The following is a 57,507-nucleotide window of genomic DNA, read 5'->3' as shown; positions in this document are numbered from 1 at the left end:
TTGGAGAAGGCGAAGGGGTTAACGAAAGAAGTTATTAAGAATTGAGTTGGGAAGTACGCCAGTCTAGTAAAGTCTGGCGTACTTTATTTTTTACTAGCATTTAAGTTACAATGTAGTAAAAAATAACAATTTAGGGGAAGTCTATGAAAAAAATAGTGTTGATCATTGTACTGTTAATTAGCTTAATTGCAAATGCTAAAGTGTTTCTTTTGGACAAATATATGTATGTTGGTGAAAAAGAAAAGCGAGAAGAAGCGGTTATCGCAACGATGTGGCATTTACAAGATAAAGGATATAAAGAAAGTGATATTTTATATATAAAACCGTCCTTTTATAGCAAAATGGATTCTTATGGTATGAATGTACAGTTTAAAGATGAACCAAATGAATCATATACATATAGAGTTTTAAAAGATGCGAAAACAAATAAACTAACTGTACACCAAGATAGCAATGAGTCTGGTGGTATGGGCGGGAAACATCAAGAGCTTAAATAAAGAAAGAAAACGACTGATGGCATTCGCCTGCAGTCGTTTTCTTTTAATCATACTTATGTCGATCTTCCGTAATTCGAATATACTCAATATCCATCAAATCACGAAGTAATGCACCATTACTTAGTTCAACGCCGTGCTTCTCTTTAAAATGAGTGCGAATCGTATCTAGCATTTCAATTTCTTTGCCGTTCACATCTAAAATAATGCGTTCAGAATCATCCATATAGCATCCTCCTTTTTTACACATATATATTTTGTCCGTCTATTTCTAAAAAATGTATGTTAACGTAATGTTAGGAAATAAGAAAGGGATGGAAAATGAGACGTATTTATTTTATAGGGCTAATTTTGTACACATTCATTGTATTACATGTTGCATTCCCAAATATCTTTTCATTTGAGGATTTAGAAACAGTACACGTTGCAATATTTATTTTTGCTCTATTTGTAGTAGATTGCTTTATTTCTATATGGCTTTCGAAAAGAAAAGATATACAAGGCAAAAAAGAAATGGAACGGAAAAAGAGAAAACGTTCCTTTTGGATGATGACATACTGTTTGTCTTTAGTGCTTACTGCTGCTTTTTTTAGTGAACATATTCCATTAGAAAGAGTAAATATTGGATTTGGAGCATTCGTATTCGCATACTATTTTTTTATGCACTTTCTTCCTTATATGAAAGAAAAGCGAGGAGAAGAGGAAAATCCGCTTGTAGAAGAAGAGAAAGAACAAGAGCATAAGAGAATAGAAGGGGATATAAAGAAACTTGGAGAACAAAAGTGGTATTTAAAATCAAAAATCATATACGTTCTTTGCTTTATTACGCCGCCAATTGGTTATTTGTATGTTTTCTTATTTCGTAAAAAAATGACAGAAGGTGCAAGGCGAACGTACTTAACGGTTGCGACGATTATGATGGCATTATGGTCTTTGAAGTTTCTTCCGCCTTATGTGTTGGCAATTACCGTTGTTGTCGTAGCATGTCTTTTGTTTATAGTGAAGTTTATAAAATGAAAAACACCAAGCCTATGTGGACTTGGTGTTTTATCTATAAATTAAAGCTCACCTTGCTCTTCATCACCACGAACAACAAGGACATCGCATTTCGCATAGCGAATAATATGTTCAGAGACGCTACCAATTAGGAAACGCTCAACAGCATTTAAACCAGTCGCACCACACATAATTAAATCTACTTTATGGTTTGGAGCGATTTCTTTTGAAATTTTTGATTTAGGATTACCGAATTCTAATACAGTTTCAATTTTTTCAAGACCAGCTTCAAGCGCAGTTTTTTTGTAGTCTTCTAATAGGTCTTCTGCAAATAGATTTGCACGTTCCGCAATTGCACGGCTATAAGCTTCTACTGCTGAGTATGCTTTTACATCAACGATATGAGCAATTGTTAATGTTGCATTGTTGCGCTTTGCGACTTGAATTGCTTTTTTAAAGGCTTTTTCTGCTTCTTTAGAACCATCCACTGCGATTAAAATATTTGTATATGTATTATTCATAGTAAATTCCTCCCAATCTGTTTTATAACTGTTTACAACTTAATTATAAAACAAATTTTGGTAACGTGCTTGCCAGAAACGTTACAGAATTTTGAAAACTCTGTTTCAATTCATTTTAGTTGTAATTGGAGCGAGAACTTGTTACATATGAAGTATAGCAATTTAAAAGGGGGCAGTTTTGTGAGACATGCGCTCATTACAGCCGGTACGAAAGGTTTAGGAAAGCAAGTAACAGAAAAGTTATTGGCTAAAGGCTATTCAGTAACAGTAACGTACCATAGCGATATCACGGCTATGGAAACGATGAAAGAAACATATAAAGATGTGGAAGAGCGTCTACAATTCGTGCAAGCGGATGTCACGAAAAAGGAAGATTTACATAAAATAGTAGAAGAAGCGATGAGCCGTTTTGGCAAAATTGACTTTTTAATTAATAATGCTGGTCCATATGTATTTGAACGAAAAAAGTTAGTTGATTATGAAGAAGATGAATGGAATGAAATGATTCAGGGAAATTTAACAGCGGTATTTCATTTATTAAAACTTGTCGTTCCGGTCATGAGAAAACAGAACTTTGGCCGTATTATTAATTACGGATTTCAAGGGGCGGATAGTGCACCGGGATGGATTTATCGTTCAGCTTTTGCCGCAGCGAAAGTAGGACTTGTTTCATTAACGAAAACAGTTGCTTATGAAGAAGCGGAGTATGGTATCACTGCGAACATGGTATGTCCTGGTGATATTATTGGCGATATGAAAGAGGCAACTATTCAAGAAGCACGTCAGCTGAAAGAGCATAACACACCGATTGGTAGATCTGGAACAGGTGAAGATATTGCAAGAACCATTTCGTTTTTATGTGAGGACGATTCCGATATGATTACCGGTACAATTATTGAAGTGACTGGTGCAGTGGATGTTATTCATAGACATCGATAGAATAAAATAAGATGAAGTTTCGAATAATTGGACAGTTTATCCATTGTGCTGAGAGGTGCGGATAATACTGTCCTTTAATATAAAATTAAATCTATCGGAAAACTCGTGTTATTTTTTTGTCAAATATTGAGATATTATGTTAAAATATAAGAGCGTAGAAAGCGCTTTAAAAAATGATTCAGGGGTCATTTCATAACTCAAGGGGGAACTAATCATGCGTATCGGTATTCCAACAGAAATTAAAAACAATGAAAACCGTGTGGCAATGACGCCAGCGGGAGCAGTACATTTAGTACAAAATGGTCACGAAGTTTTTGTTCAAAAAGGAGCAGGTTTAGGATCTGGCTTTACAGATGAAGAATACGTACAAGCTGGTGCGAAACTTGTAGAAACTGCTGAAGAAGCATGGAATCAAGATATGGTTATGAAGGTAAAAGAGCCAGTAGCAAGTGAATACGGCTATTTCCGTGAAGGCTTAATCTTATTCACATACTTACACTTAGCTCCAGAACCAGAATTAACGAAAGCATTAATCGATAACAAAGTTGCATCAATCGCATACGAAACAGTACAATTAGACAATCGTTCTTTACCATTACTTGCACCTATGAGTGAAGTGGCTGGTCGTATGTCTGCACAAATCGGTGCACAATTCCTTGAGAAAAACAAAGGCGGTAAAGGTATTTTACTTGCAGGCGTTCCAGGGGTAAAACGCGGCAAAGTAACAATCATCGGCGGTGGTCAAGCTGGTACAAACGCAGCTAAGATTGCAGTAGGTTTAGGTGCAGATGTAACAATCATTGACTTAAGTGCAGAACGTCTTCGTCAATTAGATGATATTTTCGGTAACCAAGTAAAAACATTAATGTCTAATCCATACAACATTGCAGAAGCTGTTAAAGAATCTGACCTTGTTATTGGAGCAGTATTAATTCCAGGTGCAAAAGCGCCAAAACTTGTAACTGAAGAAATGATTCAATCAATGGAACCAGGTTCTGTCGTTGTAGATATCGCGATTGACCAAGGTGGTATTTTCGAAACAACTGATCGTATTACAACTCATGACAACCCAACTTACGAAAAACATGGCGTTGTTCATTATGCAGTTGCTAATATGCCAGGTGCAGTTCCACGTACGTCAACTCTTGCATTAACAAACGTAACAGTACCATATGCAGTACAAATTGCTAACAAGGGCTACAAAGAAGCTTGCTTAGGCAACACTGCATTATTAAAAGGTATTAACACATTAGATGGTTATGTAACATTCGAAGCAGTTGCGGAAGCTCACGGCTTACAATACGCTGATGCAAAAGAGCTTCTTGAAAAAGCTCCTGCTTTATCATAATAGAAATACATTTGAGACCTTCCTTTTCGTGAGGAGGGTCTTTTTTATATGGAGAAATAACATGTGAATAATTGTTATTTATTGGTGTAAATCGATTTTTATTATGATAATTTAGAATTATATAATAAAAAGAGGGGATTCGATGGGGAGCAAAAAGAGGAAGAAAAAACAGGCAAAGAGACAAAGGTATATAAAGAACAAAAAGGAACAGAACATACCTTTTTCACAAAAAGTAGTCATTACGATAGAGAAAATATTTCGGTATATTTGTATGGCTCTGTATGTAATTTTGTGTATGTATTCATTTGGAGTGTTTTACAGTTTTGAGATAACTCCTAATATTATTGAGAGTATTTTAGAATTTCTCCTTGTTGCAATAGAATTAGTCTTATTCTTTATATTATTTGATACAGTATGGCCTAGTCATGAAAGTAAAAAAGATAGAAAAAGAAGCAAAAAATCTTCATACGCTTCAAGCTCATCAAGTGGATTCGGTGACTACAGTAGCAATGACTGTAGTAGCTCAAGTGATGGTGGAGGAGATTGCGGAGGTGGTGGAGATTAAGTTAGTTTTTTAGAAGAACGACTAATGAAAGGATGGGACGAAAGATGGAGACTGTGAACTTAATAGAATTAACAAAGGATATTAAAGATCAACATAAAAACTTCGTCGTTTCAAATATAAACAGTCATTGCTTACGAATCGCTGTATTTACTGGTGAATATGATTGGCACTATCATTCTAATTCGGATGAATTATTTATTGTGTTAGAGGGAGAATTACTTATTGATTTTGAAGATGGAGAAACAGCGGTTTTAAAGCCAAATGATTCAATCTTAATTCCAGCATGTAAGATTCATAGAACGAGAGCATTAAAGAGAACTGTAAATCTTTGTTTTGAACATATAGAGGCGGATACGATTAAAGTGGAGCAATTATGAAAAAATTATCCGTAGCCGAGTATAGAAAAATCCTTCCGATTTTAGAAAGTCATACAAAAACGACGACGTTTGCTTATGCGGTATGTGATCAAGTGATAGATGGTGAGGTTTTTGCAAACGAGAAATTAACAGCAGGACTAATTCGTACAGCTAACGGTATTTATTATTTATTTGGTGATACTGATGATCAAAATTATAACGAAGATTTATTTTCTTTTATAAAAAAGGCTATTGAAAAAACAGAGAAGAGATTTACATTGTTCTCTTCGAGTAACGAGTGGGAAATGATGATAGAAGAACGTTTTAGTCATGTACTTCGAAACATTCCGCGAATGAAATTTCAAAGCGTAACCTTTGAAGAGAGAAAACGAGATTGTAACAAAAATACATATGAAGTGAAGCGTATTGATAGAAGAGATATAGAACGAAGCAGTGAATTTACAGAGGAGTACTACAAAGAATATTGGGGATCAAAAGAAACGTTTTTAAACGGTGGTTTTGGATTTTGTATAGAACTAGAAGGAATGATTGTAGCGGAATGTGTTTCAATATTTAGTGGGAACGGATTTGCTGAAATTGATATTGTGACGCATAAAGCATATCAAGGGAAAGGATTAGCCCAAGCTGTTGCAGCAAGGTTTATTGAACATTGCATACAAAATGATATTATACCGTGCTGGGATTGTTATGTAGACAATATTCCTTCGCAAAAATTAGCTAGTAAATTAAGTTTTTATCATCCAATAGAATATAGATTGTTTGTACGTAAGAAAACGGGGGAATAAAAATGAATGTGGAGTTAACGAGATTTAAAGTGAAACAAGATAAAAGTCATCGTGTAGATGAATGGATGCAGCTTCTGAATGACAATATGAAAGAAGTACTTTTGACATTAAACGACGAAAAGATGTACGTTGAGACAATTTTCCGGGAAATAAGAGATGGAGAAGAGTACTTATATTGGTATTCTGTGCAAGGAGAAGGTGGGGCTCTTGTCGAAAATTCTCATTATGAAATTGATAAAAAGCACTTGGAATTTTGGTATGAGTGTATTGATGAAGAAGCACCTTCTGTTGATATGAAAACAGAAGTCGTTATGATTCAAGATGTTGTGAAGGACGCGATGAAATAATAGATTGGTATTTTATAACCGTAAAAGGGTCATCTTTTTGGTCGGAATATATATTATTGGAGATGCTGTAGGATGAGAATTAGTAATAAATATATCACTCTCGATGAAATAGAAGTAATAAGAGAACCTTTAAATAAATTGTATGAATATCATAATAATACATCAAGGCATTTTTCTGGTGACTATCCAAGAATGACATTTGAGGAACGTATTGAAATTTATAAACAAAATTCAAAGTATGGAGAGTATAGAATTGAATTATTAGTTGAGGCGGAAACAGATAATATATTAGGATGTTGTATAGCGTATAGCAAAAGTGTAAACGGAAAGATTGAAGTTTTATTCGTTGATGAAAGATACCGAAGAAACGGATTTGGTTTGAAATTAATGAATAGTGCAGTGGAATGGTTTAAAGCGAAGAAGATAGATGAAATTGAATTAACAGTAGTGTAGGGAAATGAAGCTGTATCGTTTTATGAAAAGCTGGGGGTTTATCCTCGTTCAATTATTATGGAAACTAAGTCATAACGATAGTATGGAGAGAGATGAGTGAGAGTTTTTGTTTCAAAAAAGTGATTTATATGTTAATAAAATATATGTGAAGGGCGCATCAAAATAGATGTGCTTTTTATTATGATAAAAATGTAGAACAGCTGTATTTGGATATCTTTAAGTGAAAATAAAAGGGATATTAAGAATCTTTTAGGACAAACTATAAAGAAATAAAAAACACCAAACCCAAAGACCTACCAATATACGGTGTAGTCGTAACAGGCAAAACAGAGGATTTACAAAGTTTACAAGGAGCACCATATATTAAGGCTGCTGTAAGAGGTGTAACAGTTGAGAAATATTGATTACAAGCGATTAATGTGAATAATCAGAAAATTTATGTTATAATATGGGAAAAGGAGGTTTATATGAGGCAAATACATGGAGCAATTTATATTTACATAACAATGTTTTTCGTGGCGGTATCCTATGGATTGGGGCACGTGTATTCGCATCCTATACTAACTTTTTTAAGCGGAGCATGTATGGCGTTTGCGCTTCTTGTCCACCTTTTCTCAGTTTGGATCGTGAAATTTCAATTAAATATTAGTGAAATAGAAGAAGGCACTTTTTGAGTGGCCTTCTTTTTTTAATAATATTTTGGAAGTTCTTGTAGCAATTTTTCAATTTCGCATTCTGTTTCTTCACATATAGAAAGCTTGCGCAGTCTGAAAAATAAGCTGCGTAAGAAAGATTTTATATTTCCGTATAGAAACTCGTATGATTCAATATGTAATGTTTGTTTTTGAACGGGTAATTGAGCTACTAAATCACGAAGGGCTAATATGAGTGCTTCTTCCTTTAAGCCATTTTGTAGCATTGCGACAATCGGATAAACGATACGTTCATCTTCTTCATATTTGTAATAGATGGAATGAACACAAACTTTGTTTAATAAAGTTTGTAATATTTCTTCGTAATATAAAGTTTCCAGTTTAGGACTATTCACAAGCGCCTCAAATGTATCAGAAGCATGAGCGATACTATGTGCCCAGCCGTGTTTTTGCACATATCCCCGGAAATCATGTTCGTTGTTCATATATAGAATTAGTTGATCTTTTACATTTGAAATATCAGTCTGTGATAAGAAATTATGATTTGTATCAGCATCAATAATGAGGGCAATTAATAATGTTGTAAATGCTCGGGTAAATACCGCATCTTCATCATCTGAATGAATCTTATACAATAAATATTTTTCACCGATGCTTTCTAATAATAGTTTCTGTAATTGTGTGTGTGAAAGATATTCCTTCTTGATGAGATGAAAAAAAGTAGAGTAGATGAGTTTGTCCCTTAAATAGCTATCAGTATCGCCAATTTGCTCAAGCATATTGGAACTTAAAGAATCAATGTTAAGTGTGTTATCCAGTATGTAATTATTATTACGAATTTCTTCTAACTGTTGTTGTAACATATAAACCCTCTATTTTAGAAAATTCTGTATTTTAATAGTATAATAGAAGGAAGAAATAGACAATAAATAAGTGCATTTGAATGGAGGGGCATGATGAAGAGAGCGTTATTCTTTTTCATTTGTATTTTCTTTTTAGGAAGCTGCTCGATTTGGTATTTTACTTTTTCTAGCGAGAGCAAAAGTTGGACTGGACAATATAAAGGGCATATTAAGGATGACAGTGAAGATGGAATGTTTACGTTTCAATATAAGGGCGGGGATGGAAAGACAGAATTTAAAAACTTAGAGATTGCTATTAATGGAGCCTTTAGTACAATGACACAAACGTCAGAAGTTCATAGAGGAGCAAAGGTTGAAATGAAGTCTTCTTGTGTAAGTTGCGCGCCTATCTCTAAAGATGAACCTATAGAAGTTGTGATTAAATGGGATGATAAGTATGAGGAGAAGATGGTGTTAAATTTGAAATAGCCTAGAGTAAGGAGTTAAAAATGAATAGGCATATGAAAATTGTTATGTTTTTAAGTGTATTTCTAGTCGTATTATCAGCGTGTGATACAAAACAAGTAGAGCAAGTAACGGTAAAAGAAGTACCTAAAGAAGGGTATATCATATTAAGAAATGACACGATGTTTTTTGCCGATGATAAAACGGTTGAAACAAAAGTAGAGTTGCAACATTATATAGAACAACAAATGAATAAAGAGCATCCAGCACATATAGTCTTGAGCTTTAAGGACAAAGACGCATATAAACAGTTAAAAACAGGGGATAAAATAAAAGTATGGTTTTCTCAAATACTTGAAAGTTATCCAGTAAAAATGATTGTAGAGAAATTTGAAATAGTAGGGAAATAGAAAAAGGCAGCACTCCCGCTGCCTTTTTCTATTATTTTAAAAATTGTAACTCTTTCGGGAATTTCGTTAAAATTTCTGATCCGTCTTTTGTGATGTAAATATCATCTTCAATACGAACGCCACCTACGTTTGGTACGTAAATACCAGGTTCGATTGTGAAGACCATACCTTCTTTTAATGGAGACTCGTTACCAGCTTTTACATCTGGATATTCGTGTACGCTAATTCCAAGTCCGTGACCAAGTCGGTGTGGGAAGAAGTCTCCGTAACCTGCATCTGCGATAACAGAACGAGCAGCGTTGTCGATTGCGCCAAGTGTAACACCTGGTTTACATGCTTCAACTGCTTGTAGTTGTCCAGCAAGTACAGTGTTGTAAATACGAGTTTGTTCTTCAGAAATCTCGCCGAATGCCACTGTACGTGTAATATCAGAGCAATAACCGTCAATGATTACGCCTAAATCAAATAGTACGAAATCACCGCGTTTCATTTTGTTTGCGCCAGGAATACCGTGTGGAAGAGCTGAGTTCGCACCTGCTAATACCATCGTATCAAATGACATTTTATGTATGCCTTTTGTTTTTAATTCGTGTTCAATAATTGCTAATACTTCTAGTTCACTACGATCTTCTTTAATTGCATTTACACCAACTTCAACAGCATAGTCCGCCATTTTAGCTGCTTCGCGTAAAATAGAAAGTTCTTTTTCATCTTTAATTAAACGAAGTTCGCGAACTTTCTCCTCAGCTGATTTGAAAGCTGCATTTGGGAATAATTTCGTTAATTCTTCGTAGCGCTCTACGTTTAAATGTTCTTTTTCAATTGCAACTGCATTTGCATTGATGCCGCGGTCTTTAATTGCTTTTGCAATCATATCCCATGGTCTGTCAGTATCAGTAAATCCGATAATTTCATGTGCCCAGCCAGCGTTACGTGCTTGACCTTCTTCCATTTTAGGGCAAATTAAAATAGGTTCTTTTTCTTGGAATACAAACATACCAAGTAATCTTTCGTGTGGTTCACAGTGGAAGTTTGTCATGTAGAAGACGTTTGGTGTAGAAGTTAAGAACGCAGCTTCTACGTTTTTTTCTTTTAGCCATTGCATTAAATTTTCTAATCTAGCATTCATCGATTGGCACCCCCGAGATATTTAATTACAAATATAACTTTAACTCGGAAGAAAGCGTTATGACAAGTAAATAGATGTTAGAAAAGACAGGGAATTGAAAAATCATGTAGAATACAAAGTGAGAATGTGAACAGGGGAGGAATGTAATAATGAAAGTATCTTATCATGGACATTCAGTTGTGAAAATTGAGGCGAATGGAAAAGTTATTTTAATTGACCCGTTTTTAACAGGTAATCCGAAAACAGATTTAAAAACTGAAGATGTAAAAGTGGATGCAATTCTTTTATCGCATGGACACGGTGATCATGTTGGAGATACAGTAGAACTTGCGAAGAAAAATAATGCAGTTGTTGTAGCGCCATTTGAACTAGCAACATTTTTAAGTTGGCAAGGTGTAAATACACACCCGATGCATATTGGTGGTTCACATGAATTTGACTTCGGAAAAGTGAAGTTTACACAAGCATTCCACGGCTCTAGTTATATTGATGAAGAAAATAAGACGATTACATATACAGGTATGCCAGCAGGTATTTTATTTACAGCAGAAGAGAAAACTGTATACCACGCAGGAGATACTGCACTATTCTCTGATATGAAGTTAATTGGGGAATTAAATAAAGTTGATCTAGCATTTTTACCAATTGGTGATAATTTCACAATGGGACCAGAAGATGCTGTACTAGCGGCAAAATGGATTAATGCGAAAACTGTTGTACCGATGCATTACAATACGTTCCCAGTTATTGAACAAGATCCATATCAATTTGTAGAAAAGCTACAAAATTGTACAGGGAAAGTATTAGAAGCTGGAGAAAGTATTACACTATAGAAAAGAAACCCTTCATTTGAAAAGAAAAGTGAAGGGTTTTTTACGTGTGTAGGCCAGCTTTTAATGCTTGTATTTGTTTTGGTGATTCTTTTCTTTTGGTACGTGGTTGTTCAGGTGTTTCATTCAATTCCATTGCAACTTTTTTCCCATCTACGAAAGCTAAAAATACAGCACCTACAACCTTTAAAAGTTTTTTCATCATGTGTTCGCTCCTCTGTTTTATTTCTTGTCTTAATTGTATAGGCAATTAAGTAGGCGAACTATCGAATGAGATGACAATAGCATTACATTGTTGTAATAGAATGACTGGTGGAATGTAAGCGTCATTTTGTTATAAAAAAAATAGTACAGGTATGCAAAGAGAGAGTGTAACAGTTTTGAAAATATAGTATACTAAAAGTACAACACATGAAGAATTTAGGGAAAAGAAAGTATGGTGAAACCATTTGGCTACCAAGCATAACCAAATTTTAGAACATATTAATAGCCTGCCAGTAGGCCATAAAATTTCTGTAAGACAAATTGCGAAAGATTTGAGTGTAAGTGAAGGGACCGCTTACCGTGCAATTAAAGATGCAGAAAATAAAGGATATGTTAGTACAATTGAACGTGTCGGAACAATTCGAATTGAACAAAAGAAGAAAGAGAATATCGAAAAACTGACATATGCAGAAGTCGTTAACATTGTCGACGGTCAAGTACTTGGAGGCAGAGAAGGACTACATAAAACATTAAATAAATTCGTAATCGGAGCTATGAAATTAGAAGCGATGATGCGCTATACAGAAGCTGGGAATTTACTCATTATTGGTAACCGTACCAATGCACATGAATTAGCGCTAGAAACTGGAGCCGCTGTATTAATTACGGGCGGATTTGATACGGAAGATCATGTGAAGAAATTAGCAGACGAATTAAAGCTGCCGATCATTTCAAGTAGCTACGATACATTTACGGTCGCAACGTTAATTAATCGTGCAATTTATGACCAACTTATTAAGAAAGAAATTGTACTCGTTGAAGATATTTTAACGCCAATTGAAGAAACGTTATATTTAAAGCCGAGTGATACAGTACAGCAATGGCATGCATATAACGAAGAGACAATGCACGGAAGATATCCAATTGTCGATGAAAGTAACAAAGTACTAGGAATCGTAACTTCAAAAGATATGATCGGAGTAGCGAAAGAAACACCAATTGATAAAGTAATGACAAAACACCCAATTACAGTGAACGGTAAAATGTCTGTCGCAGCTGCGGCACGTATGATGGTGTGGGAAGGAATTGAATTACTTCCTGTCGTTGAGGAAGGAAACAAACTGCAAGGTATTATTAGCCGTCAAGATGTACTTCAGGCACTGCAAATGATTCAACGTCAGCCACAAGTTGGAGAAACCATTGATGATATTGTAACGAATCAATTTATGACACCAAAAGAAGCGAAGAATGAGCATCTATATCAATTTTCGGTGACGCCGCAAATGACGAACTCAATCGGGACGTTATCGTACGGTGTATTTGCAACAATTGTGACAGAAGCGACAAATCGCGTCATTCGTGCGCAAAAGAAAAGTGATTTAATTGTTGAAAACTTAACGATTTATTTCGTAAAGCCGGTTCAAATTGATAATGTTGTATCTGTTCATCCGAAAGTATTAGAAATTGGACGTAAATTTGGTAAGGTCGATGTAGAGGTGCATCATGAAGGTAATGTTGTTGGAAAAGCATTACTTATGGTTCAGTTAATCGATAAATAAAAAGATGGAACAAATCGTTTTGATTTGTTCCATCTTTTTTTGTTGTTTTAAATTTGAAAGGTATGATTTTAGATGGGAGTTTTGGTGAAATATGTATGGGATGGAGTGGAAAAGTAATGTGAGAAAAGACGGAATAATAATTCAATTCAGTTGTATATTGTGTTATGATTATATTGTAAGAAAATGGAATTGTGAGAGGTGGTATACATTATGTCGTCAGCCGTACTCTTTTTTGGTAGTATCTCACTATTTTACTTTCTTGTAATGATACCGATTCAATATTTATATTTACAAGGTTTACATGAAAAAAAGGAAAAGACAGGATTATCTCAGCGAGAGCTATATGAAAAAATGTCTTTTGGAGAAGAACAATTACATTTTCACGTACAAGGGAACCCATTTAATATACCATCTGCGTTTGTTGCGTATATGATTTTGAAAGTTAAGGGACGTAAAAAAGCATCACAATATTGATGCTTTTTTACGTTGCTTCATAGACTTCAGCTTCTTTAACTGCTAATGGCAAGAAATGTTTGTATTGGCGAAACCCGTTAAATACACTTGCACTACCAAATAGAACGAATAAAACACCAACGATAATACGAGCGGTTGAAAGTTCTAAAAAGAATTGGTTTATCCCGAAAAATAAAACGAATGAACCGAGTGCCATTGCGGATTTTCCTGAGAGCCAACCTTTCTCCATTGGGCGGTTTGTACGAAAGTATTTTGTTTTGTAAAAGAGGTACAACATAAATGAGACGATAATACAGAAGACTAATACTGGCATAATGAACACTCCCATCGCTTTGTGAAAAATAATAGAAAAGAAAAAGAAATATCTAAACTTTCTAACTTTTATTATAAAGCAATTGTTCGCATGTATGAAATACTTTCCGTTATAATGGAGGATAAAGTGAAGAAGTTGATTAAAAAGGAGATTATACATATGCATGAGCAAATTTTAGGAGCAATTAAAGAGTTTGATACAATTATTATTCATCGCCACGTGCGTCCGGATCCAGATGCGTTAGGTTCACAGGGTGGTCTTGGTACAATTCTACAAGAATCGTTTCCAGAGAAAAATATTTATACGGTTGGGTACAATGAGCCGTCACTAGCATACTTACGAGTAATGGATGATATTGAAGATAGTGTATACGAAAATGCGCTTGTTATTGTTTGTGATACTGCGAATCAAGAACGTGTTGACGATCAACGCTATACAAAAGGGAAGATGTTAATTAAAATTGATCATCATCCAAATGAAGATCCATATGGAGATATTACGTGGGTAGATACGACAGCGAGTTCTACAAGTGAAATGATTTATGAGTTTTATAACTATGGAAAAGATAAAGGATTAAAAATAACAAAAGAAGCAGCCCGCCTTATTTTAGCAGGAATTGTTGGAGATACAGGTCGTTTCTTATTCCCGAATACGACAGCAAAAACACTTCGTTACGTAAGTGAGCTTGTTGACATGGGTGTGAAATTCACAGATTTATACAATGAGATGTATAAGACAAAAGAAAAAATTGCTCGTTTAAACGGTTATATTTTACAAAACTTTACGATGGTAGAAGAAGGAGTAGCTTACATTAAATTAACGAAAGAAGTATTAGAAGAGTTTGATGTACTTCCTTCTGAAGCATCTGGTGTTGTTGGAGCGCTTGGCAATATTGATGGATTAAAGGCGTGGGTTCTATTTTTAGAGGAAGACGACGTAATTCGTGTTCGTCTTCGTTCAAAAGGACCAGTTATAAACAAATTAGCAATGCAATATAACGGCGGGGGGCATCCGATGGCTTCTGGTGCGAAGGCATCTTCTTGGGAAGAAGCGGATCGTCTTTTTGCTGATTTACGTGAGATTTGTAAATAAGAGACTATATGTTAGAACGAAAAGAAGGAGCGGCGCTAAAGCCCTCCTTCTTTATTTTTCTTTCTCTATAGTAATGCTAATTTCAAGCACTGTATCAAAAGATATTGTATCGACTTTAAAACGGTATAGCCGATCGTAATGTTTGTACGTTTTATTTTCGATTACCTTTTTAAGTAGGTCTTTATTTTTTGCGATACTTTGAATGTTTTTGGTTAAAAGATGTTGGAGGTCATTATGGATAGATGTAGTCATATTTTCGAGTGTGAGATTGTCTAAATCGTATTTTTCTCGATTGATAAGTTTTATTTTAATCTCTTGAATGGTTAAGAGCCGTTTATTTTCAGTGTTCAATTTTTCTTGATCTTCGAGAAGGACGTGGAGCTTTGCTTCTTGTTTTTCTATAATTTCTCTTTGTTCTGCTATTTTACTAGCTTGTTCTTCTTGAAAAACACCGTATATGTACAAAAAAATAAACCAGCTCAACACGCCTCCAACAGCAGCCCCAGCTAATACTAAGTACCATCTTTTTGCTGTATTGGCACTTGGTACTCTCATACATGTTCCTGCGTTAGCCATTTAATAATAATGAGACCTGTTTGCATACCACCAGTTGCGAAAAAAATAAGGAGAATTTGCTTTACGATATCTTTCATATCTCCGCCAAAGAAACTTCTTTCAAAGCTATAAAAGGTATCGAATGTTCCGCCGATTGCTGCAACGAGTGCCCAAATTCTTAAATTTTGGGCGAATTGATTAATGTAAGTTAGAGCTGGTTTTCCGATAAGAAACGCACCAAATCCACCAATTAATGAACCGCCAAGTATAACCCCAAAGGCAATAAAATAACTAATAATAAGCAGAGAGAAAAAAGTATGTTCTCTTACATCCATCGTCATTCCCCTTTCTTCTTCATATATATGGACAAAGTATAAGAAGTATGTTTTGATTTCCGCTTTCCTCATCACCTATAATAAAAGTAGTCAAATAGGTAAAGAGAGGGTACAACAGTGAAGTTTGTGCATTTACAATGTCAAACCGTTTTTAGTTTATTAAAAAGTGCTTGTAAAATTGATGAGCTTGTAGTCAGGGCGAAAGAACTCGGTTTTTCATCGCTGGCTATTACGGATGAAAATGTTATGTATGGCGTTATTCCGTTTTATAAAGCATGTAAGAAACATGGTATACAGCCCGTTATTGGATTAACCGCTTCTATTTTTAGTGAAGAAGAAGAAAGGTCTTATCCGCTTGTATTACTTGCTGAGAATGAAATAGGCTACCAAAATTTATTAAAGATTTCTAGCAGTATTATGACAAAGTCCAAAGAAGGTATTCCTAAGAAGTGGCTTGCGCATTATGCGAAAGGATTAATTGCAATTTCACCAGGTAAAGATGGCGAAATTGAGCAATTATTACTAGAAGACAATGAGAGTCAGGCTGAAGAAGTAGCTCGCACGTATCAAAATATGTTTGGCCATTTTTATATGAGTTTGCAGCATCATGCGATTCAAGATGAGTTGCTTTTACAAGAGAAACTACCTGAATTTATTAGTAGGGTTAATATTCCAGTCGTTGCAACAAACGATGTGCGCTATATCAATCAAAGTGACGCGCTTGTTCACGAATGTTTACTATCTGTTGAAAGTGGAACGAAAATGACTGATCCAGATAGGCCGAGGCTGAAAACAGATCAGTATTATTTAAAGTCATCGGATGAAATGGAAGCACTATTTTCCCATGCGCCGGAAGCAATCCAAAATACAATAAAAATTGCAGAGCGTTGCCAAGTAGAAATACCGTTCCATGTAAATCAACTTCCGAAGTTTCCTGTTCCGTCTAATGAAACGAGTGATATATACTTGCGTCGTGTTTGTGAAGAAGGTTTGCGGAAACGATATGGTGAACCGAAAGAAGTGCATATAAAGCGTTTGGATCATGAATTAAATGTTATTTCTCGTATGGGATTTAGTGATTATTTCCTCATCGTATGGGATTTTATGAAGTATGCACATGAAAATCATATTCTAACAGGACCAGGTCGTGGATCGGCAGCTGGTTCACTCGTTTCATACGTATTAGAAATTACAGATATTGATCCAATTGAATACGATCTATTATTTGAAAGGTTTTTAAATCCTGAACGTGTGACGCTTCCCGATATTGATATTGATTTTCCAGACGTAAGACGTGATGAGATGATTCGCTATGTGAAAGATAAATACGGTCAGCTCCGTGTTGCGCAAATTGTAACGTTTGGTACGCTTGCAGCAAAAGCGGCAATTAGAGACATTGCCCGCGTAATGGGGCTTCCGCCGCGAGATATTGATATATTTTCAAAACTTATTCCATCAAAGCTTGGTATAACGTTAAAAGATGCATATGAAGAATCACAATCACTTCGTGAGTTTATACAAGGGAATCTTCTGCATGAGCGTGTATTTGAAATCGCAAAACGTGTAGAAGGTTTACCACGTCATACGTCTATTCATGCGGCTGGTGTTATTATGAGTCAAGAACCGCTAACAGGAAGTGTAGCAATTCAAGAAGGACATAACGATGTTTATGTTACGCAATATCCAGCCGATGCGCTAGAAGAACTTGGTTTGCTTAAGATGGACTTTTTAGGATTACGTAATTTAACGTTACTTGAAAATATTATAAAATTTATCGCGAACAAAACAGGGAAAGAAATCGATATAAGAAACTTACCTCTTCAAGATGAAAAGACGTTCCAATTATTAGGGAGAGGGGATACAACAGGTGTATTCCAGCTTGAGTCGGGTGGTATGCGAAATGTACTTCGCGGGTTAAAACCGAATGAGTTTGAAGATATCGTAGCTGTTAACTCGTTATACAGACCAGGACCGATGGAACAGATACCGACTTTTATTGAATCGAAACATGGAAAAAGAAAAATTGAATATTTACATCCGGATTTAAAGCCAATTTTAGAAAGAACATACGGCGTCATTGTATACCAAGAACAAATTATGCAAATTGCATCGAAGTTAGCTGGTTTTTCGCTCGGAGAAGCAGATTTACTGCGCCGTGCGGTGAGTAAAAAAAATCGTGATATTTTAGATCAGGAACGTAAGCATTTCGTCCAAGGATGTTTGCGAAATGGTTATGATGAGACATCTGCAGAGAAAATTTATGATTTAATTGTAAGATTTGCGAATTACGGTTTTAACCGAAGTCACGCTGTAGCTTACAGTATGATCGGATATCAGCTTGCCTATTTGAAAGCGAATTATACGCTGGAATTTATGACGGCATTATTATCAAGCGCAATTGGAAATGAAGATAAGATTGTACAGTATATACGAGAAACGAAGCGGAAAGGTTTTCACGTTTTGCCACCGTCTCTTCAGAGGAGTGGCTACAACTTCCAAATAGAAGGGAATGCGATACGTTACAGTTTACTTTCGATCCGAAATATTGGAATGGCTACAGTGACGGCATTATTAGAAGAACGAGAGAAAAAAATGTTCGAAGATTTATTTGAATTTTGTCTTCGTATGCCGTCAAAGTTCGTAACGGAGCGTAATTTAGAAGCTTTCGTCTGGTCGGGATGTTTTGACGATTTTGGTGTTTCGAGAACGAATTTATGGAAAAGTATTAAAGGGGCGTTAGAGTACGCGAATCTCGCACGTGATTTAGGAGATGCTGTTCCAAAATCAAAATATGTACAAGGAGAAGAGTTATCTTTTATTGAACAACTAAATAAAGAGAAGGAAGCGCTTGGCTTTTATTTATCAAGTTATCCGACAGCGCAATATGTGAAGTTAGCAAAAGAATTAGAAATTCCATCTCTCGCTCAGGCGATGCGACACAAGAAAAAAGTACAAAGAGCTATTGTGTATATAACAAGTGTGAGAGTGATTCGTACGAAAAAGTTTCAAAAGATGGCATTTATTACATTCTGTGATCAAAATGATGAAATGGAAGCGGTCCTCTTCCCGGAAACGTATATACATTTCTCGGATAAGTTGCAAGAAGGAGCAATTGTTTTAGTTGACGGTACGATTGAGCTAAGAAATCATAAGCTGCAATGGATTGTAAATGGACTATATCCGCTAGAGGAAATGGATGTTTATGAAGAAAAGAAAGACGCATCTGTTTACGTGAAATTGCCGTCTCAGTATGAGAAAAAGCTTTTAAATCAGGTTACGAAAATATTGTTCGACTATTCAGGTTTTGCGAAAGTACTAATTTATTATGAAAAGGAACATAAAATGGTACAATTATCTCGGAGTTTATCGATTCATCCAAGTGAAGAATGTTTAGGAGCACTTCGTGAAATTGTCGGGGAAGAAAATGTAGTTGTGAAAATATAATGGACAATTTCCCTACACTTCGATTATTATAGTAGTAGTGTTCGTGGTCAGACCACTTGGAGAAATTGATATCAGCAAGAATAATTTGAGGAGAGTGGATAGTTTGTCAACACTTCGTGAAGAAGCACTTCACATGCATAAAGTGCATCAAGGAAAATTAGAAACTGTATCAAAAGTAAAAGTAGAAAATGCAAAAGATTTAAGTCTTGCATATTCTCCAGGGGTTGCAGAACCTTGTAAAGAAATTTATGACGATAAAAGTAAGGTATATGAATATACGATGAAGGGAAATATGGTAGCAGTTGTGACAGATGGAACAGCTGTACTTGGTCTTGGTAACATTGGACCTGAAGCATCTCTTCCAGTAATGGAAGGTAAAGCTGTATTATTCAAGAGCTTTGCTGGTGTAGATGCATTCCCAATTGCCTTAAATACAAACGATGTAGATAAAATTGTTGAAACTGTAAAATTAATGGAGCCAACTTTTGGCGGCGTTAACTTAGAAGATATCGCAGCACCAAACTGCTTCATTATTGAAGAGCGTTTGAAAAAAGAAACAAATATTCCTATCTTCCATGATGATCAACACGGAACAGCTATTGTAACAGTAGCAGGTCTTGTAAATGCACTGAAATTAGTTGGAAAGAAAATGTCTGACATTAAAGTTGTCGCAAATGGCGCAGGTGCAGCAGGTATTGCAATTATTAAACTTTTATATCGCTATGGTGTACGCGACATTATTATGTGTGACCGTAAAGGCGCAATCTATGATGGTCGTCCTACAGGTATGAATCCGGTGAAGGATGAAGTTGCAAAATATACAAATAAGAATCGTATAGAAGGTTCTTTAGCTGATGTTGTACAAGGTGCGGACGTATTCATTGGTGTATCTGCAGAAGGTGCATTAACAGAAGAGATGGTTCGTACAATGAATGACGATGCGATTATTTTTGCAATGGCGAATCCAGTTCCAGAAATTATGCCAGAATTGGCAAAAGCAGCGGGCGCAGCTGTTGTTGGAACAGGTCGTTCTGACTTCCCGAACCAAGTAAATAATGTACTGGCGTTCCCTGGTATTTTCCGCGGTGCACTTGACGTACATGCGACACAAATTAACGAAGAAATGAAGATGGCAGCTGTACAGGCTATTGCTGAGCTTGTAGCAGAAGATGAGTTAAATGCAGACTATATCATTCCGGCACCATTTGACGCGCGTGTAGCGCCTCAAGTAGCGGCTTACGTTGCAAAAGCAGCAATGGAGACAGGAGTAGCTCGCCGTCAAGTAGATCCAAATGAGATCGCTGAAAAAACAAAACAATTAGCGCTGATTGGTAAAGAATAAGCGAGGAATTTCCATTGACATCATCAAATACAAAAGTATATCTCGAAATTGTAAAAAAAATCCGTTCCATTATGGAAGAGGATGGTTTGGTGGCGGGGGATCGTTTGCCGTCTGAGCGTGAGTTAAGTTCACGCTTAAACGTAGGACGTTCCTCTGTAAGAGAAGCATTGCGTGCTTTAGAACTGGTAGGATTGATTGAAACGAGACGTGGTGAAGGGACGTTTATTCGAAACTTTTATGATAACGGTCTTGTACAATTAATTGCTCCGTTCTTATTGCAAGATGAGAAAACAATTCGTGATTTATTACAAACGAAACGATTACTTGAGAAAGATATGATTCGAATTGTATGTAATTTACCGAAAGAAACGTTTTCTAAAGTACTAAGTAGATTACACCAAGTACTTGAAGGAAATGAAAGCTCAGTCCCAACGCTTCATCAAACGTTCTTTAAAACACTTATTGAACAAGTCGATAATTATTTACTATATCGCATTTGGATGATCGTAAATGATTACGTAGCAACTCTTTCTTGTAAAGTTTCAAGAGATTCTATCGATATGTATAGAAAGCTTTATGCTACTTTGGAAGAAAAACAAGAAAATGATGCACTAAAAATTTACGATGAATTAGTAGAGAATATACAGTTTCACTCGTAATGTATAAAATTTGTCGAAATGACCATGACACGTTATGACAAACATTCTACCGCTTAGCGGTTAAAGTTAAACGTAAAGAGTGAGGTTATTAGACAGATTGAGAAGATAAGGCTAACATCAAACTTTGGTGTTAGCCCCATTTTCTTCTTACGCTAACCTTAGCTCTCAACGAAGGGGGTCAAATTGTGCTAAGAGATTTATTCGTGAAAAAGAAAAAGTACGCTGCAATACCTTCAGAACAAGTACGAAAAGATGTACCAGATGGCGTTATGACAAAATGTCCGGAATGTAAAAAAATCATGTATACGAAAGAACTTCTAAAAAATTTAAAAGTATGTGTGAATTGTGGATATCATCATCCTATGAATGCATGGGAACGTCTTGATAGTATATTGGACGAAGGGTCATTCCGTGAGTATGACAAAGAAATGGTTTCATTAAATCCACTCGAGTTTCCAGGTTATGAAGAGAAACTAGAGAGCGATCGTAAGAAGACTGAATTGAACGAAGCGGTTGTAACTGGTGAAGGAACAATTGATGACATGCTTGTTGTTGTTGCAGTAATGGATTCTCGTTTTCGAATGGGGAGCATGGGCTCTGTAGTAGGAGAAAAAATCGCCCGTGCGGTTGAAAAGGCGTACGACTTACAAGTTCCATTTATTATCTTTACTGCTTCGGGTGGTGCCCGTATGCAAGAAGGTATATTAAGTTTAATGCAAATGGCAAAAACAAGCGTAGCTTTGAAAAAGCATAGTAATGCAGGAGGATTATTTATTTCTGTTATGACTCACCCAACGACGGGCGGGGTTTCAGCGAGTTTCGCTTCACTTGGTGATTATAATCTTGCAGAACCAGGTGCACTTATCGGATTTGCTGGTAGACGTGTAATTGAACAAACGGTGCGTGAGAAACTACCAGAAGATTTCCAAACGGCAGAATTCTTACTAGATCATGGTCAATTAGATGCGGTGGTGCATCGTGATGATATGAGAGAATCACTTCGCAAGATTTTAGAAGTTCATCAAGGAGGGGAAATGGCTGTATGGCAGAGCTAGAATTTGAAAAACCAGTTGTTGAGCTAAGAAATAAGATTCGTGAACTGAAAGACTATACGAAAAACAGCCAGATGGACTTCAGTGAGGAGATTCGTATTTTGGAAGAAAAGCTAGAAAATTTAGAGGAAGATATATACGGCAATCTGAAAGTATGGGACCGTGTTCAAATTGCTCGTCATGCAGAACGACCGACAACGCTCGATTATATTGAGCACTTATTTACTGATTTTTTCGAATGTCATGGAGATCGTCTATTTGGCGATGATGCAGCGATTGTCGGCGGCATTGCGAAATATAAAGGGATGCCTGTAACTGTAATTGGGCATCAGCGCGGAAAAGATACGAAAGAAAATATTCGCCGTAACTTTGGAATGCCTCATCCAGAAGGATATCGAAAAGCATTACGTTTAATGAAGCAGGCGGAAAAGTTCAATCGTCCTATTATTTGTTTTATTGATACGAAAGGAGCTTATCCTGGTAAAGCTGCTGAAGAACGTGGTCAAAGTGAAGCTATCGCCCGCAATTTATTTGAAATGGCAGGTTTAACGGTACCTGTTATTTGTATCGTTATCGGCGAAGGTGGTAGTGGTGGTGCGCTAGGCCTTGGAGTTGGAGATTACATTCATATGCTAGAAAATTCCACTTATTCTGTTATTACACCAGAGGGTGCAGCGGCAATTCTTTGGAAAGATGCAGGAAAAGCAAAGGAAGCTGCAGAGGCAATGAAAATTACAGCAGCAGATTTGAAAGAATTAGGTGTGATTGACGAAATTATTCCAGAAGCAAGAGGCGGAGCTCACCGTAATATTTTGAAACAGTCAGAAAATATAGACTTAATGATTCGAAAAACTTTTGAACAATTAAACGGAATTTCGAAAGATGAATTAATCGAAAAACGTTATGAAAAATATATGAAAATTGGGCAAGTTTCGTTTTCAAACGCTTCCATTTGGATAAAATAAGAAAAGCGTGCGTTCCACTTCGCGAATGCACGTTTTTATTATGAAAAGACACATCTTCTCCATTGTATTTTTATATTTTTTCGTGTTATTTTATTATAAGGCAAATAATCTTTATGAGGTGAGTACAAATGAAACGTATTGGTGTATTAACAAGTGGTGGAGATTCACCTGGTATGAATGCTGCCATTCGTGCAGTTGTTCGTAAAGCGATTTTCCATGATATTGAAGTATATGGTATTTACCATGGATACGCTGGATTAATTTCTGGTCACATTGAAAAATTAGAACTTGGTTCTGTTGGCGATATTATCCACCGCGGTGGTACAAAATTATATACAGCAAGATGTCCTGAGTTTAAAGATCCAGAAGTACGACTAAAAGGTATCGAGCAATTAAAGAAACACGGTATCGAAGGACTTGTTGTTATTGGTGGAGATGGTTCTTACCAAGGCGCTAAAAAATTAACTGAACAAGGATTCCCATGTGTTGGTGTACCAGGTACAATCGACAATGATATCCCTGGAACAGACTTCACAATTGGTTTCGATACAGCTTTAAACACTGTTATTGATGCAATTGATAAAATTCGTGACACAGCTACATCTCATGAACGTACATATGTTATCGAAGTAATGGGACGTCACGCTGGTGATATCGCATTATGGGCTGGTTTAGCTGATGGTGCGGAAACGATCTTAATCCCAGAAGAAGAGTATGACATGGATGATGTTATCGCTCGTCTGAAGCGTGGTAGTGAACGTGGTAAAAAACACAGTATTATCGTTGTAGCTGAAGGTGTTGGAAGTGCAATTGACATCGGTAAGCACATTGAAGAAGCAACAAACTTTGATACTCGTGTAACTGTATTAGGTCACGTACAACGTGGTGGATCACCAAGTGCACAAGACCGTGTATTAGCAAGTCGTCTTGGCGCAAGAGCAGTTGAATTATTAATTGCTGGTAAAGGCGGACGTTGTGTAGGTATTCAAGATAACAAACTTGTTGATCATGACATTATCGAAGCGTTAGCTCAAAAGCATACAATCGATAAAGACATGTATCAATTATCTAAAGAATTATCCATCTAATCGGCGTAATGTCAGATATTTGGGAACGGTTTCATAATTTTCGGAGGTGCAATATGCGTAAAACTAAAATTGTATGTACTATAGGTCCTGCTAGTGAAAGTATTGAAAAATTAGAGCAATTAATCGAAGCAGGTATGAACGTTGCTCGTTTAAACTTCTCTCATGGTAGCCATGAAGAGCACGGAGCTCGTATTAAAAACATTCGTGAAGCTTCAAAGAAAACTGGTAAAACAGTTGGTATCTTACTTGATACAAAAGGTCCAGAAATCCGTACTCACGACTTCGTAGACGGACAAGCTGAGCTTGTAACAGGTGCAGAAGTAGTTCTTTCTACTGAGCAAGTATTAGGTACTGCAGAGAAGTTCTCTGTATCTTATGCTGGTCTTTATGACGATGTAGACCCAGGTTCTCGTATTCTAATCGATGACGGTCTTATCGAACTAGAAGTAATCGAAAAAGCTGATGGAAACATCCGTACAAAAGTTCTTAACAGCGGAACTGTAAAAAATAAAAAAGGTGTTAACGTACCAAACGTAAGCATTAAGCTTCCTGGTATCACTGAAAAAGACGTAAAAGATATCATCTTCGGTATCGAGCAAAAAGTTGATTTCATTGCAGCTTCATTCGTACGTAAAGCGTCTGACGTATTAGAAATCCGTGAATTATTAGAAGAGCATAACGCTCAATACATCCAAATCGTACCGAAAATCGAAAACCAAGAAGGTATCGACAACATCGATTCAATCTTAGAAGTTTCTGACGGTTTAATGGTAGCTCGTGGTGACATGGGTGTAGAAATTCCACCAGAAGAAGTACCGTTAGTACAAAAACGTCTAATTAAAAAATGTAACGTGTTAGGTAAACCAGTTATTACTGCAACACAAATGTTAGATTCTATGCAACGTAACCCACGTCCAACTCGTGCGGAAGCAAGTGACGTAGCTAACGCAATCTTCGATGGTACAGATGCAATCATGCTTTCAGGTGAAACAGCTGCTGGACAATACCCAGTAGAAGCAGTAACAATGATGGCTAACATTGCGGTACGTGTTGAAAAATCATTACAATATGAAGATATGTTCAAAAAACGTATTAAAGAGTTCACTCCAACAATTACAGATGCAATTAGCCAATCTGTTGCACATACAGCACTTGCTCTTGATGTAGCTGCAATCGTAGCTCCAACAGAAAGTGGATATACTGCGAAAATGATCTCTAAATACCGTCCAAAATCTCCAATCGTAGCTGTAACATCTGACGAGCAAGTAGGACGTCGTCTTGCGCTTGTTTGGGGTGTACAAGCATTTATGGCTGAGAAGCGCGCAGCTTCAACTGACGAAATGTTAGATACAGCAATTCAAACAGGTATGGATGCAGGCCTAATCGGACTTGGAGATACTGTAGTGATTACTGCTGGTGTTCCAGTTGCTGAAACTGGTACAACAAACTTAATGAAAATCCACGTTGTTGGTGAAGAAATTGCTAAAGGACAAGGAATCGGTCGTAAAGCTGCAAAAGGTAAAGTAGTTGTAGCAAAAACAGCTGCTGAAGCTGTAGCGAACGTAAACGAAGGTGATATCCTTGTTACAACAAGCACTGATAAAGATATGATTCCTGCAATCGAAAAAGCTGCAGCTTTAGTTGTAGAAGAAGGTGGCTTAACAAGCCATGCAGCTGTTGTAGGTGTATCAATCGGTATTCCTGTTATCGTTGGTGTAAACGGCGTAACAGCAACTTTAAAAAATGGCCAAGAAGTAACAGTTGATGCAGCACGCGGAATTGTTTATAATGGACATGCGGAAGTGCTATAAGTAATACGGAGAGAAGGATCGGAGTCCTTCTCTTTTTTTTTTTTTTTTACACAAAAACGAGATAAAATTAGCTTAAAGCGCCTAGAATTGCTTTTAAAAGCTGTTTGTTATGGGTTTTAATATGAAAGGGTATCTATATATCATATGATGTATATAGGCATTGTGAGGGCGTTAAAAGTGAGATGTGAGAGAGGTGTAGAACTATGAAGTGGTTACTATTCTTGTTTATTTTAATACCGGCGATTGAGATTACGGTCTTAATTGGATCAAGTCATGTAATAGGTTTATGGTCTACGTTCGCTATGATTGTATTTACAGGTGTTGTAGGTGTGTATTTGGCGAAAAGACAAGGGTTTAAAGTGCTTGGAGAGATTCAATCTAAGTTGAATAGAGGGGAAATGCCAGGTGAGGCGGTACTAGATGGTATTTTTGTATTTGTAGGAGGTATTCTCTTAGTGCTTCCTGGGTATGTGACAGATATGCTAGGGTTTATCTGCGTGATCCCTATTACGAGAGCTTTATTGAAGCCGCTTGTTATGAAGTGGATGGAATGGAAATTTAGAAAGAATTCTACTATTATTATTCAGAAATAGCACTTAGATTGTAGAAATCTAAGTGCTATTTTTTGTCTTGTAAAAGGAGAGGAACTTGCTGATTGAAGCTTTGTTTTACCGCGCTATTTGTGGGGTGGAATTTCTATCTCAAAGCTGGGCTGCTCGTAAGTGTCTGATGTGGGGCGAATGATGAGTGGGGATGAACAAAACGTTCGCTTATTATATTTGCTATATAATTTTCGTTTGAACTCTTGTGTGTACTTCGATTAAACTTGTGATTTTTTAGTGCTATTAATTTAGATGAATAAGATGGAGGGAAACACTGCTAAATTAAAGTTTTGCTTTCTTATATAGAGGAACGATTGGTGTAAAAAATTCATATAAAAAGGCGGAGATTGTTAGTTGAAGTCTTATTTTATGCTATTTTGTATATTTATTCATTTACATAAAAAGTAATAAATGTAAATGATAATTATAAAATAAATAGAATAAATATGTAAAAACACCACGGAATATGCGTTTTTCATGCAAAAAAACAAGAGAATTATCTTTTTTGAGTGCAATTCTCTTGTTTTATGTAATAAGTATGAAAAATAAGTACAAGGAATAATCAGTGGGAATTTCCCACTGATTACATGTAAGTTTTTTGTTGTGTATGAATTAGAAACTATTATTTTGAAGGTGAACCTTTAATATATTTCCACAAGTCATGGAAGACATTAGCTTTGTGTAATGTATTAAGTAGTACTAAGGTGACTGGGCCGATGATTAATCCTAAAAAGCCAAAAAGTTTAAAGCCGACAAATAGAGCGACGAGTGTTGCTAATGGATCGAGACCGATGTTAGATGAAAGTACTTTCGGCTCCATAATTTGTCTTTGGACAATCACGACGATGTATAAAATGAGAAGACCAATGGCGAATGCGGTATCGCCAGTGAAAAATACGTATATAACCCATGGAACAAAGACTGCGCCTGTTCCTAAATATGGTAGTAAATCTACAACCCCTGTAATAATCGCGATAGTAATGGCGTATGGTACGCGTAATATTAAAAGCCCGATTAGTACAATGACAGTTGTCATAGATACGAGTGTAAGTTGTGCTTTCACAAAACCAAACAAAGCTTTTCTTAAGTCGACAAAAATAGTTTTTCCATAGCCATGTACACGATTCGGTAGCAATTTTCTTGCTTTCTGAGCAAGACGGTGCCAATCGTAACTAATGAAGAAAGTGGCTAATAAAATGAATACAAGGACAGTTAAAGTTGTTGGCAGTGCACTAATGAAATTCGTTAACCCGCTTATAATGGCGGTTAAAAGTTCTTTCATTTGTGTTGTCGCTTCTGTTCCTAAGTTTTGAATGTTTTGTGTAATTGTATAGCGCTGTGGTTCTCCAAGATGATTAAATTTAGAGATTAAATCATCGTAGAGAGGCATAATATGATTAAGTGCAAATTGCTGAGCGAATGTAACGATATCTGGAAACTTTACTGTAACAAGTTGTAGTAAGTATGTTGTGGCAGATATTGCTTCAGTCACAAGATATGTAACAAGTCCAACGATAGCTCCAAATACGAGAATTAAGCTAACGAGTACTGCTAGTGCGCGAGGAAATTGTAGTTTTTGATTAAGGAAATTGACGACAGGATTAATCAAATAAGCAAATGCAAAAGCGATAATAAAAGGATAGATAAGCCCTGACATGTATAGTAATACATAGAACCCAGCTACCGTTGCTACAATGACAAATATGAGTCGCAATATCATATATAGTAAGTTTCGGTTCAAAGATGTATACCTCCCATTCCAATTTGGATTATCCTAATTCGTTCAACTTATAACGAGTGTGCCCCACTGATTAAAGTTTCACTTTATGTTATAGTGGAATGATGGATTTTTCCTGCTTTTTCAGTATGTGAGTGACTGTGAAAGCTTGGTGTTGATGCTTCTACTATATGGTAAAAACTTCATTTTCTCTTCTTTTTATTTTACCTGTTTCTAATTAGAAAAGAAAGAAGAGACGTCTGTTTTTTAAAATGTATACACGCTTAAATTTTTATGGTGAAAGTCTCAATTTATCATTTTAAAATACATAAAAAATGAAGTGATTCATGTTGAATAGGCATCGATATATCATGTATAACGATAGGTTTAAAGGTATTTTTGTTTGGAAATGAGTTCATTATTTTCAGAAAGGAAGTGCAAACATGATTAGTCAGTCAACGTTATTTTTATTCATACTACTTATTATAGGACTTATTGCGAAAAACCAATCGCTTACTGTGGCTATTGGTGTGTTATTTTTATTGAAGTTTACGTTTTTAGGAGATAAGGTCTTTCCTTATTTACAAACGAAAGGAATTAACCTAGGTGTAACGGTCATTACAATAGCGGTGCTCGTACCGATTGCGACGGGGGAAATAGGTTTTAAACAACTTGGAGAAGCGGCAAAATCTTATTATGCGTGGATTGCTTTAGCTTCAGGTGTAGCGGTCGCTTTGTTAGCGAAAGGCGGCGTACAATTGTTGACAACGGATCCCCACATTACAACTGCGCTTGTTTTTGGGACAATTATAGCGGTTGCGCTATTTAATGGGGTTGCTGTTGGTCCGTTAATTGGGGCTGGAATTGCCTATGCGGTTATGAGTATTATACAAATGTTTAAATAAGGAATTTTATAGTAATATAAAATTTTTGAATTCTTTCTGTTCACAAAAGTCAGATAATTGTTTATAATAGGATTAGAAACTTTGAAAAGTTACATAACAGCAGAGACTTTACACCAGATAAAATAAAAACAACATAAAACAATTTTATAATGATATTGTTTTATGTTGTTTTTATCATAAAACTCTTCGGAATGTATTTTCCTCACTAACTTGTTGTTTTGAGCGTGAGGATTCGGGGAGACATTCACGCTCATGCTTTCCATGTAAACAATGGACAATAAGAGGGGAACATCGCAACAAATTTGCATGATCGTGCATTTTGCTTGCCTAAAGAGTGAACGGGCGTTCATAATTCATAAGGGGAGCAAATAGATATAAGGAGCAAGGTTGGGAGAATTTTCAGGAAAAGGAGAGAATGTCATGACTGTTATTCGAGGTTTAGAAGGGGTAGTAGCAACAACATCATCTGTGAGCTCTATTATTGATGATACATTAACTTATGTTGGGTATAATATTGATGATTTAGCTGAGAATGCTACGTTTGAAGAAGTAGTGTACTTATTATGGCACCGCAAGCTTCCTAATGAAAAAGAACTAGCAGAATTTAATGAAATTGTATCAGAATACTATAAAGTTCCAGGTGAGATTTTAACATATTTGAAACAAGTAGATTTAAAAATTGCACATCCGATGTCTGTTTTACGAACTGCAATTTCCATGCTATCATTATACGATGAGAGCGCTGAAATTATGGACGAAAAGTCCAATTATTTGAAAGCGGTTAAATTACAGGCGCAAGTAGGAACTTTAGTTGCTGCTTACGCGAGAATCCGTAAAGGTTTAGATATTGTTGAGCCAAGAAAGGATTTATCATTAGCTGCAAACTTCTTGTACATGTTAAATGATCGCGAGCCAAATGAAGTTGAAATTGAAGCTTTTGATAAGGCGCTTGTACTTCATGCAGATCATGAGTTAAACGCTTCTACATTTACTGCACGTGTTTGCGTAGCTACACTTTCAGATGTATATTCTGGTATTACAGCAGCAATCGGTGCATTAAAAGGTCCTCTTCACGGTGGGGCAAATGAAAATGTAATGAAGATGTTAACTGAGATTGGTGAAGAAGAAAATGTAGAGTCATATATTCATAATGCTCTTCAAAATAAAGTGAAAATCATGGGCTTTGGCCACCGTGTGTATGAGCAGGGTGATCCACGTGCAAAACACTTACGTGAAATGTCTAAGAGATTATGCGTGCTTTTAGGAGAAGAGAAATGGTATAATATGTCTATCAAAATTGAAGACATTGTAACAAAAGAAAAAGGTCTTCCACCAAATGTTGATTTCTATTCAGCTTCTGTATACCATTGTTTAGGAATTGACCATGACTTATTTACACCTATTTTTGCAATTAGCCGTATGTCAGGCTGGTTAGCTCATATTCTAGAACAATATGAAAACAACCGTTTAATTCGTCCGCGTGCTGATTATAATGGACCAACGCATCAAGTGTATGTTCCAATTGCACAACGATAAGCGAATAACACTATTTTGATAGTGAAAATACGCTTTCAAAAGTCTGATTTTTTCGGAAAGATGTAATGATTAGAATATTTTAATTTGACTAACGGTTTGAACTGAGGGGTTATTCCCTCAGTTTCATACATATGAAATTTCAAACATGGGGGTTATCACATTGACGACAGGTGAAAAAATTACTGTAACTAATGGTGTTATGAATGTACCAAACAATCCGATTATTCCATTTATCGAGGGAGATGGAATTGGTCCTGATATTTGGGCAGCTGCATCTCGCGTACTAGAAGCAGCAGTTGAAAAAGCTTATGATGGTGAGAAGAAAATCGTTTGGAAAGAAGTGCTTGCAGGGGAAAAAGCATTCAACCAAACAGGCGAGTGGTTACCAGAAGAAACTTTAAACTTAATTCGTGAATATTTAATCGCGATTAAAGGTCCACTTACAACTCCAGTTGGCGGTGGTATTCGTTCTCTAAACGTAGCACTTCGTCAAGAATTAGATTTATATGTATGTCTACGTCCAGTTCGTTATTTTGAAGGTGTTCCTTCACCTGTAAAACGTCCGGAAGATACTGATATGGTTATTTTCCGTGAAAATACAGAAGACATTTATGCTGGAATTGAATATGCGCAAGGATCTCCAGAAGCAGAAAAAGTTCTTGCTTTCTTAAAAGAAGCAATGGGTGTTAATAAAATCCGCTTCCCAGAAACATCTGGTATTGGTATTAAGCCAATTTCAGAAGAAGGGACAAAGCGTCTTGTTCGTGCTGCAATTCAATATGCAATTAACGAAAAACGCTCTTCTGTTACATTAGTTCATAAAGGAAACATTATGAAATTTACAGAAGGTGCTTTCAAAAACTGGGGTTACGAAGTAGCGGAACAAGAATTCGGCGACAAAGTATTTACTTGGGCTGAATACGATCGTATCGTTGAAAAAGATGGTAAAGATGCAGCGAATAAAGCGATGGCAGACGCTGAAGTGGCTGGAAAAATCATCGTAAAAGATTCTATTGCAGACATCTTCTTACAACAAATTTTAACTCGTCCACGTGAGTTCGATGTTGTTGCAACAATGAACTTAAATGGTGACTATATCTCTGATGCACTTGCTGCACAAGTAGGTGGAATTGGTATTGCACCTGGTGCAAACATTAACTATGTAACTGGACATGCTATCTTTGAAGCTACGCACGGTACAGCTCCAAAATATGCAGGTTTAGATAAAGTAAACCCATCTTCAGTTCTTCTTTCTGGTGTATTATTATTAGAGCACTTAGGATGGAACGAAGCTGCGAAATTAGTAACTGCTTCAGTTGAGAAAACAATTGCTTCAAAAGTAGTAACTTATGATTTCGCACGCTTAATGGAAGGTGCAACAGAAGTGAAATGTTCTGAGTTCGCTAATGAACTTATTAAAAACATGGATGTAGCGATAATCAAAAACGCATAATTAAAGCGGGGGGTAAATTATGACAATCAAACGCAAAAAAGTTTCAGTCATCGGTGCAGGATTTACAGGAGCAACAACAGCATTCTTATTAGCACAAAAAGAACTTGCAGATGTTGTATTAGTGGACATCCCACAACTGGAAAATCCAACAAAAGGGAAAGCGTTAGATATGTTAGAAGCGAGCCCAGTACAAGGTTTTGATGCTAACATTATTGGAACATCTGATTACGCAGATACTGCTGATTCTGACGTTGTTGTAATTACAGCAGGTATTGCGCGTAAGCCTGGTATGAGCCGTGATGACTTAGTAGCAACAAACTCTAAAATTATGAAAAGTATTACGCGCGACATTGCAAAACATTCACCAAATGCGATTATTGTTGTATTAACAAATCCAGTTGATGCAATGACATATTCTGTATTTAAAGAAGCAGGATTCCCGAAAGAGCGTGTTATCGGTCAATCGGGCGTATTAGATACAGCTCGTTTCCGTACATTCATCGCACAAGAATTAAATCTTTCTGTGAAAGACATTACAGGATTTGTTCTTGGTGGACACGGTGATGATATGGTACCTCTTGTACGTTATTCTTATGCAGGTGGCATTCCGTTAGAAACGTTAATTCCGAAAGAGCGTTTAGAAGCAATCGTAGAACGTACACGTAAAGGTGGCGGTGAGATTGTAGGCTTATTAGGAAACGGTAGTGCATATTACGCACCAGCTGCTTCTTTAGTTGAAATGACAGAAGCAATCTTAAAAGATCAACGCCGTGTATTACCGGCTATTGCGTACCTTGAAGGTGAATATGGTTATAGTGACCTTTACTTAGGGGTACCAGTAATTCTAGGTGGTAACGGAATTGAAAAAATTATTGAATTAGAACTTCTTGCAGATGAAAAAGAAGCGTTAGATCGCTCTGTAGAATCTGTACGCAATGTTATGAAGGTTCTTGTTTAATAATGAAATAGAAGTAGAAAAAGATTCGGGGCCCCGAATCTTTTTCTACTATTTATACAAATGTTTTTTTGAAATAATATGAAAACGCTGTCATTTGGTGTATCCTATAACGAAACTGTAGATTTATACTATACATTGCCCTCATCATAGTAAAATTCGGATCAGGTATCGCTTTTAGTAGGATAATAAGGTGAAAAAATCGGAGGGGGTTGTAACATGTTAAAGAAAAAAGTTCAAATTGGTCGTAAAATGGATGAAATTACAGTAGGAGAGAAATTATCTATCACTGAAAAAATTGAGGATAAAGATTTGTTATTGTACTTAGGGTTAACGAATGATGCCAATCCATTATATATTCAGCATGATTACGCATCCCAAACTCCGTATGAAAAGCCGATTGTACCAAGCATTATGCTAACTGGAATGATTACAACGGCAGTTACGAAATATTTACCAGGTCCAGGTAGTCATATTACGAGAAAGGACCTTACGTTCGTGAAGCATGTTCACCATTATGAAACGTTACAAATCCACTTTGAAGTTGTGGCTGTTTCTGAGGAGGAACATACAATTGATATGCTTGTATCTGCTCATGATGAAAAAGGAGAAACTGTTGTGAAAGGTTCATTAACAGTAACGCCACCTTTTAAATCAGTCTCTATTATGGAAAAAGCATTAGATAATTTTTAAAAAGATGAAAATATGAATAGCGCTAGCATACCTTTAATAAGGATGCTAGCGCTATTTTTAGTTGAAGAATCCTTCTTTGAACCCTTCAGCAAATTCTGAGCACCCCGTTTTAATCGTATCCCAGCTCGGAGCGTTAAAAGCAAGGATACATGTGACTGCTAAAGATAGAATGGATAGTATTAGTCGCATAATAGACCTCCTTATATTATTAATTTATATATTAAGATTAATAATATAATTATCGGTAATTGAAGTCAATTAAAGGAGTGGTTTTTTAGGTGAGGTGGAAAAGAGAAGACGTGATCTTTGAAACAGTAAGAGAAGCTGAAGTGTGGGCAGACGGGGTTGCGAATGAAATGTACGGGAGAGTATTTGATGGATATGAAACACCAGATTATAAAATAGCGTATGCTCTTTCGTTTTTCCTAGCACAAAATCAAGATTTTATAGTTCATACGGAAGTGAGCTTTAAAGAAGAGAGAGCAATCTATAAAGTTTGGCAAAATCCTGTGTAGTTGCAGGTGAATCGTAATTACTTCTATTTTCTCAATTCTACACAAACGATCTCCATGAATAGACAATTATATTGAGAGGGACCTTGTTTTCTAGTATGATGAGAATAACGGGGAAAATACTAGGATGAAGAAGGTTTCAAGTCTATAACTTGGAGGAAAAGAATGAACAATCGTATTTTAGTAGTTGATGATGAGGAATTTATCTTAACTTTAATCGAATTTAATTTACAACAAGCTGGGTTTGAAGTTATAACAGCGATGGATGGAGAAATGGCGCTTCAAAAAGCGACAACAGAACGCCCAGATTTAATTATATTAGATTTAATGCTTCCGAAAATGGATGGTATGGAAGTGTGTAAAGAATTACGATTGCAGCGCGTTATGACGCCGATTTTAATGTTAACGGCAAAAGATGATGAGTTTGATAAGGTGCTAGGCCTTGAACTTGGGGCGGATGATTATATGACAAAGCCATTTAGTCCAAGAGAAGTTGTTGCTCGTGTGAAGGCGATTTTGCGTCGTACGAAATTACAACAAGAAGAACAAGTTGCAGAAGCGCCAGATGAAGATAGCATCACAATTGCAGAACTTAAAATTTTACCGGAATTTTATGAGGCTTATTTCCAAGGAAGAAAGCTTGAATTAACACCAAAAGAATTTGAACTACTTGTGTATCTTGCGAAAAATAAAAGTCGCGTGTTGACACGTGATCAATTACTAAGTGCTGTATGGAATTACGATTTTGCTGGTGATACACGAATTGTTGATGTTCATATTAGCCATTTGCGCGATAAAATTGAACAAAATACGAAAAAACCGACGTACATTAAAACGATACGTGGTTTAGGATATAAATTAGAGGAGCCAAAAGGGAATGAATAAATTTCGTTCCAGGCTTCTTTTTACATTTGTTTCTCTTATTGTATTTATTTTAGTTGGACTAGGTTTATTACTAGAAACTGTGTTTGAAAACTACTATATAGATCATGCTAAAGAGAGAATGGTAAAAGAGACAGAGTATGTTGCGACGTTAGCAGAAGAGCAAGGTTTTGATAATGTCTTAAAAAACCCATACATATTTGAAAAGTTAGAAGAAAAAATACCAGCTTCTATCGTATTTTTGGATGAAAAAAAGAAAGTTCAATATAGAAAAGGACAAGAATTGGCATTTAGTCCAGAGACGATTAAAGAACTTTCTTCGGAAGTGGCAAAACAACGAAGTAAAGTGATTACGAAAGAAACGGATCGAAAGAATGAATTTTATCATGCGGTGTTCGTTCAAGATGTAGAAGGAAAACAAGGATACATTTTGGTGAAAAGTATAATTGATCCTTTAAGAGACGTACATCAAAAAACGTGGGGATTATTAATTATCGGATTTGTCATTGCTTGTCTCGTAGTTGTATTTTTAGGTATGAAAATTACAGGGCAATATATTAGGCCAATTGAATCGGTTACGAAAGTTGCAATTGAATTGGCAAAGGGCAATTATAAAGCACGTGCATACGAAAGTCATTCGGATGAAACTGGAATGCTGAGTAAAGCGATTAATATTTTAGCTCGAAATTTACAAGAGATGACACTTGAACAAGAAATGCAGCAAGATCGTCTGCATACGTTAATTGAAAATATGGGAAGCGGAATGATTTTAATTGATAGCCGAGGATATATAAACCTTGTAAACCGCTCTTATAAGGAAACTTTCCACGTAACAGATGAAGAATATTTAGATCGCTTATATTATGAATCGTTTCATCATACAGAAATTATTGAGCTTGTAGAAGAAATCTTTATGACAGAAGTGAAAGTGCGTAAACAAATGTTATTGCCACTTGGAATTGAACGGAAGCATTTCGAAGTATATGGAGCGCCGATTATCGGGACAAACCATGAATGGAAAGGGATTGTTCTCGTATTCCATGACATAACAGAGTTAAAGAAATTAGAACAAATGAGAAAAGACTTTTTAGCGAATGTTTCTCATGAATTAAAGACACCGATTACTTCTATTAAAGGTTTTTCAGAAACACTCTTAGACGGAGCGATGGATAATAAAAAATTCTGCGAACATTTCTTGCACATTATTTTAAAAGAAAGTGAGCGCATGCAAGGATTAATTGAAGATTTATTAGATTTGTCGAAGATCGAACAACAAGGATTTAAATTAAATATGGGAACCGTTGATATGAAGGGGCTGCTTGAAGATATTCATATGGTACTTGATAATAAAGCAGGAGAAAAAGAAATCTCTTTACAAGTTAATGTATTAAAACGTGCCTCTGTTATTGGAGATCCAAGTCGTTTGAAACAAATCTTTATTAATTTAATTAATAACGCAATCGTATATACACCGGCTGGAGGCGTTGTTTCAGTAGAGTTAGCGGAAGATAAATATAATGCTTATATAAAAGTATCGGATACTGGAATTGGTATTAGTAAAGAGGAAATTCCGCGTATTTTTGAACGTTTCTACCGGGTGGATAAAGCAAGAAGTAGAAATACTGGTGGTACCGGCCTTGGATTGTCGATCGTAAAGCATTTAGTTGAGGCGCATCAAGGTACGATTACAGTAGATAGTGAAGTTGGAGAAGGGACAACGTTTACAGTTGTTTTACCGAAATCAGCAACTGAAAAATAGGATGAAGGATGTTTACAATATATTAACAATGGCTTAATTAAATATTAATAAAGCTCTGTTAATATAATACATGAAAACCCCTTCATCCAAGGAGTAATTTTGGACGAGAATAGTTAAGCTGTTCTCGTCACTTCCCTTTATGCCAATATAAGTCTGTTTTATATATGAAAGAAAATAGCCGTTATTTTTCTTCTCTCTATTAGTCATGTTAATATAGAGAGAGGAAAGGAACGGTTTTTTTCTGTGAAAAAAATCATTTCAAATTTGTATGGGGAGGTTTCAATTTTGGAAAAAAAGGTCGTATTAGTAGATGGTAATAATATCGCGTATCGTGCTTTCTTTGCACTACCGCTTTTAAATAACGACAAAGGTATACATACGAACGCAATTTACGGTTTTACAATGATGTTAATGAGAATATTAGAGGAAGAAAAGCCAACTCATATGTTAGTGGCGTTTGATGCAGGCAAAACAACGTTCCGTCATAAAACGTATAGTGAGTATAAAGGAGGACGTCAAAAGACTCCACCTGAATTATCAGAGCAGTTCCCGTTTATTCGTGAGATGCTGGATGCGTTCAATGTACCGCGTTATGAATTAGAAAATTATGAAGCGGATGACATCATGGGAACGTTAGCGAAAGAAGCGAGTGAGCAAGGGGCGAGTGTAAAAGTTATTTCAGGAGATAAAGATTTACTTCAACTTGTTTCTGATAACACGCTTGTATGTATTCCGCGAAAAGGGATTACAGAAGTGGATGAATATACGAAAGAAGCTTTATTTGAAAAATACAGCTTATCACCAAAGCAAATTATCGATATGAAAGGTTTAATGGGAGACCAGTCAGATAATATACCGGGTGTACCAGGAGTTGGTGAAAAAACGGCAATTAAATTGTTAACACAGTTTGGAACGGTTGAAGAAGTGTATGAAAATCTAGATCAAGTAAGTGGGAAGAAATTAAAAGAAAAACTGGAAGAAAATAAAGAACAAGCTCTTATGAGTAAGGATCTTGCAACTATTATTACAGATGCGCCGATTACAGTTCATGTGGATGATATGGCGTATAAAGGATATGAAGCAAGTGATGTCATTCCAATGTTCGAGAGTTTAGGATTTACATCTCTTTTAAATAAATTAGGCGTTACGCCAGAAGAAACAGCTCCAGCTGAATTAGATGATATTACATTTGATATTGTGGAAGAAGTTACAGAAGAAATGCTTCAGCAAGATAGTGCGCTTATCGTTGAAGTACAAGAAGATAACTATCATAAAGCAGACATTCAAGGTTTCGGTATTCAAAATGAAAATGGATGTTACTTTATTCAGACAGACATTGCTCTTAAGTCAGATGCTTTTAAAGAGTGGCTTGCAGATGGAGAAATGAGAAAGCATACATTTGATGCGAAGCGTGCAATCGTTGCACTGAAATGGAATGGGATAGATATGCAAGGGATTGACTTTGATCTATTAATCGCTGCTTATTTACTTGACCCGGCTGATACAGATAAAGATTTCCGTACTGTAGCGAAAATGAAAGAAACGCATGCTGTGAAATCAGATGAAGAAGTTTACGGAAAAGGTGCGAAGCGTGCTGTTCCAGAGTTAAAGGTAGTCGCGGAGCATGTGGCTCGTAAAGTGCATGTATTATATGATGTAAAGCAAACATTCGTTGAAGAGTTAAAGAAGAATGAGCAATATGAACTGTTTACAGAGTTAGAATTGCCGCTTGCACGTGTATTAGCTGATATGGAAGTAAAGGGTGTAAAAGTTGATACAGAGCGTCTTCGTAATATGGGAGAAGAACTTGCGGGTAGATTAAAGGAAATGGAACAGGAAATCTATAAGCTTGCGGGAACAGAGTTTAATATTAATTCACCGAAGCAGCTTGGTGTTATTCTGTTTGAGAACTTAAACTTACCGGTTATTAAAAAGACGAAAACAGGTTATTCTACGTCAGCTGATGTACTAGATAAGCTTATGAATCACCATGAAATTATTCCAAATATTTTACATTATCGTCAATTAGGGAAACTAAATTCAACTTACATTGAAGGTTTACTGAAAGTTGTACATGAAGATTCATCTAAAATTCATACTCGCTTTAATCAAGTGTTAACGCAAACAGGTCGATTAAGTTCAACGGATCCGAACTTGCAAAATATCCCGATTCGATTAGAAGAAGGAAGAAAGATTCGTCAGGCATTTGTTCCATCAGAAGAAGGATGGATTATGTATGCGGCTGATTATTCACAAATCGAACTGCGTGTATTAGCTCATATTGCAAATGATAAAGGGCTAGTTGAAGCGTTCCAACATGACATGGATATTCATACGAAAACAGCTATGGATGTATTTGGCGTTGAAAAAGATGAAGTAACTTCAAATATGAGACGACAAGCGAAAGCTGTTAACTTCGGAATTGTGTATGGTATTAGTGATTATGGTCTTTCACAAAACTTAGGAATTACAAGAAAAGCAGCAGCGGAATTTATTGAAAAGTATTTAGAAAGTTTCCCTGGTGTACAAGAATACATGGAGGACATCGTAAAAGATGCGAAACAAAAAGGATATGTAGCTACATTATTAAATCGTCGCCGTTATATTCCAGAAATTACGAGTCGTAATTTTAACTTGCGTAGCTTCGCTGAGCGTACAGCGATGAATACACCAATTCAAGGTACTGCAGCAGATATTATTAAAAAAGCGATGATTATTATGGCAGATCGTTTAGAAGAAGAAGGATTACAAGCGCGTCTTCTTCTGCAAGTACACGATGAATTAATATTTGAAGCACCAAAAGAAGAAATCGAAAAATTAGAGCAGCTTGTACCTGAAGTAATGGAACATGCGATTGAACTTGCAGTTCCGCTGAAAGTTGATTATTCTTACGGTCCAACTTGGTACGACGCAAAATAAGGAAGTGATGAAATGCCTGAATTACCAGAGGTTGAAAACGTCAGACGGACACTTGAAAATCTTGTAACAGGAAAAACGATTGAAGATGTTATTGTTACTTATCCAAAAATAGTGAAACGACCGGATGATGCAGAAATCTTTAAAGAAATGCTAAAAGGCGAGAAGATTGAAAATATAAAGCGAAGAGGAAAGTTTTTGCTTTTATATGTAACGAATTATGTCATTGTTTCACATTTGCGTATGGAAGGTAAGTTTTTATTACATCAAGAGGATGAGCCGATTGATAAACATACGCACGTCCGTTTCTTATTTACAGATGGAACGGAATTACATTATAAAGATGTGAGAAAGTTTGGTACGATGCATCTCTTTAAGAAAGGTGAAGAAATGAACCAAATGCCTCTTGCTGACTTAGGTCCGGAGCCATTTGATGCTGAAATGACACCGCAGTATTTACAAGAAAGATTACAAAAGACAAATCGTAAAATAAAAGTTGTGCTACTGGACCAGCGTCTTTTAGTAGGGCTTGGAAATATATATGTAGATGAAGTTTTATTCCGTTCTCAAATTCATCCAGAACGAGAAGCTTCGTCTTTAACAGTAGAAGAAATTGAGCGAATTTATGAGGCTACCGTTACAACGCTAGGCGAAGCAGTAAAGCGTGGCGGAAGTACAATTCGGACGTATATCAACTCACAAGGGCAAATTGGTTCGTTCCAAGAACTCCTAAATGTATATGGGAAAAAAGGAGAGCCGTGCGTAACTTGTGGCACGATATTAGAAAAAACAGTTGTTGGCGGGCGAGGAACGCATTACTGCCCAATTTGTCAGCCTAGAATATAGAAAAGAGATAACATCGGATAGGCATTTGTCATATACATACAGCAGAGCTATGTATAAGGGAGGAGCTTACCGATGTACCTTTATTTATCTCTTATTTTATTAGCTTTTACATTAAGCTTAGATAGCTGTAGTGTAGGGCTAACATATGGTTTAAGAAGCGTAAGAATTCCACTAAGATCAATTATAATTATCGGAATGTGTTCAGCGGCTGTTATGCTTGTTTCAATGGGAATTGGACATATGATCGCGAAAGTATTTTCACCTGTTATCGCAACGCGTATCGGTGGGCTTGTTCTTATTGGAATAGGGATTTGGGTATTATATCAATTTTTTCGAAGTGAGAAAAAAGAAGAACCGAAGCAAGAGGAGAAGGTCTGGAAATTAGAGATTGCCTCGCTAGGGCTAGTGATTCAAATTTTACGGAAACCGACTGTAGCAGATTTTGATAAATCAGGCACCATTTCTGCAGGAGAAGCATTACTTCTTGGTATAGCTCTTTCTGTAGATTCATTTGGTGCCGGAATTGGTGCATCTTTATTAGGGTATGCACCCGCTATGATGGCGATATTAGTTGCAGTTATGAGTTCTTTGTTTTTATTTATTGGAATGAAACTTGGAACGGTTTTATCAAATATGAAATGGTTACAAAAATTTACATTCCTGCCTGGAGTATTACTCATCATTATTGGAATTTGGAAAATGTAAGTATGGGCGTGGAACATTAGTTTCGCGCCTTTTATTATGAGGAGGATTATTATGACAGTAGTAATTGGATTAACGGGAGGCATTGCAAGCGGAAAAAGTACGGTATCAGAAATGTTTCGTGAACTGAGCATACCAGTTATTGATGCAGATATTATCGCAAGAGAAGTTGTAGAGCGAGGAAAACCAGCATATAACAAAATAGTAGAAGTATTTGGAACGGAAGTGTTACAAGAGGATGGAGAACTAGATCGTCCAAAACTAGGAAGTGTCGTTTTCTATAATGAAGAAAAACGATTGCAGTTAAATAAAATTGTTCATCCTGCAGTGCGTGAGGAAATGAATAGGCAAAAGGAAATGTACATAAAAGAAGGTATGCAAGCGGTTGTGTTAGATATTCCTCTCTTATTTGAAAGCAAATTAACAAGACTCGTTGACCGCATTTTAGTTGTAGCGGTTAAGCCGCATACGCAATTAGAACGTTTAATGAAACGAAATAACTTTTCAGAAGAGGAAGCAACAGCTCGTATTCAATCTCAAATGCCGTTAGAAGAAAAAATGAAAAATGCAGATGAAGTGATAAATAATGATGGCACAATTATGGGAACGAAAACACAATTGCAGGTAATTTTAAAAAAGTGGAACATTATTGACTAAAAAATTGTGAAATTAATGAAAATGCTTAGTGACATATCCCCTTTTTGTGTTATACTATTATTGGGATTGGAGATAAATAGTATAACGCATTCAAGGGGGATAACATATTATGACTCGTGTGGCAATTAATGGATTTGGACGTATTGGGAGAATGGTATTTCGTCAAGCAATAAAAGAAAGCGCATTCGAAATTGTAGCAATCAATGCAAGCTATCCATCTGAAACGTTAGCACACTTAATTAAATATGATACAGTTCATGGCAAGTTTGACGGAACAGTAGAAGCATTTGAAGATCACTTATTAGTTGATGGAAAAATGATTCGCCTTTTAAACAACCGCGATCCAAAGGAATTGCCTTGGACAGATTTAGGTGTTGAAGTTGTAATTGAAGCAACTGGTAAATTTAATTCGAAAGAAAAAGCAATTCTTCACGTTGAAGCTGGAGCGAAAAAAGTTATTTTAACAGCGCCTGGTAAAAATGAAGATGTAACAATTGTAGTTGGTGTGAACGAAGACCAATTAGATATTACAAAACATACTGTTATTTCAAATGCATCTTGTACAACAAATTGTTTAGCGCCTGTTGTGAAGGTGTTAGATGAGCAGTTTGGAATTGAAAACGGTTTAATGACGACAGTTCACGCTTATACAAATGACCAAAAAAATATTGATAACCCACATAAAGATTTAAGAAGAGCACGTGCTTGCGGACAATCAATCATTCCGACAACGACAGGTGCTGCGAAAGCGCTAGCAAAAGTTCTTCCACATTTAAACGGAAAACTTCATGGTATGGCACTTCGTGTACCAACACCAAACGTGTCTCTTGTTGATTTAGTAGTAGATGTAAAACGCGATGTGACAGTTGAAGCTATTAACGATGCATTCAAAACTGTTGCAAACGGTGCGTTAAAAGGTATTGTAGAATTCAGCGAAGAGCCTTTAGTATCTATCGACTTTAATACAAATACACACTCAGCTATTATCGATGGTTTATCTACAATGGTAATGGGTGATCGTAAAGTGAAAGTACTTGCTTGGTATGATAACGAGTGGGGCTACTCTCGTCGTGTTGTAGATCTTGTAACGTTAGTTGTTGAAGAGTTAGCGAAACAAGAAAATGTGCAACACATTTAAGTGAATAAGGGAGGAGAGGGCAAGGCGATATTTGCCCTCTTTTTTTAATTTTTTCTGAAAAGGAAAAAAATTATATAAGTATATTTTAAAAAGTGGACATACCACGAAACGTTGTGATTACTGCATTTGTGAATCGTTTATTTTTTTTAGGGAAAAGTAAAGAGGAAAATATGACAGAAAATCGAAAAAACTGTTGTTGCAAAATGAAAATAAACAAAGTATACTAACACTCGTAAACTTAAGAGCTGAGGTACGTAGTCACTACTTAAAGGGTTAGGACCTCTCTGGACTAACTTTCCCCCGTGGTAGTGGAGCAAGCCAAATTGCAAATTAGTTTTCAATTCGAACAGTTAGAATAAATTTACAAGGGGGAACTGTAGAATGGATACTATGGATACGATGGGTCGTCACGTGATCGCTGAACTTTGGGATTGCGATTTCGACAAGCTTAATGACATGCCGTATATTGAACAATTATTTGTGGATGCAGCACTAAGAGCTGGTGCTGAAGTGCGTGAGGTTGCTTTCCATAAATTTGCACCACAAGGTGTAAGTGGAGTAGTAATTATCTCAGAATCACATTTAACAATTCATAGCTTTCCGGAGCACGGTTACGCAAGTATTGATGTTTATACTTGTGGGGATCGTATTGATCCAAATGTTGCTGCAGAATATATTGCAGAAGGTTTAAACGCGAAAACGCGTGAGAGCATCGAGCTTCCTCGAGGCACTGGTAGCTTCGAAATTAAGCAGAGAGAAACAAAAGCTCTTTAAAAAAGAACATAATTGATTTAAAATGTAAAGAGGTGTATAATGCACCTCTTTTTTAGTTTATAAAAAAGGGAAAATATAACGTACTCGTTAGTTGAATAAATTGGACTCTTGCAAATGAGGTAGTGCCCTATATACCATCTTATTTTTAAGGATGAGATGATAAAGTGATGCGCTGGAACTTAAAGTGGTAAGAGAGTTAGAATGAGTTATATAATATTGTATATATATTTTAGGTGAAGTGAGTAGAGAAAAATAAAGAGTATAGTGTAAAGGAGTGAATGAATTGCGTTGTCCATCCTGTTCTCATAATGGTACAAGAGTGTTAGATTCGCGTCCGGTAGACGAGGGGCGCTCTATTCGAAGAAGGAGAGAGTGTGAAAGCTGCTTAAGTCGCTTTACGACCTTTGAAAGGGTAGAAGAGTCACCTCTTATCGTTGTAAAAAAAGAAGGCACACGAGAAGAGTTTAATAAAGAAAAGATTTTACGCGGTTTAATTAAAGCGTGTGAAAAAAGACCAGTATCTTTAAGGCAATTAGAAGAAGTAACACAAAGCGTGGAACGTGAACTGCGTAATTTAGGTATATCAGAAGTGAAAAGTGATATGATTGGTGAAATTGTTATGGAAGAACTTCGCGATATTGATGATGTTGCTTACGTACGTTTTGCTTCTGTATATCGTCAATTTAAAGATTTAAATGTATTTATTGAAGAATTAAAAGATATACTGCAAAAAGAAAGAGAGTAGAAGTTGTATTTTATTCTCTTTACATACCGTAAGTAATAGGATAAGAGAGCTAGAAGCGCAAGCTAATAGCTCTTTTTCACTAAGAATTTATATAATGAAGATAGAACGAATGAAGTAGAGGATAGATTGGATGAGAGAAAGGAAAAGCAAGAATGGAAAAACAGTCATGGATGGAGCTATTGCCGATTGATCGTTATAAAGTAAGTGCGAAAGGACTACTGCACAATTACGACCGAAAAGTGTTAACGATGTTGTATCAGCCGTTAATAGGTAGTAGAGCTTTTAGCTTATACATGACACTATGGGGAGAGCTTGAGCAAGATCGTGTATTTGGAAAAGAGAATACGCATCATTCCCTTATGGTGACTATGCAAATGCAACTTCCTGAAGTATATGAGGAACGAGTAAAGTTAGAGGCAATTGGGCTTTTGAAGGTATATATTAAGAAAGAAAAAGATATTCGAATGTTCATATATGAGTTGCAACCACCTTTATCTCCGAAGCAGTTTTTTGATGATATTGTTTTAAGTATCTTTTTATACAATCGATTGAGCAGGACAAAATATAATCAAGTAAAGCAATATTTCTTAGAAGAAGAATTTGATTTTGCTTCTTATGAAAATGTTACGCGTTCTTTCAATGATGTGTTTGGTTCGTTTAATCCAGGACAACTTGAGCATGCGCAAGAAGACCTTCGTATTCCAAAAACGACAACTATGCCAAGTAACGAGAAGGGAGACGCTCCGAAAGTTTGGAATGATTTCTTTGATTTCTCTTTATTTGTAGATGGATTGTCCGCTCTTGTTCCTAAAAAGGCGATTACAGATCAAGTGAGAGACTGCGTTATAACACTTGCTTACGTGTATGGTGTAGATGTGTTATCGATGCAAAATATCGTTCTTGGTGCAGTGACAGAGATGCAAACAATTGATATGGAAAGGCTTAGAAAAGGAGCGCGCGATTGGTATCAATTTGAAAATGGTCAAGCATTACCGGTATTAAGTGAAAGAGTACAGCCTCATGCTGCACGTACGATGAAAGAGAAAGAGCCTTCATCGCAAGAGGAGATGCTAATAAAGCAGCTAGAGGAAATCTCACCAAAACAACTATTGAAAGAGATTTCTGGTGGTGCAGAGGCAACGAAAGCGGACTTGCAGATCGTTGAAGATGTCATGATTAATCAAAAATTGACACCAGGAGTTGTGAATGTACTTATTTATTACGTTATGCTACGCTCAGATATGAAACTTGCGAAAACGTATGTCGAGAAGATTGCTGGGCATTGGGCACGTAAAAAGGTCGGTACAGTAGCGGACGCGATGGCGTTAGCGAAAGAAGAGAACCGTCAATATCAAGAGTGGGCTGAGACGAAGAAAAAAGGCCGTACGGCGAAGAAAACGGTGCGGAAAGAAATGGTGCCAGATTGGCTTAAGGAAGAAGAGCCGAAAGAACAAGAGAAAGAAACAGTGAAGAAAGATGTAAGTGTAGAAAAAGATGCAAGTACGCTAGAAGATGAACGAAAACGACTAGAAGAAGTGTTAAAAAAATATAAGCGTGATTAATAGAAGAGAATGAACGCTCTTTGAGGTGAGAAAATGGAGCATATTCAAAATTCATTTGCAAAATTAATGGAAAATGAAAACTTTAAAAATAGATATGAAGTATTAAAGGCAGAAGTAATGGCGCATCCGCGTGTGAAAGAATTTATAGATGAACATAAGGGTGAAGTAACGACTTCTATGATTGAGCGCAGTCTTGTGAAGTTATATGAATATATTGGACAAAGTGTAGGTTGCGTGGATTGTCCGGATTTAGGCTCATGTAAAAATATGCTACAAGGGTACGAGCCAAAGCTTGTTATTCAAGGGAAGATGATTGATATTCAATACGATCGCTGCGTTAGAAAAGTAGCGCATGACGAGAGAAAGAAATATGAAAAACTTGTTCAAAGTGTATATATGCCAACGGATATTTTACAGGCAACTATGGAAAACTTAGATCCTTCTGATTTAAATGCACGTATCGATGCGATTGGTGCAGCGAATGAATTTTTAAGTACATATGAACCAGGTAAAAAAGCACAAGGTTTATATTTGTACGGTAAATTTGGTGTAGGAAAAACGTATTTGTTAGGAGCAATAGCGAACGAGCTTGCTCGAAAGAAAATAAGTTCGATGCTCGTATACTTCCCGGAATTTTTACGTGAAATTAAAAGTTCAATTCAAGATAATTCGATTGGTGAGAAGATTGATGCGGTTAAACGCGTACAAGTTTTAATGTTAGATGATATCGGGGCAGAAGCGATGTCAAGCTTTGTCCGTGACGATGTACTCGGTGCAATCTTACAATTCCGTATGTTAGAAAACTTACCGACGTTCTTTACGTCTAATTTTGATTTTAAACAACTGGAACACCATTTAACGTATACGCAGCGTGGCGAGGCTGAAGAAATGAAGGCAGCACGCATTATGGAACGAATTAAATATTTAGCGAAACCAATTCCGATTGGTGGGAAAAACCGTCGTCATAAGTAAAAGAGCAAGCTGAGAAGCTTGCTCTTTTGTATTATAGTGATATTTTCTTTTCAAATATGAGGTCGAAATATTCAGGTTGTCCAGAACTGCCAAACGTAGGGGCAACAATCTGTACGAACCTCCAGCCATCTCTAGCATGTTCTTGAATAATTTCTTGGTAGTCTTCAGCTGGTTTTGAGCGAGTGAACCCCCAATGTAATTCGACTTTTACGAATTTATATTCAAACATTCAGATACCCCCTTTTATTGATAAGTAAAGTATACAATAAAAATTCATAGTAGCTTGTATCATTTTTTTCTCCCTCCCTTAATATATATAAAATTAGCAAGCCATATTGAGTGGATTTTCTAACGATAGGAAATGTAATTCTACTAAGAGTGAACTTCACGCGGAACGGACTCTTATAGGATTTGTAACGTATAGATACAGTCCTTTAGAGCGGGGATAAAAGGGGGGACAAAAGTGATTGAAATTTGCTTCGAAGAAAAAAATGATGCTATGTACGTATATAGACAATTGCTGAAAAGAGCGGAAGTATTATATAAGGAAACGAGTGTGTATTTACAGGAACAAAAAGTGGTGATTCACATACCAGTACGTGAATCGAATTATATTGAAAAGATCTTATTGCCAGTAATGGTGTATTTCATTGTGAATGTGAAACAAAATGAGTGGATTTATACGATTTTAAAAGAAAAGTTTTTTTATGAAGAACAAGAAGAGTGTCATCAAATATTGCACATGGCACATGAGATTTTAAAGGGAAGAAGAAAAGGTGTAGCTCAGGATTTAACGCGTAACGCATTTGAGTCATATATTAAGTCTTCTTTAAATAATTGGCTTTGTGATCCGCTCTCATTCTCGTTTTCATCATATATCCGTTTTCGTCTTCGTACATATAGGGAAATGGTGGCTAAACTTGCGGAAGTGGCAATTGATGAATATAAGATGGAGCAAGAATACCAAATGTTCATTGAGACGCTTCGGCAACAAGTAAGTAGCCGTAAATCACGTTTGTCTTGCATGCATCTTATTTTTGATGAAAGCTTTATCTTTTATGATGATAAAGGTAGGCGTTTAAAACAGGAGAAGTTGGTCCAATATATAGATGAGGAATTATTAAAGCAAAATGATGTATATATTGATACGAAAGTAATTGCGCCGCTTCTTTCTATTTCGCCCAAAAAGATTTATTTATATACGAAAGAACAAGACCATAATATGATAATTACTTTGCGAAATGTGTTCCAAGAACGGGTCCAATTACATGAATTACATGATTTTGAGCGCAATGTGAAAAATTTAAAAAATAAAGGTAACGCCCTTGATTTTCTAAGTTTTTGAGCATATAATTACCTACATAAATGAAATATATTGAAATGTCATGATGAGGACATGAGTAGTTTTCTACGATTTTCAGAGAGGGAAGCCTTAGGGTGTGAGCTTCCTAGTACGGGATTATTACTTACCACCTCTAAACTTTAGCAGTGAACGGTTTTTCTAGTAATTGCTAACGGACAACACCGTTATGTTGAACTTGAGCAATTAACAATTATGTTAATTGGAACAAGGGTGGAACCACGAATTCAACACTCGTCCCTTTTTACGGGATGAGTGTTTTTTATTTTGAGAAAAAGAGGAGTGACCAGTGATGGCAGATGTAGTTAAAATTACTTTCCCTGATGGAGCTGTGAAGGAGTTTCCAAAAGGCGTAACAACTGAAGAAATCGCAGCTTCTATTAGCCCAGGCTTAAAGAAAAAAGCTGTAGCTGGAAAATTAAACGATGAGATGATCGATCTTGTTACACCAATCGAAGAAGATGGTGCAGTTTCTATCATTACATTAGATTCTGAAGATGGCCTATATATTTTACGCCATTCAACAGCCCACCTTTTAGCACAAGCGTTAAAACGTTTATATAAAGATGTTAAGGTTGAGCTCGGCATTGGTCCAGTAATTGAAAATGGCTTCTACTACGATATTGATATGGAAGAAGCAATTACAGTTGAAGACTTCAAGAAAATCGAAAAAGAAATGCAAAAAATCGTGAACGAGAACTTGGAAATCGTTCGTCATGAAGTACCACGTGCAGAAGCAATTCGTCGCTTTGAAGAAATCGGCGATGAGTTAAAATTAGATTTAATTAACGATCTTCCAGAAGATGCAGTTATTTCAATCTATGAGCAAGGCGAATTCTTCGACCTTTGTCGTGGTGTTCACCTTCCATCTACAGGGAAAATTAAAGTGTTTAAATTATTAAGCGTTGCAGGTGCTTACTGGCGCGGCGATAGCAATAATAAAATGCTACAACGTATTTACGGTACTGCATTCGTTAAAAAAGCGGAATTAGATGAGCACTTACGTATGCTTGAAGAAGCGAAAGAGCGCGATCACCGTAAATTAGGTAAAGAATTAAAACTATTTACTAATAGCCAAAAAGTAGGACAAGGTTTACCACTTTGGTTACCAAAGGGTGCAACAATTCGTCGTATTATCGAGCGTTATATCGTTGATAAAGAAGCAAGCTTAGGCTATGATCACGTATATACTCCAGTACTAGGAAGCAGAGAGCTTTATGAAACTTCTGGTCACTGGAACCACTATCGTGATGGCATGTTCCCATCAATGGAAATGGATAACGAAGAATTAGTTCTTCGTCCAATGAACTGTCCTCATCATATGATGGTTTATAAAAATGATATTCACAGCTACCGTGAATTACCAATCCGTATTGCGGAACTTGGAACAATGCACCGTTATGAAATGTCAGGTGCGTTATCTGGATTACAACGTGTACGCGGAATGACTTTAAACGATGCGCATATTTTCGTTCGTCCAGATCAAATTAAAGAAGAGTTAAAACGTGTTGTAAACTTAACTCTAGAAGTGTACAAAGATTTCGGTTTAGAGAACTACTCATTCCGTCTATCTTACCGCGACCCAGCAGATACTAAAAAGTATTATGCGGATGATGAGATGTGGGAAAAAGCACAAGGTATGTTAAAAGAAGCTATGGATGAAATGGGTCTTGATTACTATGAAGCTGAAGGTGAAGCGGCATTCTACGGTCCAAAACTTGACGTTCAAGTTCGTACTGCTCTTGGAAAAGACGAAACACTTTCAACTGTACAATTAGACTTCTTGCTTCCAGAACGCTTTGAATTATCATACGTTGGTGAAGACGGTAAACAACATCGTCCAGTTGTAATTCACCGTGGTGTTGTATCAACTATGGAACGTTTTGTAGCCTTCTTAATTGAAGAATACAAAGGTGCATTCCCAACATGGTTAGCTCCAGTTCAAGTACAAGTAATTCCAGTTTCTCCGCAAGTACATTTAGACTATGCGAAGAAAGTACAAGACGAATTGCGTCGTGCTGGTATCCGTGTTGAATTAGACACTCGTGAAGAGAAGATCGGTTACAAAATCCGTGAAGCACAAATGCAAAAAATTCCGTACATGCTTGTAGTAGGTGACAATGAAGTAACTGAAAACGGCGTAAACGTACGTAAATATGGTGAACAAAAATCAGAAACAATCGCATTAGATGCTTTTGTTGACATGATTAAAGTAGAAGGAAAACGATAAGAAAAAGCCGCGGTATACCGCGGCTTTTTTATGTAATATACTTGAGAAAAATTAGAAAAAATAACCATGTAACACTTATCATAAAAAAGTATTGCAAGTATGTTAGTTGTTTGTTACAATATTTCTTGTTGTTAGTAAAATACATCGCGTCTTCTTGACAGACGTCATGTCCTATGATAAACTCATCAAGGATAATAGAATATTGTTTTGTGGAACAAGTAGAAGCACCCGCTTCTCACCTGATGGACGCATTCGCAGTTAACAGGTAAATGTATTTCTTACTTAAGATTTTACAAGTGTGGGTGTCGTATGCCCGCACTTTTTTTGTTCGGGTTCTATGACTACAAAATATGTTCTGAGAAAACCTTGGAGGTGGCTTACTATTAGCAAGGATATGATGATTAACGAGCAAATTCGTGCACGTGAAGTACGTTTAGTTGGCGCAAATGGCGATCAACTTGGAATCAAGTCTCGTAATGACGCTTTAGACTTAGCTGCAAATCTTAATCTTGATTTAGTATTAGTTGCTCCAAATGCGAAACCGCCAGTATGCCGCATTATGGACTACGGTAAATTCCGCTTTGAGCAACAGAAGAAAGAAAAAGAGCAGCGCAAAAATCAAAAAGTAATTAGCATGAAAGAAGTTCGTTTAAGTCCAACAATTGATGAACACGACTTTAACACAAAACTTCGTAATGCTATCAAGTTTTTAGAGAAAGGTGACAAGGTTAAAGCATCAATTCGCTTTAAAGGACGTGCCATTACTCATAAAGAAATCGGTCAACGTGTTTTAGATCGCTTCTCAGAAGCTTGTGCTGAAGTTAGCACAGTTGAATCTAAGCCTAAAATGGAAGGACGCAGTATGTTCTTAGTTTTAGCACCGAAAAACGATAAGTAATAGATAGAGGAGGAAATACCTATGCCTAAACAAAAAACTCATCGCGGCGCTGCAAAGCGTTTCAAAAAGACTGGATCAGGTAAACTGAAACGTTCTCACGCTTACACAAGCCATTTATTCGCTAACAAATCTACAAAAGCTAAACGTAAACTACGTAAAGCTGGTGTAGTAAGCGCTGGTGACTTCAAACGCATTCGTCAAATGCTTGACAACTTAAAATAAGTTCGGCTGATATATAGAACAATTAGGAGGTAATATTATGCCAAGAGTAAAAGGTGGTACAGTTACTCGTCAACGTCGTAAAAAAGTAATTAAATTAGCAAAAGGTTACTACGGTTCAAAAAATACATTATTCAAGGTTGCTAACCAACAGGTTATGAAATCTCTAATGTATGCATTCCGTGACCGCCGTCAAAAGAAACGTGACTTCCGTAAATTATGGATTACACGTATCAACGCAGCAGCTCGTATGAATGGTCTTTCTTACAGCCGCTTAATGCACGGTCTTAAAAATGCTGGCATCGAAGTTAACCGCAAGATGCTTGCTGACTTAGCTGTTCATGACGAAAAAGCTTTCGCTGAATTAGCAACAGTTGCAAAAAACAACATTAACTAATTAATTAGTTGAAACCTTAGAAGAATTTTCTTCTAAGGTTTTTTTATTTGTATTCAAATAGAAGTTAGAAGTGAAAGAAATTCTAAAGATTAACGGCTATGTTGTTATCAATATGACAAAATCAATATAAAAGTTATAGCAGTATAGAAGAATATACATATGAAGTCAGGAGAATACTCCTGGCTTTTTTCAATTCTGCTCGTTTGGAAAGAAGAGTATCTTTCCTAGCTGAAACGACACTGCTATAATGGAAAGATGATATGGAACTTTCATCAGATGAACAATTTAAGAGCGATGACTGAAACGTATTTGTAAATTAAGGACAAGCTATTTTATAAAGAGTTAGATAGCTGACTTATTCATAAGAACTGAAACATAATAATGAACTTTGAGATGAAACAACATTGTTGCGTAAAATGCGATGTTGGAGGAGGACAATAGAATGGACTTACTACAACTATTTAAATTACAAAAAGAATTAGATGACCGTATTGCAAAAGAACATGACTTACAACCGAAAAAATTGTTAAAAGAAAAAATGTTAGCTCTTCTTGTAGAAATTGGAGAACTTGCAAATGAAACACGTTGTTTTAAATATTGGAGCAACAAACCAGCATCAGAACGTGAAGTAATATTAGAAGAATACGTAGATGGTTTGCATTTTATTTTATCAATCGGAATTGATTTAGGTATTGATAAAAACTTCCTATTCTATAAATGTGCACAGACGAATAAAACACAAGTGGAAATTTTCTTAGACACATATGCGAAAGTAATTCGTTTTACAGATCAACCATCTATTACAAACTATATTGAATTATTTACGAGCTATCTTCGACTTGGACAAGCACTTGAATTTGAACAAGAAGAGATTGAAAAAGCATATTTAGATAAAAATGAAGTAAATCATCAGCGTCAAACACAAGGATACTAATTTAATTTTTGAATATTTCAATTTAATTATTGTATAATGAATTGACTGAAGAAAAAGGAGGGTGTTGGCAATGACAAAATTAGACGCGACATTGACAATGCTAAAAGAATTAACAGATGCACGTGGTATTGCTGGTAATGAGCGTGAACCACGTGAAGTAATGAAGAAATATATTGAGCCGTTTGCGGACGAACTTTCTACTGATAATTTAGGGAGTTTAGTTGCGAAAAAAGTAGGGGAAGAAAACGGCCCGAAAATTATGGTTGCAGGTCATTTAGATGAAGTTGGATTTATGATTACACAAATCGATGACAAAGGTTTCCTTCGCTTCCAAACGGTTGGTGGCTGGTGGTCACAAGTTATGCTTGCGCAACGCGTGACGATTGTAACGCGTAAAGGAGATGTAACAGGTGTAATTGGTTCAAAACCACCGCACATTTTACCTCCAGAAGCTCGTAAAAAGCCAGTTGAAATTAAAGACATGTTCATCGATATCGGTGCTTCTAGCCAAGAAGAAGCGATGGAGTGGGGCGTACGACCAGGAGATCAAGTTGTACCTTACTTTGAATTCCAAGTGATGAAGAATGAAAAAATGTTACTTGCAAAAGCATGGGATAACCGAATCGGTTGTGCAATTGCAATTGACGTATTAAAACAATTAAAAGATGAAAAGCATCCAAACGTTGTATATGGCGTTGGAACTGTACAAGAAGAAGTTGGTCTTCGTGGCGCAAAAACATCTGCGAATTATATTAAACCAGATATCGCGTTCGCAGTAGATGTTGGTATCGCTGGAGATACACCGGGTGTAACGTCAAAAGAAGCACAAAGTAAAATGGGCGATGGACCACAAATCATTTTATATGATGCTTCTGTTATTGGACATACAGGTTTACGTGATTTCGTAGTTGATGTTGCTGATGAATTACAAATCCCGTATCAATATGATTCAGTAGCAGGCGGAGGAACGGATGCGGGTGCGATTCACATTGCTGTAAATGGTATTCCTTCTATGGCAATTACAATTGCAACGCGCTATATCCATTCTCATGCGGCAATGTTACATCGTGATGATTATGAAAATGCAGTGAAGTTAATTGTAGAAGTTATTAAACGTCTTGATAAAGAGGCTGTACATAACATTACATTTAATTAATAGAAAAAGCGAAGGAGCTTCTCCTTCGCTTTTTTATGTTTTAAAAAGGCCTTTCTAATCCTGCAGCAGTATGAGCCCCTAAAATAATTAAACGAGTTAATTGCATCGCCATAAAATGCGGGGTATATATCATCCCTCTTTTTAGCCATGACATAATCATTCCTAGGTGGGCACCAGTAACATAACTAATGAGAATATCGCGTGGAACCATTAGTTTTTCATCGTTAGGTTGTGAAATAGAGAGGCTTAATGTTAAATGCGTTTGAATTGCTTTCATCATCTTATACGTATAGTTTCCAGCAGCTTTATCACCAAGCATGACGTTATAGAAGTTAGTGTTTTCTGCAATATGTTCGAACAAGGCCAAAAAACTTGGATGTGGCGAATCAAATGTTAGTTGGAAATCTTCTTTATTTCTATTTCTCGGTTTAATTACTTCAGTTAGCTTTTCTAACATTTCTTCAATGCTTTTGTCTAGTAAGTCATATTTATCGTGGTAATGGCTATAAAATGTAGCGCGGTTTACAGGAGCGCGTTCTGCGATATGTTGAACAGTAACATTTTCAAAACCTTTTTCGCCTACTAAAGCGACAAAAGCATCCTGTATGAGTTGTCTCGTCCGTTTTACACGTGGATCATTTGTATTTTTAATAGACATTTTTATTTCCCCTCGTTTAATTTTCTATACTTAAACAACATATTGGTATTATATTGTTGTTTAAACGACATTTCATACGTAAATTGTCGGTTGTAGATTCAAAATAATTATTTATAATTATAAACGATAGTCCTTCAGAAATCAGCACCGCTCGCAGGTAGAGAAGTTTCGATTTACGCTGCAGATGGTGTGATTTTTTTGTTAAAAGGTTAATATAATTAACAATTAAACAATCTAAACAATAAGGACATAAATAGTTTAGAAAAAAATTATATGCGATATAAGGAGAGGAATGCAATGAATCAGTTTCGAAGAATGGTAATTATCAACATTATCACATTAATTGTACTAGTTGGCGGCGGTATTGGCGGTTATTACTATTACAATCAAACGGAAAATTACTTAAAAACAGACAATGCAAAGATTGATGGAAAGGTAATTCCGGTTGCTTCACCAGTAGCAGGTAAACTAACTGACTGGAAAGCTGAAGTAGGAAAAAATTATAATGAGAACGATAAATTAGGTACTGTTACTGTAGCGGCAGCTAATGGAGAACAAACAGTAGATGTAACAATTCCACAAAATGCAACAGTTGTACAATCAAACGCGACAACAAATGCTTTCGTTGGAGCGGGTAGCCCGATTGCTTATGCATTTGATATGAACAATTTATGGGTAACAGCAAACATTGAAGAAACAGATGTTGATGATGTTCAAAAAGGTCAAGATGTAGATGTGTATGTAGATGCATACCCAGATACAACGTTAACAGGAAAAGTAGAACAAGTTGGCTTAACAACAGCGAATACATTCTCTATGTTGCCATCAAGCAACGCAACAGCGAACTATACGAAAGTAACACAAGTAGTACCAGTTAAAATTTCTTTAGATCATAGCAAATCAGTAAATATTGTTCCTGGCATGAATGTGACAGTTCGTATTCATAAGTAAGGGGGAGATGAGATGTCCTCAATTGTAATTGCAGGATATGCACTATTTTGTATAATCGTCTTCTTCCTTGTAAATCGTCTTTTACGAAAGAAAAAAACGAAAATGGGAGAAGAACAAGTCCCAGCCGTAAGTAAAATAGAAGTAAGTAAAGTTGAAACAGAAGAGAAAGAAATTGAACGAAAGCAAGAATCGGAAATTTCTAATGTAGTTGAGTTAGAAACAGGAAAGCAAGAAGAAGTAAAACAAGAAAAAGAAGTGCCGAAAAAACAAATGTCTATGCCTGTAGAGAATGTGAACGTAAAAGCAGTTGTAGCTGTATTAATTCTAGGCATGTTCGTTTCTATTTTAAACCAAACAATCATTAATGTTGCATTACCTCCGTTAATGAATGAATTTAATGTATCAACTTCAACAGCACAATGGTTAATTACAGGCTTCATGCTTGTAAATGGTATTTTAGTACCGATTAGTGCCTTTTTAGTTTCACGATTTACGTATCGTAAATTATTCGTAGCAGCAATGTTATTCTTCACGGTAGGATCTATCATTTGTGCTACTTCAGGAAACTTTACAATGATGATGACAGGTCGCGTAATTCAAGCAGTTGGTGCGGGTATTTTAATGCCGGTTGGTATGAATATCTTCATGACGTTATTCCCGCCTCATAAACGCGGAGCGGCGATGGGATTACTAGGTGTAGCGATGATTTTAGCACCAGCTATCGGACCAACTGTAACAGGTTGGGTGATTGAAAACTATAGCTGGAACTTAATGTTCTATGCGATGTTTATTATTGGTTTAATTATTACGTTCCTATCTTTAAAATTCTTTACACTAGCTCAGCCGGTGTCTAAAACGAAATTAGATATATTCGGTGTGGTTAGTTCAAGTATTGGACTAGGAAGCTTATTGTACGGATTTAGTGAAGCTGGAAATAATAGTTGGACTAGTGCAGAAGTCATTATTTCACTTGTTATCGGTGTAATTGGTTTAGCGTTATTTATTTGGAGAGAGTTAACAACGGACAATAAAATGCTTGATTTACAAGTATTTAAATATCCAGTATTTACTTTTACTTTAGTAATTAATGCAATCGTTACGATGGCATTATTCGGAGGTATGTTATTGCTTCCAGTATATCTGCAAAACATTCGTGGCTTTACGCCAATTGAATCTGGTTTACTACTTCTTCCAGGATCATTAATTATGGGGATCATGGGACCAGTAGCGGGTAAATTATTCGATAAATATGGTATTCGTCCATTAGCGATAATTGGATTGGCAATTACGACGTATGCGACATATGAATTTACAAAATTATCGATGGATAC

At 36.3% G+C, this 57,507-nt stretch carries 62 protein-coding genes, 2 pseudogenes and 2 other annotated features (2 of these 66 cut by a window edge); of the genes and pseudogenes, 52 read left to right on the top strand and 12 right to left on the bottom strand.

Translation table 11 applies throughout. The features are described from left to right. Together argH and ACUN13_RS04515 are read left to right on the top strand one after the other, a co-directional pair. Positions 1-45: the 3' end of an argininosuccinate lyase gene (gene argH / locus ACUN13_RS04520; RefSeq protein ID WP_000041246.1), read on the top strand. 1,344 nt of this gene lie to the left of the window's left edge; only the last 45 of its 1,389 coding nucleotides appear in the window; its start codon lies off the left edge, out of view; it ends in the stop codon at positions 43-45. A gap of 98 nt (positions 46-143) precedes the next feature. After that, complete coding sequence (locus ACUN13_RS04515; RefSeq protein ID WP_445423685.1) at positions 144-497, top strand: DUF3139 domain-containing protein; 354 nt, start codon at positions 144-146, stop codon at positions 495-497. A gap of 43 nt (positions 498-540) precedes the next feature. Here ACUN13_RS04515 and ACUN13_RS04510 read toward each other — a convergent pair whose 3' ends face one another. Then, positions 541-720 (bottom strand): hypothetical protein, encoded by a 180-nt coding sequence (locus ACUN13_RS04510; RefSeq protein ID WP_000342760.1) that lies wholly within the window; start codon positions 718-720, stop codon positions 541-543. Positions 721-815: 95 nt separating this feature from the next. Here ACUN13_RS04510 and ACUN13_RS04505 point away from each other — a divergent pair, with 95 nt between their 5' ends. After that, positions 816-1,511, top strand: a complete 696-nt coding sequence (locus ACUN13_RS04505) for a hypothetical protein (protein ID WP_001252878.1) — start codon at positions 816-818, stop codon at positions 1,509-1,511. Between the two features lie 41 nt (positions 1,512-1,552). Here ACUN13_RS04505 and ACUN13_RS04500 read toward each other — a convergent pair whose 3' ends face one another. Next, complete coding sequence (locus tag ACUN13_RS04500; RefSeq protein WP_001066673.1) at positions 1,553-2,011, bottom strand: universal stress protein; 459 nt, start codon at positions 2,009-2,011, stop codon at positions 1,553-1,555. A 147-nt stretch (positions 2,012-2,158) separates the two neighbouring features. Here ACUN13_RS04500 and ACUN13_RS04495 point away from each other — a divergent pair, with 147 nt between their 5' ends. From ACUN13_RS04495 to ACUN13_RS04455, 9 genes and pseudogenes are all read left to right on the top strand, one after another. Next, a complete protein-coding gene (locus ACUN13_RS04495) occupies positions 2,159-2,950 on the top strand; it encodes an SDR family oxidoreductase (RefSeq protein ID WP_002024902.1) in 792 nt (263 codons plus the stop codon). Positions 2,951-3,164: 214 nt separating this feature from the next. Beyond that, positions 3,165-4,298 (top strand): alanine dehydrogenase, encoded by a 1,134-nt coding sequence (ald, locus tag ACUN13_RS04490; protein WP_001219403.1) that lies wholly within the window; start codon positions 3,165-3,167, stop codon positions 4,296-4,298. Positions 4,299-4,440: 142 nt separating this feature from the next. Next, complete coding sequence (locus ACUN13_RS04485) at positions 4,441-4,863, top strand: hypothetical protein (RefSeq protein ID WP_205171924.1); 423 nt, start codon at positions 4,441-4,443, stop codon at positions 4,861-4,863. Between the two features lie 44 nt (positions 4,864-4,907). Continuing rightward, complete coding sequence (locus ACUN13_RS04480; RefSeq protein ID WP_000450925.1) at positions 4,908-5,240, top strand: cupin domain-containing protein; 333 nt, start codon at positions 4,908-4,910, stop codon at positions 5,238-5,240. Then, entirely contained in the window at positions 5,237-6,025 is a 789-nt protein-coding gene (locus ACUN13_RS04475; protein ID WP_000736747.1) for a GNAT family N-acetyltransferase, read from the top strand. Before ACUN13_RS04480 ends, ACUN13_RS04475 begins: the two co-directional genes overlap by 4 nt. A 2-nt stretch (positions 6,026-6,027) precedes the next feature. Then, entirely contained in the window at positions 6,028-6,372 is a 345-nt protein-coding gene (locus tag ACUN13_RS04470; protein WP_001100223.1) for a DUF6176 family protein, read from the top strand. Positions 6,373-6,444: 72 nt separating this feature from the next. Next, a pseudogene (locus tag ACUN13_RS04465) lies at positions 6,445-6,900 on the top strand (GNAT family N-acetyltransferase). Positions 6,901-7,038: 138 nt separating this feature from the next. Beyond that, positions 7,039-7,229, top strand: a pseudogene (locus ACUN13_RS04460) (anti sigma factor C-terminal domain-containing protein); the annotation flags it as partial. 63 nt (positions 7,230-7,292) lie between these two features. After that, complete coding sequence (locus tag ACUN13_RS04455) at positions 7,293-7,499, top strand: hypothetical protein (protein ID WP_001248908.1); 207 nt, start codon at positions 7,293-7,295, stop codon at positions 7,497-7,499. 14 nt (positions 7,500-7,513) lie between these two features. Here the strand turns inward: ACUN13_RS04455 and ACUN13_RS04450 are convergent, their stop codons facing one another. Beyond that, a complete protein-coding gene (locus ACUN13_RS04450) occupies positions 7,514-8,341 on the bottom strand; it encodes a DUF2785 domain-containing protein (protein ID WP_000941475.1) in 828 nt (275 codons plus the stop codon). A 93-nt stretch (positions 8,342-8,434) separates the two neighbouring features. On the opposite strand from ACUN13_RS04450, the gene ACUN13_RS04445 reads away from it, so the two are divergent. Beyond that, complete coding sequence (locus ACUN13_RS04445) at positions 8,435-8,809, top strand: hypothetical protein (protein WP_140158235.1); 375 nt, start codon at positions 8,435-8,437, stop codon at positions 8,807-8,809. 20 nt (positions 8,810-8,829) lie between these two features. After that, positions 8,830-9,195 (top strand): DUF3221 domain-containing protein, encoded by a 366-nt coding sequence (locus ACUN13_RS04440; protein ID WP_445423684.1) that lies wholly within the window; start codon positions 8,830-8,832, stop codon positions 9,193-9,195. A 31-nt stretch (positions 9,196-9,226) separates the two neighbouring features. On the opposite strand, the gene pepQ is transcribed toward ACUN13_RS04440, so the two are convergent. Then, positions 9,227-10,324: a Xaa-Pro dipeptidase gene (gene pepQ / locus ACUN13_RS04435; RefSeq protein ID WP_445423683.1), complete on the bottom strand. Its 1,098-nt coding sequence runs from the start codon at positions 10,322-10,324 to the stop codon at positions 9,227-9,229. A 149-nt stretch (positions 10,325-10,473) separates the two neighbouring features. Between pepQ and ACUN13_RS04430 the strand changes: the two genes are divergently transcribed. Continuing rightward, a complete protein-coding gene (locus ACUN13_RS04430) occupies positions 10,474-11,157 on the top strand; it encodes a metal-dependent hydrolase (RefSeq protein WP_000868927.1) in 684 nt (227 codons plus the stop codon). A 40-nt stretch (positions 11,158-11,197) separates the two neighbouring features. Here the strand turns inward: ACUN13_RS04430 and ACUN13_RS04425 are convergent, their stop codons facing one another. After that, entirely contained in the window at positions 11,198-11,359 is a 162-nt protein-coding gene (locus tag ACUN13_RS04425) for a hypothetical protein (RefSeq protein WP_342761498.1), read from the bottom strand. A 244-nt stretch (positions 11,360-11,603) separates the two neighbouring features. Between ACUN13_RS04425 and ACUN13_RS04420 the strand changes: the two genes are divergently transcribed. Together ACUN13_RS04420 and ACUN13_RS04415 are read left to right on the top strand one after the other, a co-directional pair. Further along, the gene (locus ACUN13_RS04420) at positions 11,604-12,917 is read left to right on the top strand and encodes a CBS domain-containing protein (protein ID WP_000201572.1); all 1,314 of its coding nucleotides are present in this window, start codon (positions 11,604-11,606) and stop codon (positions 12,915-12,917) included. A gap of 210 nt (positions 12,918-13,127) precedes the next feature. Beyond that, positions 13,128-13,391 (top strand): DUF3949 domain-containing protein, encoded by a 264-nt coding sequence (locus ACUN13_RS04415; protein WP_342761497.1) that lies wholly within the window; start codon positions 13,128-13,130, stop codon positions 13,389-13,391. 7 nt (positions 13,392-13,398) lie between these two features. On the opposite strand, the gene ACUN13_RS04410 is transcribed toward ACUN13_RS04415, so the two are convergent. Continuing rightward, complete coding sequence (locus ACUN13_RS04410) at positions 13,399-13,704, bottom strand: YtpI family protein (protein ID WP_001144776.1); 306 nt, start codon at positions 13,702-13,704, stop codon at positions 13,399-13,401. A 159-nt stretch (positions 13,705-13,863) separates the two neighbouring features. Here ACUN13_RS04410 and ACUN13_RS04405 point away from each other — a divergent pair, with 159 nt between their 5' ends. Next, positions 13,864-14,796 carry a DHH family phosphoesterase gene (locus ACUN13_RS04405; protein ID WP_000545138.1) on the top strand — a complete coding sequence of 311 codons (933 nt, stop codon included), beginning with the start codon at positions 13,864-13,866 and terminating at the stop codon, positions 14,794-14,796. 51 nt (positions 14,797-14,847) lie between these two features. On the opposite strand, the gene ytrI is transcribed toward ACUN13_RS04405, so the two are convergent. Next, positions 14,848-15,351, bottom strand: a complete 504-nt coding sequence (gene ytrI, locus ACUN13_RS04400; RefSeq protein WP_001265736.1) for a sporulation membrane protein YtrI — start codon at positions 15,349-15,351, stop codon at positions 14,848-14,850. Beyond that, positions 15,348-15,761, bottom strand: a complete 414-nt coding sequence (locus ACUN13_RS04395) for a YtrH family sporulation protein (protein WP_002005839.1) — start codon at positions 15,759-15,761, stop codon at positions 15,348-15,350. Before ACUN13_RS04395 ends, ytrI begins: the two co-directional genes overlap by 4 nt. Positions 15,762-15,803: 42 nt before the next feature. On the opposite strand from ACUN13_RS04395, the gene dnaE reads away from it, so the two are divergent. The 8 genes from dnaE (at position 15,804) to ACUN13_RS04355 (ending at position 26,640) form a co-directional block, all read left to right on the top strand. Continuing rightward, positions 15,804-19,130 (top strand): DNA polymerase III subunit alpha, encoded by a 3,327-nt coding sequence (dnaE, locus tag ACUN13_RS04390; protein ID WP_000673728.1) that lies wholly within the window; start codon positions 15,804-15,806, stop codon positions 19,128-19,130. 133 nt (positions 19,131-19,263) lie between these two features. Continuing rightward, the gene (locus ACUN13_RS04385; RefSeq protein WP_161508111.1) at positions 19,264-20,472 is read left to right on the top strand and encodes an NAD(P)-dependent malic enzyme; all 1,209 of its coding nucleotides are present in this window, start codon (positions 19,264-19,266) and stop codon (positions 20,470-20,472) included. A gap of 14 nt (positions 20,473-20,486) precedes the next feature. Further along, positions 20,487-21,131, top strand: coding sequence for a FadR/GntR family transcriptional regulator (locus ACUN13_RS04380; protein WP_000204448.1), 645 nt, complete (start codon positions 20,487-20,489; stop codon positions 21,129-21,131). Between the two features lie 185 nt (positions 21,132-21,316). Beyond that, positions 21,317-22,186, top strand: a complete 870-nt coding sequence (gene accD / locus ACUN13_RS04375; protein ID WP_000942856.1) for an acetyl-CoA carboxylase, carboxyltransferase subunit beta — start codon at positions 21,317-21,319, stop codon at positions 22,184-22,186. Further along, a complete protein-coding gene (gene accA, locus ACUN13_RS04370; RefSeq protein WP_000818804.1) occupies positions 22,174-23,148 on the top strand; it encodes an acetyl-CoA carboxylase carboxyl transferase subunit alpha in 975 nt (324 codons plus the stop codon). Before accD ends, accA begins: the two co-directional genes overlap by 13 nt. Before the next feature lie 128 nt (positions 23,149-23,276). Further along, the gene (gene pfkA, locus ACUN13_RS04365) at positions 23,277-24,236 is read left to right on the top strand and encodes a 6-phosphofructokinase (RefSeq protein WP_000821157.1); all 960 of its coding nucleotides are present in this window, start codon (positions 23,277-23,279) and stop codon (positions 24,234-24,236) included. Positions 24,237-24,289: 53 nt separating this feature from the next. After that, positions 24,290-26,047 carry a pyruvate kinase gene (gene pyk / locus ACUN13_RS04360; RefSeq protein ID WP_001232673.1) on the top strand — a complete coding sequence of 586 codons (1,758 nt, stop codon included), beginning with the start codon at positions 24,290-24,292 and terminating at the stop codon, positions 26,045-26,047. Between the two features lie 203 nt (positions 26,048-26,250). Continuing rightward, positions 26,251-26,640: an FxsA family protein gene (locus ACUN13_RS04355; protein ID WP_000871628.1), complete on the top strand. Its 390-nt coding sequence runs from the start codon at positions 26,251-26,253 to the stop codon at positions 26,638-26,640. A gap of 631 nt (positions 26,641-27,271) precedes the next feature. Here ACUN13_RS04355 and ytvI read toward each other — a convergent pair. Beyond that, positions 27,272-28,390, bottom strand: coding sequence for a sporulation integral membrane protein YtvI (gene ytvI / locus ACUN13_RS04350; protein WP_001081388.1), 1,119 nt, complete (start codon positions 28,388-28,390; stop codon positions 27,272-27,274). A 419-nt stretch (positions 28,391-28,809) separates the two neighbouring features. Between ytvI and ACUN13_RS04345 the strand changes: the two genes are divergently transcribed. From ACUN13_RS04345 to ACUN13_RS04325, 5 genes are all read left to right on the top strand, one after another. Next, positions 28,810-29,271 (top strand): DUF441 domain-containing protein, encoded by a 462-nt coding sequence (locus tag ACUN13_RS04345; RefSeq protein ID WP_000625507.1) that lies wholly within the window; start codon positions 28,810-28,812, stop codon positions 29,269-29,271. Positions 29,272-29,658: 387 nt separating this feature from the next. Further along, the gene (gene citZ / locus ACUN13_RS04340) at positions 29,659-30,807 is read left to right on the top strand and encodes a citrate synthase (RefSeq protein ID WP_000503652.1); all 1,149 of its coding nucleotides are present in this window, start codon (positions 29,659-29,661) and stop codon (positions 30,805-30,807) included. Positions 30,808-30,967: 160 nt separating this feature from the next. Next, positions 30,968-32,260 carry an NADP-dependent isocitrate dehydrogenase gene (gene icd / locus ACUN13_RS04335; RefSeq protein WP_000206898.1) on the top strand — a complete coding sequence of 431 codons (1,293 nt, stop codon included), beginning with the start codon at positions 30,968-30,970 and terminating at the stop codon, positions 32,258-32,260. Positions 32,261-32,279: 19 nt separating this feature from the next. After that, positions 32,280-33,218, top strand: coding sequence for a malate dehydrogenase (mdh, locus tag ACUN13_RS04330; protein WP_000153232.1), 939 nt, complete (start codon positions 32,280-32,282; stop codon positions 33,216-33,218). A 216-nt stretch (positions 33,219-33,434) separates the two neighbouring features. Further along, positions 33,435-33,908 carry a MaoC family dehydratase gene (locus tag ACUN13_RS04325; RefSeq protein WP_000914180.1) on the top strand — a complete coding sequence of 158 codons (474 nt, stop codon included), beginning with the start codon at positions 33,435-33,437 and terminating at the stop codon, positions 33,906-33,908. Between the two features lie 57 nt (positions 33,909-33,965). On the opposite strand, the gene ACUN13_RS04320 is transcribed toward ACUN13_RS04325, so the two are convergent. Continuing rightward, complete coding sequence (locus ACUN13_RS04320) at positions 33,966-34,097, bottom strand: hypothetical protein (RefSeq protein WP_001237022.1); 132 nt, start codon at positions 34,095-34,097, stop codon at positions 33,966-33,968. 89 nt (positions 34,098-34,186) lie between these two features. Between ACUN13_RS04320 and ACUN13_RS04315 the strand changes: the two genes are divergently transcribed. From ACUN13_RS04315 to dnaI, 12 genes are all read left to right on the top strand, one after another. Continuing rightward, the gene (locus ACUN13_RS04315; protein WP_001267383.1) at positions 34,187-34,423 is read left to right on the top strand and encodes a hypothetical protein; all 237 of its coding nucleotides are present in this window, start codon (positions 34,187-34,189) and stop codon (positions 34,421-34,423) included. 162 nt (positions 34,424-34,585) lie between these two features. Continuing rightward, positions 34,586-35,305: a two-component system response regulator PhoP gene (phoP, locus tag ACUN13_RS04310; RefSeq protein ID WP_001065220.1), complete on the top strand. Its 720-nt coding sequence runs from the start codon at positions 34,586-34,588 to the stop codon at positions 35,303-35,305. After that, on the top strand, positions 35,298-37,061 hold the full coding sequence (gene phoR, locus ACUN13_RS04305; RefSeq protein ID WP_001032102.1) for a sensory box histidine kinase PhoR: 1,764 nt from the start codon (positions 35,298-35,300) through the stop codon (positions 37,059-37,061). Before phoP ends, phoR begins: the two co-directional genes overlap by 8 nt. 285 nt (positions 37,062-37,346) lie before the next feature. Further along, complete coding sequence (gene polA, locus ACUN13_RS04300) at positions 37,347-39,980, top strand: DNA polymerase I (protein ID WP_000412825.1); 2,634 nt, start codon at positions 37,347-37,349, stop codon at positions 39,978-39,980. 12 nt (positions 39,981-39,992) lie between these two features. Beyond that, positions 39,993-40,823, top strand: coding sequence for a DNA-formamidopyrimidine glycosylase (mutM, locus tag ACUN13_RS04295; RefSeq protein WP_001114478.1), 831 nt, complete (start codon positions 39,993-39,995; stop codon positions 40,821-40,823). 72 nt (positions 40,824-40,895) lie between these two features. Beyond that, on the top strand, positions 40,896-41,528 hold the full coding sequence (ytaF, locus tag ACUN13_RS04290; RefSeq protein WP_000281744.1) for a sporulation membrane protein YtaF: 633 nt from the start codon (positions 40,896-40,898) through the stop codon (positions 41,526-41,528). A gap of 51 nt (positions 41,529-41,579) precedes the next feature. Then, complete coding sequence (gene coaE / locus ACUN13_RS04285) at positions 41,580-42,182, top strand: dephospho-CoA kinase (protein ID WP_445423682.1); 603 nt, start codon at positions 41,580-41,582, stop codon at positions 42,180-42,182. A gap of 109 nt (positions 42,183-42,291) precedes the next feature. Then, positions 42,292-43,320 (top strand): glyceraldehyde-3-phosphate dehydrogenase, encoded by a 1,029-nt coding sequence (locus ACUN13_RS04280; protein WP_000198974.1) that lies wholly within the window; start codon positions 42,292-42,294, stop codon positions 43,318-43,320. Positions 43,321-43,710: 390 nt separating this feature from the next. After that, positions 43,711-44,094 carry an adenosylmethionine decarboxylase gene (gene speD, locus ACUN13_RS04275; RefSeq protein WP_002003660.1) on the top strand — a complete coding sequence of 128 codons (384 nt, stop codon included), beginning with the start codon at positions 43,711-43,713 and terminating at the stop codon, positions 44,092-44,094. A gap of 283 nt (positions 44,095-44,377) precedes the next feature. Then, on the top strand, positions 44,378-44,839 hold the full coding sequence (gene nrdR / locus ACUN13_RS04270) for a transcriptional regulator NrdR (RefSeq protein WP_001203687.1): 462 nt from the start codon (positions 44,378-44,380) through the stop codon (positions 44,837-44,839). 152 nt (positions 44,840-44,991) lie between these two features. Then, positions 44,992-46,401, top strand: a complete 1,410-nt coding sequence (locus ACUN13_RS04265) for a replication initiation and membrane attachment family protein (RefSeq protein ID WP_000415049.1) — start codon at positions 44,992-44,994, stop codon at positions 46,399-46,401. Positions 46,402-46,434: 33 nt separating this feature from the next. Next, on the top strand, positions 46,435-47,373 hold the full coding sequence (gene dnaI, locus ACUN13_RS04260; RefSeq protein WP_000400104.1) for a primosomal protein DnaI: 939 nt from the start codon (positions 46,435-46,437) through the stop codon (positions 47,371-47,373). 31 nt (positions 47,374-47,404) lie between these two features. On the opposite strand, the gene ACUN13_RS04255 is transcribed toward dnaI, so the two are convergent. Further along, positions 47,405-47,602 (bottom strand): DUF4177 domain-containing protein, encoded by a 198-nt coding sequence (locus ACUN13_RS04255; protein ID WP_000464456.1) that lies wholly within the window; start codon positions 47,600-47,602, stop codon positions 47,405-47,407. 234 nt (positions 47,603-47,836) lie between these two features. On the opposite strand from ACUN13_RS04255, the gene ytxC reads away from it, so the two are divergent. The 7 genes from ytxC to ACUN13_RS04220 all read left to right on the top strand — a co-directional run bounded on the left by ytxC (position 47,837) and on the right by ACUN13_RS04220 (position 54,567). Continuing rightward, positions 47,837-48,718 (top strand): putative sporulation protein YtxC, encoded by an 882-nt coding sequence (gene ytxC / locus ACUN13_RS04250; RefSeq protein WP_445423681.1) that lies wholly within the window; start codon positions 47,837-47,839, stop codon positions 48,716-48,718. Positions 48,719-48,749: 31 nt separating this feature from the next. Next, positions 48,750-48,978 (top strand) — a binding site (T-box leader). Positions 48,979-49,025: 47 nt separating this feature from the next. Continuing rightward, positions 49,026-50,963 carry a threonine--tRNA ligase gene (gene thrS / locus ACUN13_RS04245; RefSeq protein WP_000786083.1) on the top strand — a complete coding sequence of 646 codons (1,938 nt, stop codon included), beginning with the start codon at positions 49,026-49,028 and terminating at the stop codon, positions 50,961-50,963. A 210-nt stretch (positions 50,964-51,173) separates the two neighbouring features. Further along, positions 51,174-51,294 (top strand) — a sequence feature (ribosomal protein L20 leader region). Positions 51,295-51,357: 63 nt separating this feature from the next. Continuing rightward, positions 51,358-51,861 carry a translation initiation factor IF-3 gene (gene infC, locus ACUN13_RS04240; protein ID WP_000973215.1) on the top strand — a complete coding sequence of 168 codons (504 nt, stop codon included), beginning with the start codon at positions 51,358-51,360 and terminating at the stop codon, positions 51,859-51,861. A gap of 21 nt (positions 51,862-51,882) precedes the next feature. Beyond that, positions 51,883-52,083 carry a 50S ribosomal protein L35 gene (gene rpmI / locus ACUN13_RS04235; protein ID WP_001125945.1) on the top strand — a complete coding sequence of 67 codons (201 nt, stop codon included), beginning with the start codon at positions 51,883-51,885 and terminating at the stop codon, positions 52,081-52,083. A 37-nt stretch (positions 52,084-52,120) separates the two neighbouring features. Further along, positions 52,121-52,477, top strand: a complete 357-nt coding sequence (rplT, locus tag ACUN13_RS04230) for a 50S ribosomal protein L20 (RefSeq protein ID WP_001138362.1) — start codon at positions 52,121-52,123, stop codon at positions 52,475-52,477. Between the two features lie 442 nt (positions 52,478-52,919). Next, positions 52,920-53,411 carry a dUTP diphosphatase gene (locus tag ACUN13_RS04225; RefSeq protein WP_000365050.1) on the top strand — a complete coding sequence of 164 codons (492 nt, stop codon included), beginning with the start codon at positions 52,920-52,922 and terminating at the stop codon, positions 53,409-53,411. Positions 53,412-53,481: 70 nt separating this feature from the next. Further along, the gene (locus tag ACUN13_RS04220) at positions 53,482-54,567 is read left to right on the top strand and encodes a M42 family metallopeptidase (RefSeq protein ID WP_000163555.1); all 1,086 of its coding nucleotides are present in this window, start codon (positions 53,482-53,484) and stop codon (positions 54,565-54,567) included. A 40-nt stretch (positions 54,568-54,607) separates the two neighbouring features. On the opposite strand, the gene ACUN13_RS04215 is transcribed toward ACUN13_RS04220, so the two are convergent. Further along, positions 54,608-55,225, bottom strand: a complete 618-nt coding sequence (locus ACUN13_RS04215; RefSeq protein WP_000023672.1) for a TetR/AcrR family transcriptional regulator — start codon at positions 55,223-55,225, stop codon at positions 54,608-54,610. A 297-nt stretch (positions 55,226-55,522) separates the two neighbouring features. Here ACUN13_RS04215 and ACUN13_RS04210 point away from each other — a divergent pair, with 297 nt between their 5' ends. Both ACUN13_RS04210 and ACUN13_RS04205 read left to right on the top strand, forming a co-directional pair. After that, positions 55,523-56,176 carry an HlyD family secretion protein gene (locus ACUN13_RS04210; RefSeq protein WP_001071419.1) on the top strand — a complete coding sequence of 218 codons (654 nt, stop codon included), beginning with the start codon at positions 55,523-55,525 and terminating at the stop codon, positions 56,174-56,176. 12 nt (positions 56,177-56,188) lie between these two features. Further along, a protein-coding gene (locus tag ACUN13_RS04205) for a DHA2 family efflux MFS transporter permease subunit (RefSeq protein ID WP_000095295.1) crosses the window boundary here: on the top strand, positions 56,189-57,507 show its 5' portion. It continues 481 nt past the right edge of the window; the window shows 1,319 of its 1,800 coding nt (coding positions 1-1,319); the start codon lies at positions 56,189-56,191; the stop codon falls past the right edge of the window.

This window comes from Bacillus cereus group sp. Bce041 (assembly GCF_052646455.1).
Note: the sequence above shows the minus strand (reverse complement) of the source record. Positions and strands in the feature narration are given on the sequence as shown.

What these genes read in the sequence shown, in the direction of transcription:
- ACUN13_RS04445 (WP_140158235.1), top strand. Translation starts at nt 8,435, where the DNA reads ATGAAGAGAGCGTTATTCTTTTTCATTTGTATTTTCTTTTTAGGAAGC.
- ACUN13_RS04265 (WP_000415049.1), top strand. Translation starts at nt 44,992, where the DNA reads ATGGAAAAACAGTCATGGATGGAGCTATTGCCGATTGATCGTTATAAA.
- ytaF (WP_000281744.1), top strand. Translation starts at nt 40,896, where the DNA reads ATGTACCTTTATTTATCTCTTATTTTATTAGCTTTTACATTAAGCTTA.
- phoP (WP_001065220.1), top strand. Translation starts at nt 34,586, where the DNA reads ATGAACAATCGTATTTTAGTAGTTGATGATGAGGAATTTATCTTAACT.
- ACUN13_RS04455 (WP_001248908.1), top strand. Translation starts at nt 7,293, where the DNA reads ATGAGGCAAATACATGGAGCAATTTATATTTACATAACAATGTTTTTC.
- phoR (WP_001032102.1), top strand. Translation starts at nt 35,298, where the DNA reads ATGAATAAATTTCGTTCCAGGCTTCTTTTTACATTTGTTTCTCTTATT.
- ACUN13_RS04415 (WP_342761497.1), top strand. Translation starts at nt 13,128, where the DNA reads ATGTCGTCAGCCGTACTCTTTTTTGGTAGTATCTCACTATTTTACTTT.
- ACUN13_RS04475 (WP_000736747.1), top strand. Translation starts at nt 5,237, where the DNA reads ATGAAAAAATTATCCGTAGCCGAGTATAGAAAAATCCTTCCGATTTTA.
- ACUN13_RS04505 (WP_001252878.1), top strand. Translation starts at nt 816, where the DNA reads ATGAGACGTATTTATTTTATAGGGCTAATTTTGTACACATTCATTGTA.
- speD (WP_002003660.1), top strand. Translation starts at nt 43,711, where the DNA reads ATGGATACGATGGGTCGTCACGTGATCGCTGAACTTTGGGATTGCGAT.
- ACUN13_RS04470 (WP_001100223.1), top strand. Translation starts at nt 6,028, where the DNA reads ATGAATGTGGAGTTAACGAGATTTAAAGTGAAACAAGATAAAAGTCAT.
- rplT (WP_001138362.1), top strand. Translation starts at nt 52,121, where the DNA reads ATGCCAAGAGTAAAAGGTGGTACAGTTACTCGTCAACGTCGTAAAAAA.
- ACUN13_RS04345 (WP_000625507.1), top strand. Translation starts at nt 28,810, where the DNA reads ATGATTAGTCAGTCAACGTTATTTTTATTCATACTACTTATTATAGGA.
- pepQ (WP_445423683.1), bottom strand. Translation starts at nt 10,324, where the DNA reads ATGAATGCTAGATTAGAAAATTTAATGCAATGGCTAAAAGAAAAAAAC.
- coaE (WP_445423682.1), top strand. Translation starts at nt 41,580, where the DNA reads ATGACAGTAGTAATTGGATTAACGGGAGGCATTGCAAGCGGAAAAAGT.
- ACUN13_RS04495 (WP_002024902.1), top strand. Translation starts at nt 2,159, where the DNA reads ATGAAGTATAGCAATTTAAAAGGGGGCAGTTTTGTGAGACATGCGCTC.
- rpmI (WP_001125945.1), top strand. Translation starts at nt 51,883, where the DNA reads ATGCCTAAACAAAAAACTCATCGCGGCGCTGCAAAGCGTTTCAAAAAG.
- ACUN13_RS04355 (WP_000871628.1), top strand. Translation starts at nt 26,251, where the DNA reads ATGAAGTGGTTACTATTCTTGTTTATTTTAATACCGGCGATTGAGATT.
- ACUN13_RS04450 (WP_000941475.1), bottom strand. Translation starts at nt 8,341, where the DNA reads ATGTTACAACAACAGTTAGAAGAAATTCGTAATAATAATTACATACTG.
- ACUN13_RS04500 (WP_001066673.1), bottom strand. Translation starts at nt 2,011, where the DNA reads ATGAATAATACATATACAAATATTTTAATCGCAGTGGATGGTTCTAAA.
- ACUN13_RS04320 (WP_001237022.1), bottom strand. Translation starts at nt 34,097, where the DNA reads ATGCGACTAATACTATCCATTCTATCTTTAGCAGTCACATGTATCCTT.
- ACUN13_RS04405 (WP_000545138.1), top strand. Translation starts at nt 13,864, where the DNA reads ATGCATGAGCAAATTTTAGGAGCAATTAAAGAGTTTGATACAATTATT.
- ACUN13_RS04255 (WP_000464456.1), bottom strand. Translation starts at nt 47,602, where the DNA reads ATGTTTGAATATAAATTCGTAAAAGTCGAATTACATTGGGGGTTCACT.
- mutM (WP_001114478.1), top strand. Translation starts at nt 39,993, where the DNA reads ATGCCTGAATTACCAGAGGTTGAAAACGTCAGACGGACACTTGAAAAT.
- ACUN13_RS04410 (WP_001144776.1), bottom strand. Translation starts at nt 13,704, where the DNA reads ATGCCAGTATTAGTCTTCTGTATTATCGTCTCATTTATGTTGTACCTC.
- ytrI (WP_001265736.1), bottom strand. Translation starts at nt 15,351, where the DNA reads ATGAGAGTACCAAGTGCCAATACAGCAAAAAGATGGTACTTAGTATTA.
- ACUN13_RS04225 (WP_000365050.1), top strand. Translation starts at nt 52,920, where the DNA reads ATGGACTTACTACAACTATTTAAATTACAAAAAGAATTAGATGACCGT.
- ald (WP_001219403.1), top strand. Translation starts at nt 3,165, where the DNA reads ATGCGTATCGGTATTCCAACAGAAATTAAAAACAATGAAAACCGTGTG.
- infC (WP_000973215.1), top strand. Translation starts at nt 51,358, where the DNA reads ATGATGATTAACGAGCAAATTCGTGCACGTGAAGTACGTTTAGTTGGC.
- ACUN13_RS04385 (WP_161508111.1), top strand. Translation starts at nt 19,264, where the DNA reads ATGCATAAAGTGCATCAAGGAAAATTAGAAACTGTATCAAAAGTAAAA.
- ACUN13_RS04210 (WP_001071419.1), top strand. Translation starts at nt 55,523, where the DNA reads ATGAATCAGTTTCGAAGAATGGTAATTATCAACATTATCACATTAATT.
- ACUN13_RS04510 (WP_000342760.1), bottom strand. Translation starts at nt 720, where the DNA reads ATGGATGATTCTGAACGCATTATTTTAGATGTGAACGGCAAAGAAATT.
- ACUN13_RS04425 (WP_342761498.1), bottom strand. Translation starts at nt 11,359, where the DNA reads ATGATGAAAAAACTTTTAAAGGTTGTAGGTGCTGTATTTTTAGCTTTC.
- ACUN13_RS04430 (WP_000868927.1), top strand. Translation starts at nt 10,474, where the DNA reads ATGAAAGTATCTTATCATGGACATTCAGTTGTGAAAATTGAGGCGAAT.
- ACUN13_RS04485 (WP_205171924.1), top strand. Translation starts at nt 4,441, where the DNA reads ATGGGGAGCAAAAAGAGGAAGAAAAAACAGGCAAAGAGACAAAGGTAT.
- accA (WP_000818804.1), top strand. Translation starts at nt 22,174, where the DNA reads ATGGCAGAGCTAGAATTTGAAAAACCAGTTGTTGAGCTAAGAAATAAG.
- ACUN13_RS04480 (WP_000450925.1), top strand. Translation starts at nt 4,908, where the DNA reads ATGGAGACTGTGAACTTAATAGAATTAACAAAGGATATTAAAGATCAA.
- ACUN13_RS04280 (WP_000198974.1), top strand. Translation starts at nt 42,292, where the DNA reads ATGACTCGTGTGGCAATTAATGGATTTGGACGTATTGGGAGAATGGTA.
- pfkA (WP_000821157.1), top strand. Translation starts at nt 23,277, where the DNA reads ATGAAACGTATTGGTGTATTAACAAGTGGTGGAGATTCACCTGGTATG.
- ACUN13_RS04220 (WP_000163555.1), top strand. Translation starts at nt 53,482, where the DNA reads ATGACAAAATTAGACGCGACATTGACAATGCTAAAAGAATTAACAGAT.
- mdh (WP_000153232.1), top strand. Translation starts at nt 32,280, where the DNA reads ATGACAATCAAACGCAAAAAAGTTTCAGTCATCGGTGCAGGATTTACA.
- ACUN13_RS04440 (WP_445423684.1), top strand. Translation starts at nt 8,830, where the DNA reads ATGAATAGGCATATGAAAATTGTTATGTTTTTAAGTGTATTTCTAGTC.
- ACUN13_RS04515 (WP_445423685.1), top strand. Translation starts at nt 144, where the DNA reads ATGAAAAAAATAGTGTTGATCATTGTACTGTTAATTAGCTTAATTGCA.
- pyk (WP_001232673.1), top strand. Translation starts at nt 24,290, where the DNA reads ATGCGTAAAACTAAAATTGTATGTACTATAGGTCCTGCTAGTGAAAGT.
- thrS (WP_000786083.1), top strand. Translation starts at nt 49,026, where the DNA reads ATGGCAGATGTAGTTAAAATTACTTTCCCTGATGGAGCTGTGAAGGAG.
- ACUN13_RS04325 (WP_000914180.1), top strand. Translation starts at nt 33,435, where the DNA reads ATGTTAAAGAAAAAAGTTCAAATTGGTCGTAAAATGGATGAAATTACA.
- dnaI (WP_000400104.1), top strand. Translation starts at nt 46,435, where the DNA reads ATGGAGCATATTCAAAATTCATTTGCAAAATTAATGGAAAATGAAAAC.
- ACUN13_RS04215 (WP_000023672.1), bottom strand. Translation starts at nt 55,225, where the DNA reads ATGTCTATTAAAAATACAAATGATCCACGTGTAAAACGGACGAGACAA.